Consider the following 56,486-nt stretch of genomic DNA (forward strand, 5'->3'; position numbering starts at 1 on the left):
AGGTGGATCTGACCGGCCACCCCGAACTGCTGCAACCGCTGCTGGATCGCGGACTGCCGAAGGAAGCCGCCAAGCCGCGCCAGATCGAATTCTCGCGCCTCAACATCAACTACACGGTAATGAGCAAGCGCAAGCTGACCACGCTGGTGGGCGATAAGCTCGTCGACGGCTGGGACGATCCGCGCATGCCGACCTTGCAGGGCTTGCGCCGCCGCGGCTACACGCCGGCCGCGCTGCGCCTGCTGATCGACCGCGTCGGCATCAGCAAGCAGAATTCGCTGCTGGATTTCAGCGTGCTCGAAGGCTGCCTGCGCGACGACTTGGACGCTGCCGCGCCGCGCCGCATGGCGGTGGTGGAGCCGGTCAAGCTGGTATTGGCGAATCTGCCGAAAGACCACGACGAGACGCTGACGTTTTCCAACCATCCGAAAGACGAATCCTTCGGCAAGCGCCAGATTCCGTTCTCCCGCGAATTGTGGATCGAACGCGAGGATTTCGCCGAAGTCCCGCCCAAGGGCTTCAAGCGCTTGATCCTCGGCGGCGAAGTGCGCCTGCGCGGCGCCGGTATCGTGCGTTGCGATGAAGTGGTCAAGAACGAGACCGGCGAGATCGTCGAACTGCGCGGCTGGCTGGATCCGGAATCGCGCCCCGGCATGCAAGGCGCCGAACGCAAGATCAAGGGAACCATCCACTGGGTCAGCGCCAAGCACGCCGTGCCGACCGAGTTCCGCCTGTACGACCGTCTGTTCACGGTGCCCGATCCGGACGACGAGTCGGAAGGCAAGACCTACCAGGACTACCTGAATCCGGAATCGCGCAAGTCGGTGCGGGGCTATGTGGAGCCCGCGGCCGCCGACGCTGCGCCGGAGCAGTCGTTCCAGTTCGAACGCATCGGTTATTTCGTCGCCGACCGCCGAGACCACCGTAGCGATGCACCGGTGTTCAACCGCAGCGTGACGCTGCGCGATACCTGGGCGGCGAAAAGCTGATGTTGTCAGTCGCTCGCTGCGTAACAAGGGCAGCTAGCGCAGGTAATGCGAGTGGTTGCAGTAACAATTCGACCGTCATGACCAGCCATTCGGCTGTTGAGAGCCCCGCGAAGGCGGGAACCCAGTGACTTTACCTTTCAGAATTCAAGTCGCTGGATCCCCGCCTTCGCGGGGACGACGACTGAATTTATCTGATTACAGGAGATACGCCATGCGCCTCATCGCCTCAATACTGGTCCCGCTAGTCATCGCGCTTTCGCTGACTTCCTGCGCAGCGCCCAACACCACCGAACCGGCTACTGGCAACCTGGCCGGGAGCACACCTCCGCCACCACCCGCACCACCGGCGGCGCCTCCGCCGCGTGCGGCTCCGCCGATGTCCTCGCCCACGCCGCCACGCAAGGTCAAACCGGAGGTCGCCGTCGTCACCAGTTGCAAGACCAACGCCGATTGCGCGGTGAAGAACGTCGGCAACTGCTGCGGCGCGATGCCGGCCTGCGTCAACAAGGACAGCCCGACCGATCCTGCCGCCGTGCAGGCGCAGTGCGCGGCGAAGGGAATGATGAGCGTCTGCGGCTTCCAAGAGATCAGCGCCTGCCAGTGCGACGACGGTCAATGCGCGCCTGCTGGTGGCGCGACGCCGCAGGTCCAATGATGCTCTACGCGCAAGTCCATCTCACTCTGCCGGCCTGGGTGCATGAAACCGTCGATGCCTCGGCGTTGTACGCCAGCGATGCCGACAAGGTGGCGCTGGCTATCGAACTTTCGCGCGTCAATATCGATGCGAACACCGGCGGGCCCTTCGGCGCCGTGGTCTTCGGGCCGGACGACCGCATCATCTCGGTCGGCGTCAATCGCGTTCTCCCGCAGAACACCTCGCTCGCCCATGCCGAGAACATGGCCTACATGCTGGCCCAGCAACGCCTGCAAACCGCGCGCCTGAACGAGCGCGTGGGCGGCGCGGTGACCCTGGCCACTTCCTCGCAACCGTGCTGCCAGTGCTACGGCGCCACCGTGTGGGCCGGCATCGACCGCCTGCTGATCGGCGCGCGCGCCGAAGACGTGATGGAGCTGACCGAGTTCGACGAAGGCCCGCTTCCCGCCGACTGGATCGGCGAACTGAACAAGCGCGGCATCGAAGTGGTCCGCGACCTCAATCGCGATGCCGCACGCGAGGTGCTGCGTACGTACGGCGAACGCGGCGGCGACCGTTATTGACGCACCACGCTTCCGTAGGAGCGACGTGAGTCGCGACTATCGCGCCGTGTGCTCTTTCGATGACGGCGTCGAGCCCGGAAGGCATTCCTTCGCGACTCACGTCGCTCCTACGGGGCATGACGCATGACCGGTCTGGTCTGCTACTGCCGGCAGGGGTTTGAACCGGAACTGGCCGCCGAACTGAGCGAGCGAGCGGCATTGGCCGGCCATCCCGGTTACGCGCGTACCGAACGCAATAGCGCCCACGTGGTTTTCATTTGCGACGATGGCGGGGCGCTTTCGAAAGCGTTGCCCTGGCGCGAACTGATTTATGCGCGACAGAAACTCCGATTGATCGCCGAACTTCGCGGACTCGATCCGAAAGACCGCATCACGCCCATGCTCGTGGCGCTCGCGGGGCAATCGCGTTTCGGCGACCTGTGGGTCGAGCATCCCGATTCGGATACCTCCAAGCCGCTGGCCGGCCTGGCCCGCAGCTTCGGCAATGCCTTGCGTCCCGCGCTGCGCAAGGCGGGCTTGATGACGGACAAGGAAAATCCGAGGTTTCCGCGACTGCACGTGGTTTTCGTGGACGGCGACCATGCATTCCTGGCGGTTGCCGATCCGTTGGACAGCTCCCCGTGGCCGCTCGGCATTCCGCGCCTGAAGCTGCTGTCGGACGCGCCCTCGCGTTCGGCGCTGAAACTGGAAGAAGCCCTGCTGACCCTGCTCGATGCGGGCGAACGCGAAGCACTGTTGAAGCCCGGCATGAGCGCCGCCGATCTGGGCGCCGCGCCGGGCGGTTGGACCTGGATCCTCACCCGTCATCACCTTCGCGTGATCAGCGTGGACAACGGACCACTGCGCCAGAACGTGATGGACAGCGGACTGGTGGAGCACCTGCGTGCGGACGGCTTTCAATGGAAGCCCTCGCAAGCGCTGGACTGGATGGTCTGCGACATGGTGGAGCAACCGCGGCGCGTGGCCGAGCGCATGGCCACCTGGTTCCGCGAAGGCTGGTGCAGGCATGCGGTCTTCAACTTGAAACTGCCGATGAAGAAACGCTGGGACGAGACGCAGCTGTGTCTGGATCTTTTCGTCGAACAATCGGAGAAACCGGTCATGGTGCGCGCCAAGCAGCTGTATCACGACCGCGAAGAAATCACAGTGTTCGCCACCAGCCAGCGATAATTCGAACTTCGTAGAAGAACATCCCAGGAACACGCCATGAACGTAAGAGACAGCAACGGCACCCCGCTCAGCGAGGGCGATTCGGTCACCGTCATCAAGGATCTCAAGGTCAAGGGCACTTCGCTGACGATCAAACGCGGCACCCTGATCAAGGGCATCCACCTGACCGACGACGAGGAAGAGATCGAATGCAAGGTCGAGAAGATCAAGGACCTGGTGCTGAAGACCTGCTTCCTGAAAAAGGCCTGAGCCATGGCCGCCACCTGGATCACCATCGCCGCTTCCTCGCTGCCTGAAATCATCCGCATGGCGCGCCCGCTGTTCACCCGCACGCCGCAGGTGGACAATAGCCATCAGACGCGAATGGATTTGCTCGACGAGCAGATCGCCCAGTTGCAGGATGCGGCCACGCAGAACGCAGACTCGATCAAGAAGCTGGCCACCGACATGCAGAAGACCATCGAGGTTCTGCAGGTAGGCGCGGACCAGGCCGAGCGTCGATTGCGCCGCGCCAGCCAGCTGACCTTGATCGCGACCACCGTCGCAATTCTTGCTTTTGCCTTGGCCGCGTACGCCCTGACGCGCTGAACCCGCCCTTCGGCAAGGGTGCGGTCTCATCCCCTGCAATCCCGGCGTGGCAAGCTACTCCCCTGACGAGGAAAGCCAGCATGCAACCCATAGAACTCAAGGACCCCGCCGGGTTCGCCAACGAATTCCTGCGACTGACCCTGCTGCAGGGTTTCCAGTCGCTGACCAAACGCGATCTGGAACTGCTGATCTTCGTGCTGCTGGAACGCGACGGCGCCATCCAGCGCAGCGATTCCAATGCGGCCGCCGCATTGCGCTTGCGGGTGACCCCAGCCAAGGTCAAGGCCTTGCGTCGTGATGGTTACGCCCGTTGGCGGGCGCTGGTGCCCGAGGAAAGCGACGCGGCCCTGCAACGGATCGTGGCCAGCGTGCTGACCGAAGACAACCTGCGCTCGGGCGCCAAGCACGTCAGCGAACGCAGCAAGAAGGAAGGCTTCCTGGCGATCCGCGTGGAGCATCCCGACGACCAGCAGCAATTCGAGCAGGCGATCCTGGATGTGGGTGCATTGCCGGTATACGAACGCAACCGCGACGTGATGGCGGTGCGTTTCGACACCCTGCTAAAAATCGCCGAGAAGTGGGGCTACCTGCAGCCCGATCCCAAGGCGATCACCGACGAGTTGAACAAGCTGGCGCCCGCCGCGGAAGAAGTCGCCGACCTGCTGAAGAAAGACGTGACCAAGTTGCGCTGGCAGGAAGTGCGCAACGCGCTCAACAGCCTGGGTGCGAAGGCGATCGTGAGTACCGCTGAAGGCGGCCTCAAGGGGCTGTTGAAGATCGTGTTTCCCTTCATTCCCGGATGAAAATTTAGATCGTCATGACCAGCCATTCGGCTGTTGAGAGCCCCGCGAAGGCGGGAACCCAGCGCCTTTGCTCTTCACAGCCTCAAGTCGCTGGATCCCCGCCTTCGCGGGGATGACGACTGAAGGTTTATCGCGAAAAGCACTCTTCCCTGTCTTCCCTCCCTGCGCCCTGTAGGACTCCTCCTTGAGGACGCGCAGGGTAAGGAGCGCTACAAGCCCGAGGCCTTGCGCCAGAACAGATTCGCCAGCGGCGGCAGTTTCCCGGCGAGCCCCAGCGCGAATCCACGCAACAGCGTGGCGTGCATCTCGTCGTTCGAGAACACGCGGTTGATGCCGTCGAACGCATAAGCCGCGGCGGCATTCTCGCTGCGGCATTCGCGCGACCAGCGCGCCAGGCGATGCGCCGAGGACCAATCCACGCGCCGCGACTGCGCGTCGGCGATGGCGTCCCGCAACCTGGCGACGTCGCGCAACCCCAGGTTGACGCCCTGCCCGGCTAGCGGATGCACCACGTGCGCCGCATCGCCCACCAGCAGCACCTTGCCGGAGACGTAAGCGTCGGCCAGCTGACGGCGCAGAGGGAAGGCCGCACGAGCGGAGACCACGCGCGCTTGGCCTAGCCGCGCTTCGAAAGCGCCGGTCAGTTCGCGATCGAAAGCCTCGTCCTTCAGCGCCAGCACCCGATCCGCCTCCTCGTTCGGCAAGGTCCAGACGATGGAACTGCGGCCGTCCACGAACGGCAGGAAGGCGAGCGGGCCGGCCGGCAAGAACCGCTGCCATGCGGTCAACTCGTGAGACTTTTCGGTTTCGACGAATGCCACCACGCCACGCTGCTGATAGTCGTGCGAAGACACCTGCAGGCCCGCCAGCCGACGCAGCGTGGAATCGGCGCCGTCGGCGGCGATGGCGAGCCGCGCCTCCACACGCGTGCCGTCGTCCAACCGCAGACGCACGCCGCCAGCCTGCCCTGAGCTTGTCGAAGGAGCCTGCCCTGAGCTTGTCGAAGGAGCCTGCCCTGAGCTTGTCGAAGGGTCCTGTTCCATCGATTCGACCCGCGCCGGACAATGCAGCCGCACACCCGCTGCCGGCAGCGCTGCCCACAGACGCTCGGCCAGCAGGTTGTTCTCGACGATCCAGCCCAACTGGTCGCGCCCCAGCATGTCGGCATCGAACGACAGCTCGCCGCCGCCCGACGCGTCCCATACGCGCATGCGCCGGTAGGCCTGGGCGCGAGCGCTGCGAACGGAATCCCAAACGCCCAAACCGTCGAGCAGCGCCGCATTATCCGGCGCGAAGGCGTAGACCCGCAGGTCCGGAGTGCCGGCGGACCAGTGCGCAGGTTCGCGCCCTTCGATCAGCGCGACCTCCAGGCCGAGTTTGGCCAACGACAGCGCACAAGCCGCTCCCACCACGCCACCACCGACTATCGCGATATCGAGGCGAGCGCGTCGATTCATCGCACTGCCTCGCGGCATAACGCCGGGACGTTGCCGCGAAACCCCATCGCGCCGCCCACCAACATCGACTGCAGTGCCGTCGAATTGTCGGCCGCCAGCAAACCGAGACTGCGCAACGGACGCGCCAATGGCGATGCATTGCCGGTAATGCGCGCCAGTCCATCGGAGAATTCCAGCGTGCGCCGCCGGTCCTCGCGACGCCGTTCTGCGTAGCTGTCCAGCAACGCCGAAGCGCCGGGGTCCTGCGCCTGCTCGATCAACTCGGCAAGCGTCAGCGCATCGCGCAAGCCCAGATTGAAGCCCTGCGCGCCGATGGGATGGATGGTCTGCGCGGCGTTCCCGAGCAACACCGCGCGCGCGGCGATCGTGCGTTCGGCCACCACCTGGATGATCGGATAGACGCTGCGCTCGCCGGTGGAAAGGAAGCGACCCACGCGCCAGCCGAAGACGTTCTGGATGCGGTCGATCCACGCCGCAGCGTCGAGCGAAGCAACTTCCTCCGCACGCTCGCTCGCCACCCCATGGACCACGCCGAAATGACGGTCGCCACGCGGTAGCAGCGCGGTCGGGCCGTGTTCGCCGAAACGCTCGTAGGCGGTGCCGTCCGGGGCCTGCTCCGCGCGCATGCGGGCGACGAACAGGGTCTGCCGGTAGTCGTGCTCGCTGGCGCCGATCCCCAGTGCCTCGCGCAGGCCGCTGCGGGTGCCATCGGCAGCGACCAGCAGGCGTGCGGAGAGTTCGCGTTCGCCCTGGTCGTCGGAGATGCGCAGACTGCGCGATCCTTCCCGCAATTCGCCCAACCCGATGAAGCGCGCCGGACGATATCGGGTGAGCCGCTGCAGTTCCGATAATCGCGCTTCCAGCGCCTCGCCGAAATCGCGTGCGATCACAACCTGCCCGAAAGTCTCGCGCCCGTAGTCGGCGGCCTCTAGCCTGGTCCTGCCGAAGTCGCCCTGTCGGCTGACATGGATGCGTCGAATCTGGCCGGTGGGCGCGCGCAGCTTCGCCATCACTCCCAGCGCGGTCAGCGCGTTGACGGTGGCGCCGGCGAAGCTGAGGTTGCGCTGGTCGAAGACCGCGGGCATGACGCCGGCGGGCGTGGCTTCCACCAAGCCGATGTCCAGCCCCAGGCGATCGAGCGCGATGGCCAGGCTGGCGCCGACCAGGCCGCCGCCGACGATGAGTACATCGTGTGTGGATACATCGTGTGTTTCGGTCATGCGCCTATGATAAGCCCGCTGCGTCGGGCTCTCCGTTAGAATGGGCGCCTGAGCTTCCCGGAAGGCCTTCCATGAACAGCAAACTCCAGCGCGCCGTCGTCTTCACCCTGATCCTCTCGCTGATGGTCGCGACACGGCTGAACCTGCCGACGTCCCTGACCCATTTCGGGCCGGTGCCGGATGCGTCGTGGGCCGCGTTCTTCCTGGGCGGCTTCTATCTGCGCACGTGGACACGCTGGGCGTTCCCGGTGTTCATGGCGCTGGCGGTCCTGGTGGACTATGTGGTGATCAGCGGGCAGGGCATGGATTTCTTCGCCCATTACTGCATGTCGGCCGCCTACTGGTTCCTGGTGCCGGCCTACTTCGCGCTCTGGTTCGGCGGAATGCTGACCCGCCGCTTCTACAAAGAGGCCAATGGCAAGGCGCTGGCCGTACTGGCCGCAAGCCTGTTCGGTTCGGTGGTGCTTTGCCACCTGCTGAGCCAAGGCAGCTTCTACTGGATCAGCGACAGCGTCGCCAATCCGACCTTTGCCGGCTGGTGGAAGAACTACAGCGACTGGTTCGTCCCCTATCTGCGCACCGCCGCGATCTATGTCGGCCTGGCGGTTATCGCCCACGTTGGCGTGACTCAGGCGGCGCGCTTGCAGGCGCAGGCCAAAGCGCCGCGCTGAGCCGCGGATGAGGCCCTGCCATGGGTAACCGCCTCTCCAAGATCTACACGCGCACCGGCGACGACGGCAGCACCGGATTGGGAGACGGCACCCGCGTCGGCAAGGACTCGGCGCGGGTCAACGCTTACGGCACGGTGGACGAAGCCAATTCCAGCATCGGCGTGGTGCTGGCGGCGCAGGTGCCGGACGACATCCGCAAACTTTTGACCACGGTGCAGCACCAGCTGTTCGACCTTGGCGGCGAGCTCTGCATTCCCGGGCATGCGGCCATCAATGCCGAAGATGTGGACGCGCTGGAACGCCAACTGGACCAGTACAACGAAGCCTTGCCCCCGCTCAAGGATTTCATCCTGCCCGCCGGCGGCGAAGCCGCTGCGCGCTGTCACCTTGCGCGCACCATCGTCCGCCGCGCCGAACGCGAGACCGTGACTCTGGCACGGCACGACGCCGTACGGCCGGAAGCCATCCGCTACCTCAACCGGCTCTCGGACCTGTTGTTCGTCCTGGCGCGAGTGCTGGCCCGCGCAGATGGCCAGGGGGAAGTGTTGTGGAACCACGAACGCCGCCACTCCTGAGTCGCGGCTCTTAACCGGCACTCCACCTAGCGACTTCGCCCAGCGCCATGATCATCTACACCCACCCCGCCTGCCTGGCGCACGACCCGGGCCCGGAACACCCGGAGCGACCGGCGCGGCTGGAAGCGGTGCTGGCCGGACTGCGTGCCGAACACGGCGACCTGGACTGGCGCGAAGCCCCACCAGCCAAGCTCGGCGACCTGCGGCGCGTGCATACCGAGGCATTGCTGCGGGAGGTGTTGGACAGCGATTTCGACGGTTACCGCATGTTGGATCCGGATACGGTGACCTGCCCGCATTCGCGCGCCGCCGCGCTACGCGCCGCCGGAGCCGCGGTGGCGGCGGTGGACGCGGTCATGCTTGGCGACAGCCGAACCGCGTTCTGCGCGGTCCGCCCGCCCGGCCACCATGCCACCGGCAACACCGCCATGGGTTTCTGCCTGCTCAACAATGTGGCGGTAGCCGCGGCCCATGCCTGCGACCGACACGGGCTCGAGCGGGTCGCCATCGTCGATTTCGATGTGCACCACGGCAACGGCACGCAGGACATCTTCTATGAAGAGCCGCGGGTGGACTATTTCAGCACCCACGAGTCGGGGATTTATCCGAATAGCGGCACGCCGCGCGAGCGTGGCGTCGGCAACGTCTTCAACGCCTTGCTGCCGCCGGGCACGGGCGGCTTCCGCTTCCGCAACGTATGGGCGGACACCCTGCTGCCGGTTCTGGACGATTTCCGCCCGCAGCTGCTGCTCATCTCGGCCGGGTTCGACGCGCACATGCGCGATCCGCTGGCTGATCTGATGCTGGAAACCGAAGATTTCGCCTGGCTGACCCGCGAATTGCGGGCCATCGCCGATCGCCACGCTTCGGGACGGATCGTGTCCCTGCTGGAGGGCGGATACGACCTGCAAGCGCTGCGCGAGTGCAGCGTTGCCCATGTCAATGAGCTGCGCTGACGCCGGCTTGGCGGCCAGATACCCGGAGCGCATGATGAACCTCGCCCGAAACCTTCCGCGGGCTTTCATTGCCCGTATGCTGGGGATACGGCAAGCTAGCGGCCGCTTTTGACCTCCTTCCGACGAGCCTTACACCGCGTGCGCCCAGTCCTTCGCCTGCTACCGCTGCCGTTCAGTATCGCTTTGTGCCTGCCGGCGCTGGCCGAGGACAAACCCGACAACTGGGACTTGTGCCCGATCACCGACGCCATACCGGCATTCGATCAGGCCGAGCCGCCCAAACCCGGGGTCAGCCCAGCCCAAGCGCGCCAGCAGCGGGCGGAGCAGCCGACGGCGATCGAGGGCAACAAGCTAGGCGGCACCGAGCAGAAGCTGGAATACGAAGGCAACGTCGTGTTGCGCCGTGGCGATCAGTTCCTCAATGCCGATAACCTGAAGTACGACCAGGAAACCGACACCTATGTGGCCGACGGCAACGTGCGCTACCAGGACGGCACCATGCGCGTCATCGCCGCGCGTGCGCGCGGCGACCAGAACACCGACACCCACAAGATCGAAGACGTGCAGTACCAACTGGTCTCGCGGCGCGGCAACGGTGGCGCCGAAAGCATCGACCTCACCGGCGCCAAGGGCCGCCTGAACGGTTCCACCTACTCCACTTGCGATCCACAGCAGCGCGTGTGGGAGCTTCGCTCCAACCGCATCGACGTGGACACCGACGAAGGTTGGGGCGTGGCCCGTGGCGCCACTATCCGCATCGGCAAGGTGCCGGTGCTGTATGTCCCGTGGATCAAATTTCCGATCGACGACCGCCGCCATACCGGCCTGTTGTATCCGGCCATCAGCATGTCCGGACGCAACGGCTTCGATTACCGACAGCCGATCTACCTGAATCTTGCGCCGAATTACGACGCCACCATCACCCCCCGCTACATGAGCGACCGCGGTTTGTCGCTAGGCGGGCAGTTCCGCTACCTCTACGAAGACGGGCGCGGCACGTTCGACCTCAACTGGATGCCCAACGACGATTTGGTCGAAGAGCGCGAGCGCGATTACGCCAACGGCGAACCCGATCCCTATGGCGATCCGCTGCGCAAAGACAACCGCGGCATGTTCCGCTACAGCGGTTTCCATAACCTCAACAGCGAATGGCAGGCGCGTGCAAACCTGGCCTGGGTCAGCGATTCGCGCTACGTCGAAGATTTCAGCAATTCGCTCTACGGGCTGTCGGCCACTTCGCTGGTCAGCACGCTCGGACTCTACGGCCGCGGCCGTTATTGGACGGCCGGCGCCATGGCCGATGTCTGGCAACTGTCGGACTACACACTGACTGAAGGCTCGTTGCCCTATAACCGCTTGCCGCGCGTCTACTTCAATTGGGAACAGCCGTTCGGGCGCTGGTTTACTGCGGGCGTCGATGCGGAGGCCGTCCGCTTCCAGCACAACCAGGTGCTCAATGCCAATGGCCTGAACACCAGGCCGGGCGGTAGCCGCCTGGACCTTAAACCTTTCGTGTCGATGCCTCTGCAAGGCGCCTCCTGGTACATCACGCCCACGCTCGCCTGGCGCTACACCAGCTATAAGCTCGACGAGGAATTCGCCTCTAATCCAGCGTTCACGGACACCAGCCCCTCGCGCAGCCTACCGATCGCCTCGCTCGATGCCGGCCTGTTTTTCGATCGCGATACCGAGATCAAGGGCGAGCGCTACCTGCATACGTTGGAACCACGGCTTTTCTATCTGAATGCCCCTTATCGCGACCAAAGCGGCCTGCCAATCTTCGATACCCGTCCGCTCACCTTCAGCTGGGGCCAGCTGTTTCGGGACAACCGGTACTCGGGTCCCGATCGCCAGGTCGATGCCAACCAGCTGACGCTGGCCTTGACCAGCCGTTTGCTCCGTCAAGCCGATGGTCACGAAAAACTGGCCGCAAGCCTCGGGCAGATTTTCTATTTCGACGAATCTCGCGTCACCGCGCCCGGCGAAGTGCCGGTGGAAAGCGGCAAGTCGGCCTGGGTCGCGGACGTCAACTACGCGCCCACCGACCGCTGGACCATCGGCGCCTCCTACCAATGGAATCCCAAGTTCCGGCGCGAGGATCTGGCCAGCTTGCGTGCGCGCTATCTACTTCCCGATGACGGCGTGATCAACCTCGGCTACCGCTATCGCCGCAACGTCTCCAACGGCGCCGATCTGCTGGAGCAGGCCGATTTCTCGTTCCTGTACCCCATCACGCCCACCTGGAGCGTAGTCGGCCGCTACTACTATTCGATCCTGGACAAGAAGCCGCTGGAAGCCCTTGCCGGCGTGCAATGGGACAGTTGCTGTCTGGCCGTACGCGCTGTCGTGCGCCGCTACGTGCGCAATCGCGAAGGCGACCTCAACAATGCGTTCCAGGTCGAATTCGTACTCAAGGGTCTCGGCTCGGCTGGCCAGAACACGGAGCGCACCTTGCGCCGTGCTATTCTCGGCTACTACCGCGACGACCTCTATCTCGTCCCGCCAAGCAACACTACGCCGGACCCCGACGACAACGATTCCGGACCGGAATGAACTCCATGAAGACTATGACTATCCGACTGCTCCTCGCCGGCGTGCTTGCCGCGCTGACGGCATCCACTCCCGTGGCCGCCCAGAACCTGCAACCGCTGGACCGCATTGCCGCCGTGGTCAATGAAGACGTGATCCTGCAGAGCGAACTCGACCGTGCCGTGAAGAACGTCACCGCGCAGTACGCCAGCCAGCCCGGACAGCTGCCCCCGCGCGAGGTATTGGAGCGCCAAGTGCTCGAACGCCTGGTGCTGGTGAAGCTGCAGGTCGCACGCGCCGCTGAAACCGGTATCCGGGTCAGCGACGACGAGCTGAATAATGCCGTCGCCGCCGTCGCCCAGCAGAACGGCGTTTCGGTCGACGCATTGCGCCAACGCCTGGCGGGAGAAGGGGTTTCCTTCACCGATTTCCGCAGCTCGATCCGCGACGAGATCACCGTGCAGCGCCTGCGCCAGAGCTTCGCGCAGAGCCGCATCCAGGTGAGCGAGGCCGAGGTCGATGCAGCGATCGCTGCGCAGGCCAACAGCAGCCAATACCACTTGGCCCATATCCTGGTCGGCCTGCCCGAAGGCGCTACCGCCGAGCAGATCGCCACCGGGCAGAAGAAGATCGAAGGCGTCAAAGGCCTGGTTGACAGGAACGAACTCGATTTCCCCGCCGCCGCCGTGCGTTATTCGGACAGCCCCAACGCCCTGGAAGGCGGCGACCTGGGTTGGCGTAGCCTGGATGAGATTCCGGCCGCCTTCGCCGAGATGCTCAAGACCATGACTCCGGGTCAGGTAGTCGGCCCGATCCGCGGTCCCAGCGGCTTCCAGCTGTTGAAGCTGGTGGAAGTTCGTGATGGCAGCCAGGCGGCAGCCAAGACCGTCACCGAATACCATGCGCGCCATATCCTGGTCCGCGTCACTCCGGTGCAGGATGCCGCGGCCGCCAAGGCCAAGATCGACACCCTGCGCGCGCGCATCGCCGGCGGCGCCGATTTCGTCGAAGTCGCCAAGGAATCCTCCGAAGACGCCAACAGCAAGAGCGAGGGCGGAGACCTGGGCTGGTTCGAGGCCAACGCATTCGGCCCGGCCTTCGGCAAGGAAATCACCGGCACCGCCGATGGCGGAATTTCGGCGCCGTTCCGCACCGAGGCGGGCTGGCATATCGTGCAGCGCATCGGCGAGCGCCAGACCGACGTCACCAGCACCACCCAGCGCGCGCAGGTGCGCGAGACCATCGGCCGCCGCAAGCTGGAAGACGAGTACAACCGCTACCTGCAGGAACTGCGTGGCGAAGCCTACGTCAACGTCCGCAACGGCGACGGCGACAAAGCGGCCGCCACCGACGGCGGCTGAGTGAAACCCGCGCTCGCGCTGGTTCCAGGCGAGCCGGCCGGCATAGGTCCGGAATTGTGCGTGCGCCTGGCGCAGCAGCCGCGGTCGGATTGCGAGCTGCTGGCCTTTGGCGACGCCGACACCCTGCAAGCCGCCGCGCGCGCCCTGGATTTGCCGCTACGCCTGCTGGAAGCGAGCGATACCGCAAACCTTCCCGGCGATCTGCGCCTGCGGCCGGTTCCCAACGCGGTCTCCAATCTTTTCGGCAGCACCAATCCGGGCAATGCCCGTGCGGTCATCGATGCGCTGAACGCCGCATCCGATGCCTGTCTGCGCGGCGAACTGGATGGTCTGGTCACCGGCCCGGTGCACAAGGCCGCGATCAACGCCGGCGGTATCGCCTACACCGGCACCACCGAGCTATTGGCCGAACGCGCCGGTTGCGACGTAGTAATGATGCTGGCCAACGACGTCGTGCGCGTGGCGCTGGCCACCACCCATCTTCCGCTGCGGGCCGTAGCCGACGCGATCGACAGGAACACCTTGCTTCGCGTGCTGCGCATCACCGAACAGGCGCTGCGCAACGATTTCGGAATCGCCAGGCCGGTCATCGCCGTGCTGGGGCTGAATCCGCATGCCGGCGAGTCAGGACACCTGGGGCGCGAGGAGATCGAGGTGATCGAGCCCGTGCTGGAAACGTTGCGCGAAGAAGGTCTCCGGCTCGTGGGCCCGCTGCCTGCAGACACCGCCTTCCTCCCGCAGAAGCTGACCGGCTTCGATGCCGTGCTGGCGATGTACCACGATCAGGGTCTGCCGGTGCTCAAGTACAGCGGTTTCGAGCGCGCGGTGAACCTGACCCTGGGCTTGCCCTATCCGCGCGTCGCAGTGGACCACGGCACCGCGCTGGACCTGGCCGGCAAAGGCGTCGCCGATCCTTCCAGCTTGTTCGCCGCGGTGGAAACCTGCGCACGCATCGCGGCGCAACGTAAACTCGCCGGATGAATTTCAAAGCTCCGCCCAAGAAATCCCTGGGCCAACACTTCCTGACCGACCGCGGCATGATCGAGATGATCGTGTTGGCGGTGAATCCGCAGCCCGGCGATCTGCTGGTGGAAATAGGCCCCGGTCAGGGTGCGATCACCCTGCCCCTGTTGCGCAAGCATGGCCAACTGACCGCCATCGAGTTCGACCGCGATCTGGTGGTTCCGCTGTCGCAGGCCGCGCATGGCGTAGGCCAGCTGACGGTGATCCACAAGGACGTGCTGGAAGTGGACTTCACCCGTATGGCCGGCGAGGAAAAACTGCGCCTGGTCGGCAACCTGCCCTATAACCTGTCCTCGCCGATCCTGTTCCATGCGCTGGACCACGCCGCGGCGGTGCGGGACATGCACTTCATGTTGCAGAAAGAGGTCGTGGACCGCATGGCAGCCGGCCCCGGCAGCAAGGTCTATGGACGCCTGAGCGTCATGCTGCAGGCTTATTGCTCGGTCACGCCTTTGTTCGATGTTCCGCCAGCCGCATTCCGGCCGCCGCCAAAAGTGGATTCGGCGGTCGTGCGGCTAGTGCCACGCACGCCGGAAACCATCGGCGTGGATGACCCGAAGCGGTTCGCCGACGTCGTCCGCGCCGCCTTCGGCCAACGCCGCAAGACCCTGCGCAACGCGCTCATGGGCGTGGCCACTAGCGAACAGATCGAAGCCGCCGGGCTACGCCCCGATGCGCGCGCCGAACAGGTGGAAGTCGCGGGTTTCGTGCGCCTGGCCAACCTGCCCTCTGCCGAACGGGTCGAACCTTAAGCCGGCTTTGCATACACTGTGGGCATGAGCCCTTCCGACTACGCCATCGCCATCGACGTAGCCACCCGCTTCCTCGACGACCAATCCGTACCCGAGGACGGGCGCTTCGTTTTCTCCTACACCATCCATATCCGCAACCACGGCAAGGTGCCGGCGCGGCTGCTGGGGCGCCATTGGATCATCACCGACGCGAACGGGAAGATCCAGGAAGTGCGCGGCGAAGGCGTGGTCGGCGAGCAGCCCTGGCTGCGTCCCGGCGACGACTTCGAATACACCTCGGGCGCGGTGCTGGAAACCGCATTGGGCACCATGCAAGGCAGTTACGACATGCTGGCCGACGACGGTACCCGCTTCGACGCGCCCATCGCGGCCTTCACCCTGTCCGTTCCGCGCACGGTGCACTGAGGAACCGCCGCGTGAGCGTCTGGGCCATCGGCGACCTGCAAGGATGCTACGACGCCACTCAGCGCCTGCTGGAGCGTCTGCGCTTCGATCCGGCCGTCGACAAGCTGTGGTTCTGCGGCGATCTGGTCAACCGCGGCGGCCAGTCGCTGGAAACCCTGCGGCTGGTGCATTCGCTGCGCGCCAACAGCGTGGCGGTGCTGGGCAACCACGACCTTTCGCTGCTGGCCATCGGCGAACGCACGCCTGACGAACAGCGCAAGGTCAACCTGGACCTGCAGCGCATCGTGCTGGCCGATGATCGCGACCAACTGCTCACGTGGCTGCGCACGCAGGAGCTTGCCCATGTGGATCGCGAGCTGGGCTGGATGATGGTCCATGCCGGCCTGGCGCCGAAGTGGACCACGACCCTGGCCGAGAAGCACGCGCGGGAAGTCGAGAAGCAGCTGCACGGCGACGGTTACCGCAAGCTGTTTCGCAACATGTACGGCGACAAGCCCAACTGGTCGCCGCAGTTGGGCGGCTACGACCGCTCACGCGCGATCATCAATGTGCTCACCCGCATGCGCTATTGCACGCCGCGCGGGCGTATGGCGATCGAGGAGAAAGGCGGTCCGGGGACACAGGCCCAAGGCCTCTATCCCTGGTACGAAGTGCCGGGACGGGCCGAACGCGACTTGAAGATCGTATGCGGACACTGGTCAACGCTGGGCCTGATGATCGGCCATGGCGTCCACGCCATCGATACCGGCGCGGTGTGGGGCGGAAAACTGACTGCACTGCAGTTGGACACGGACGAATTGCGCATCGTGCAGGTGGCCGGGCGCGATGTGACGCCGCCCGGGTGAAGCCGATCCACGCCAGCGGAGTGCTGTTGTTAGCACTGCTTGCTGCCTGCGACTCTTCAACCTCGACAAGACCGCCCGCGGCGCGCGAGTCCGCAACGCGCGTTGCCGCACCCGCGCCGCCATCCCCGCCTTTGGTAGCTGCCGCGCGCCAGCAGATCGGCGTCACGCGTCTATACGATTCGGCCTACGTCGAAATGCCCTATCCCGGTGGCGACGTGCCCGCCGAGCGCGGCGTGTGCACCGACGTGACCGTGCGCGCGCTGCGCACCCAGGGCCTGGACCTGCAACGCGCGATCCACGAGGACATGCGCACGCACTTCGCCGCGTATCCGCGGAAGTGGGGCCTGAAGGCGCCGAACCCCCATATCGACCATCGCCGCGTACCCAACCAGATGCGCTGGTTCGAACGCAAAGGCTGGTCGCAGCCGATCACTACGAACGCGGACGACTACGTTGGCGGCGACATCGCCGCTTGGAAGCTCACTGGTAGTGGTCTGCTGCATATCGGCATCGTGTCCGACCGCAAGACACGCACTGGTACGCCATTGATCGTGCACAACATCGGCAGTGGCGTGGTGGAAGACGATATTTTGTTCGCGCATACGATCATTGGACATTATCGTCCAACGCTATAACGATGAACCCTTACGCCCGGTCGTAGTCCACGAACTCGAGTCCGAATGCGTGCCGCGCGTCGGCGGGGTGCGACTGGCGCGATACGATTTTCCAGTGATGGCGATCGAACTGCGGAAAGAACGCATCAGCGTCTTCTACTTTCGTATCCACGTGCGTCAGGTACAGCCTGTCCGCCAAAGGCAGCGTCAATGCATAGATTTCCGCGCCGCCGATCACGCAGAGCTCTTCAGCGCCCTGCGCGCGCGCAACGGCCAGCGCTTCGTCGACCGAGGCCACCGCCTGCATGCCCTCGAACGGCACACGATCGGAGCGCGTCAGCACCAGGTTCGAGCGGTCTGGAAGCGCACGACCCAATGATTCTGCGGTCTTGCGGCCCATCAGAATCGGCTTACCCAGCGTCAGCGACTTGAAGCGCTTCAGGTCGTCCGGCAGACGCCAGGGAAGGTCGTTGTCCTTTCCGATAGCACCATTGACATCCATCGCGGCTATCAAAGACATGATCATCGGACCGTCTCCGCGGCGGCAAACCGGGAATTCTGCAACGCCCGAAGGAATGACTCCAGTTCTGCGTACTCTGACGATCCGGGCGCGAATGATGCCTTTGCCACGTAAAGATACTGAATCGCGCCTTCCGCATCGCTACTCAGACACCGGATGCCGATACCCTTATCTCCAAACACAACTTCTTTCAAATTATTCCAGCGAAAATTCCATGTTATGGAATCTTCGATTCGCATCGAACAACCATAGTCGTGAAACGAAATTACCTGATCCATTGGCTTGCGTAGATAAGGCCAGGCAAGTTGCACAATCCGAATTATGCTCATGGCGGGATAGCGGGCTATCAGCAAAAGACTCCAACCGAAAACAAACACGACAAAGAAAATGCTTATGCCCTCTGGATCCTTCTTTGTCATCCATATGACTGTGCCGGCCAACAGAAGGATGCCCAACACTGGCTGGGCGCGCTCCGCCGGATGATATTCGCGCCTGCTCCACAAGGCGTCCTCATCCAAGGCAATGCCGAACCCCTTTCGTTGCCTAACTGTTATATCCAATCAGACCGCCACCGGCGCCTTGATCGCCGGCGCCGCGTCGTAGCCGTGGATCTCGATGTCGTCGTAGGTGAAGGCGAACAGGTCGGTTACCTCAGGATTCAACCGCAATTCCGGCAACGCACGCGGTTCGCGCGACAGCTGTTCGCGCGCCTGCTCGTAATGGTTCGAATACAGGTGCGCGTCGCCCAGCGTGTGCACGAAGTCGCCCACACCCAGGCCGCAGGCCTGCGCCACCATGTGCGTGAGCAAGGCGTAGCTGGCGATATTGAACGGCACGCCCAGGAAGATGTCGCCGCTGCGCTGGTACAACTGGCAGCTGAGCTTGCCTTCGACCACATAGAACTGGAACAGCGTGTGGCAGGGCATCAACGCCATCTTCGGAAGGTCGGCCACATTCCAGGCCGAGACGATCAAACGGCGCGAATCGGGATTGCGTTTGATCTCGTCGACGACCCACTTGATCTGGTCGATCTCGCCGCCATTGGCGGTGGCCCAGCGTCGCCACTGTTTGCCGTAGACCGGGCCGAGCTCGCCGTTCGCATCGGCCCACTCGTCCCAGATGCCGACCTTGTTGTCCTTCAGATAGGCGATATTGGTTTCGCCTTTCAGGAACCACAGCAGCTCGTGCACGATGGAGCGCAAGTGCAGCTTCTTGGTGGTGACCAGCGGAAAGCCCTGGTTGAGGTCGAAGCGCATCTGCCAACCGAAAACGCTGCGCGTGCCGGTGCCGGTGCGGTCCGATTTTTCCGTGCCGTGGTCGAGCACATGGCGCAGCAAATCGAGGTATTGCTTCATGCGGTCTCCTCAACAGCAACGACCGGCTGTAGTGTCGGCGAACGACGCGATAGCCAGAACAGGAAAAGGCCCAGCGCGATCAGCGGCAGGCTCAGCAGCTGGCCCATGGTCAGCCAGCCGAAGGCAAGATAACCGATGCCTTCGTCGGGCACGCGCACGAATTCCACCAGGAAACGGAACACACCGTAGAGCAGCGCGAACATTCCCGATACCGCATAGCGCGGACGCGGCTTGCGCGAGAACCACCACAACACGCAGAACATCACCAGGCCTTCCAGGAACGCCTGATAGAGCTGCGACGGATGCCGCGCGAATTTATCCAGCGCACCGGCCGCGTACTGGGCCTGCAGCTGAGCGGCGTCCAAGCGCAGCTTGAGTACGTTGGGATCGGTGCTGGGAAAAATGACGCCCCAGCCCGCCTGTGTGTACTTGCCCCACAGCTCGGCGCCGATGAAATTGCCGATGCGCCCGAAACCCAGCCCCGCCGGTACCAGCGGCGCCACGAAATCCATGGTGTCGAAGAAATGGATCTTCTGTTTGCGCGTCCACCACAACGCCGCCGCCATCACGCCCAACAGGCCGCCGTGGAAACTCATGCCGCCTTCCCACACCTTGAAGATCATCAAGGGGTTGTCGAGGAACGCACCAAACGAATAGAACAGGATGTAGCCGATGCGGCCGCCCAGCACCACTCCCAGCATGCCGTAGAACGCCAGATCCGACAGCCCGTTCATGTCCACGCCCGGCAAGCGGCCGGCGCGGATGCGTTGGCGCCCCAGCCACCATGCGCTGGCGAAGGCCAGCAGATACATCAGGCCGTACCAGTGGATCTTGAGCGGGCCGAGGGAAAGCGCGATCGGGTCGATCTGGTGGAGGTAAGTCATGCGGCCTGCGATGGATTGGGCAAGACTCTATTTTGCCCGACTACGGCCGCTTTAGCCCTCCCCTTCAAGGGGAAGGAGAAAATCAATCCAGGATCAGCGGCAGGTTCGGCAGTTCGTCGCGGTCCGGGGTGCCGTCGATCTGGGGGAAATGCTGGGCAAGCAGGTCCGAAACCGCCTGGATACCGCGCACAACCGCCTGTTCCGGCTCGCCCGCCTGCATGCGTTCCTCCATCAACTGGCAGACGCCGCGCCATTGCTCCGCGCTGACCAGGCCGTTCAGGCCGCGGTCGGCCACGATCTCGATGCGGTGATCGGCCAGCAACAGATAGATCAACACGCCGTTGTTGACTTCGGTATCCCAGGCGCGAAGGCGTGCAAAGGCAGCTTCGGCGCGCGCACGCGCCTGCACTCCGCGCAGCACCATGCCGGGAGAAAGCTCCGATTCCACCGCGAACAGGATTTCGCCGCGGTGCCGCAGTTCGCCTGCGGCGATGGCATCGGCGATCCGGTGCAGGCTGTCCTCGGGAAACAGATGTCGGGCCGAACGCGCAAAGAGATGGCGGAGAAGTCGCATCACCAGCTCCCCGAGGCACCGCCGCCGCCGGACATGCCGCCACCGCCGGACCAGCCACCGCCACCGCCGCTGCCCCAACCGCCTCCACCACCGCCGCCCCAGCCGCCTCCACCGAATCCGCCCCAACCGCCCTGGCTGGCATAGCGGCCGGCCGAAACCGACATCAGCCCGTAAATCAACCCGAACACCCCGGCAACGCCCGCCAGCGGAATGATCGAAGACAACAACCAGGCGACTCCGCCGGCCGCACCGCCGGTGAACAGGCTGCGCAAGCCCTTGGGTGCCTTGCCGAATACGCCGCGCACCAGGGTGGCCGCGATGAAGGCGGCGAACAGGGCGAACAGCCAGTCCCCGCCTCCGCGTCGACCATCAGCGCTGCGGTGGTCGCTCACCGGCGCGGGCAGCTGCTCGCCCTCGATCAGCCGGCCAAGCTGCGCGGTCGCCTCCAGAATCCCGCCACCGAAATCACCCGCGCGGAATTTGGGCACCAGGTACTCCTGGATGATGCGATTGGCGATGGCGTCGGGAATGGCTCCCTCCAACCCGTAACCGGGCTGGATGCGCACGCGGCGGTCGTCCTTGGCCACGACCAGGATCACCGCATCGTCCACGCCTTCGCGGCCCAGCTTCCATTGGTCGAACGCGCGCTGCGTGTATTGCTCGATGGTTTCCGGTTGCGTGCTGGAAATCATCAGCACCTGCAGTTGGCTGCCCTTGCGTTGCTGCAGGGCCAACGCTTGTTGTTCCAGCTGCTGTTTCTGTTCCGCACTGAGCGTACCGGTGGTATCCACCACCGGCGAGGTCAGCGCCGGGATTGCCCCCGCCCCCGCCGCCACCTGCTGCGCCCACACGGGCAGGCAGGCGAACAGCAGGAAGGCGAGCGCCAGCGCGCGTCGCAGCATGTCGATCAGCTATCCGCCACCGATCAGTTGCCGGGCGCGGGCGGCGGTGGCGGTGCGGGTGGAGCCGGCGGCGGCGTGTTGCCGAAATCCACCGCGGGCGCTTCGGAGATTTGCGCCTCGTTCTCCACGGTGAAGTTGGGCTTTTCCTTGTAGCCGAACAGCTTGGCGGTGAGGTTCTGCGGGAACGAACGCACGTAGGTGTTGTAACCCTGCACGGTTTCGATATACCGGCCGCGCGCGACGGTGATGCGGTTCTCGGTGCCTTCCAACTGCGCCTGCAAATCGCGGAACGACTGGTCGGATTTCAGGTTCGGATAGTTCTCGGTGACCACCAGCAGGCGCGACAGCGCGCTGGACAGTTCGCCCTGCGCGGCCTGGAATTGCTGTAGCGAAGCGGCGTCGTCGGCGTTGACCTGGATCTGGCCGACCTTCGCGCGCGCATTGGTCACGTCGGTCAGCACCTTGGCTTCGTGCTGCGCGTAGCCCTGCACGGTCTTGACCAGATTGGGAATCAGGTCGGCGCGGCGCTTGTACTGGTTCAGCACTTCCGACCAGCCGGCTTTGACCGCTTCGTCCTTCTGCTGGATGGTGTTATAGCCGCAGCCAGCAAGCAGCGCGACCAGGCCGAAAATCAGGAGCGAACGCGAAAGCAGGCGCATGGCGGAAGTCCTTCCGATTGGATTGCGGGCATTGCAGCACCGCGCCGACTCCAGCGCAACTGCCGGGGCTGCGCCCCGTCGAGCCGGGCGAACCCGGCCCATGAGAAGCCCGTAAGAAACCCGTTACGGCACGATCGGATGCTGGTGCTGCGCGCCGCGGCGGCGCATCAGCAGGTTCAGCCATTCCACCATCACCGAGAAACCCATGGCGAAGTAGATGTACGGCTTGGGCACGTGCACCTCGAGGCCGTCGAGGATCAGGACCACGCCGATCAGCACGATGAACGCCAACGCCAGCATCTTGATGGTGGGATTGGCATCGATGAAGCGGCCCAGCGGATTGGCGGCCAGCAGCATCACCGCCACCGCCAGCAGGATCGCAGCCACCATCACCGGAATGTGCTGCGCCATGCCCACCGCGGTGATCACCGAATCCAGCGAGAACACGATGTCGATGACGGCGATCTGCAGGATCACCATCGCGAACACGCCCGAGGCTCTGGTGGTGTTGGGATCTTCGTCGTGGCCGCCGGTGATCAGCTCGCGGATTTCCATGCTGCCCTTCACCAGCAGGAAGATGCCGCCCAGGATCAACACCAGGTCGCGCACCGAAATGCCCATGCCGAATACGCTGAACAGGTCGTGCTGCATGCGCGCCAGGAACGCCAGCGATATCAGCAACGCGATGCGGGTGATGCAGGCCACGGCGATACCGAACTTGCGGGCCACGTCGCGTTGATGTTCCGGCAATTTGCCGACGGCGATGGAAATGAACACCAGGTTGTCGATACCCAGCACGATTTCCAGCGCACTCAGGGTGACCAGAGTAAGCCAGACATTGGGGTCGGCGAGAAATTCGAAACTCATCGTCAATCAATCCTTCAAAGCGAAAAAAGTCGTGGGCCCAGGATCAGGCCCCAGCACAGCAATACGTTCATCATCAGCACGAACACGGCGGCCGAGCCCATGTCCTTGGCGCGCCCGGCCAGCTCGTGGAACTCGGGGCCGTAGCGCTCGATCACCGCTTCCACCGCCGAATTGAGCAGCTCGGCCGACAGCACCAGCAGGCAGCTGCCGATCAGCAGCGCGCGCTCGATGCCGCTTTGGCCCAACCAGATCGCCAGCGGCCCCAACACCACCAGCAGGTAGCATTCCAGGCGAAACGAGGATTCGTGCAGCCAGGCCGCCCGCAGGCCCTGGAACGACCAGACCGTCGCCTTCAGTATCCTGCCCGGCCCGCGCGGCAGATGCCCTTTTTCATCGGCCATGTTGAAAAAGCTCAGCGGAAATGGGCATGGGCTGGGAGGAATTCGCGGGTGAGGCGTCGATTTTGCCACAAGGCGGCTGCCGCCACCCGATTTGCGCCGCTCGGCGCGGGCTGTTTCACTAGCGAAAACCATAGGGTCCACCTCTGATGCTGCTACTGCGCCATCTTGTTCTCGCCAGCCTGCTGACCCTGTTGACCGCCTGTGCCAGCGCTCCGCCCGCGCAGCAAGGGCCACCGCGCATTCCCGAACAGGTCTCTCGCGCAGACTGGGAACAGGACATGCAGCGTTTCGCGGCCCTGGATGCCGCATCCCCGCCGCCGCGGCATGGCGTGCTTTTCGTCGGCAGTTCGTCGATCCGGCTGTGGGAGACGCTGGCGGAGGATTTCCCCGGCGTACCGGTGATCAACCGCGGTTTCGGCGGATCGGAACTCCGCGACAGCACTTTCTATGCCGACCGCATCGTGATTCCGTATGCGCCCAGGCAGATCGTGCTCTACGCGGGCGAGAACGATCTTCAGATGGGCCGCACGCCGCAGCAGGTGGTGGCCGATTTCCGCACTTTCGTCGAGCGCGTGCGCCGCGATCTGCCCAGGGTGCGCATCGCCTACATCTCCAACAAACCCAGCCCCTTGCGCGCAGGGTTGCTGGAGGCGCAACGGCGGGCCAACGCTCTCATTAAGACCGAAGCGGGACGATTGCACGTCGATTACATCGACGTTTTCACGCCCATGCTCGATGCGAACGGCCAGCCGCGCGGAGAACTCTTCGTCGAAGACCGTCTTCATATGAATCGTGCCGGGTACGCACTGTGGCGGCAAAAGGTCGCGCCCTATCTAGTCCGCCATTGAAAGGGTTCGCCGATAACGTAGCCGTAACCCTGCTCGGGATAGATTTCGCGGCAACTGTCCAGCGGAACCCTGCCCATGGCCGTTAACTACATTCCCGATGGCTACCACACCGTCACCGCCTATCTGATGGTGGACGATGCCGCCAAGGCGCTCGACTTCTACCGCCAAGCCTTCGGCGCCGAAGAACTGTACCGCCTGCCGATGGGCGACAAGATCGGACACGCCGAGATCATGATCGGCGACACCCACCTGATGCTGGCCGATGAGTTTCCCGACATGGACGCGTTGGGACCGAACAAACGCGGCGGCGCGACCGCCAGCTTCGTGATCTACGTACCCGACGCGGATACGGCCTACGACAGAGCCGTCAAGGCGGGCGCCAAGGCGGATCGGCCATTGAAGAACGAATTCTGGGGCGACCGCATCGGCACCGTGATCGATCCGTTCGGCCACAAGTGGTCGCTGACCACTCATCTGGAAGAAGTGAGCCCCGAGGAAATGCAGAAACGCATGGCCGAATGGAGCAAGACTCAAGCGGGTGGCTAGCGTTCTCTTTTCCCCTCTCCCCTTGTGGGAGAGGGTGGCCGAAGGCCGGGAGAGGGGTGGGCCGGAGCCGATTGCAATGAATCGCTAGTCTTGCATCAGGTGAAGCAGAGCAAAAAAGCACGCATCGCTACGCTCGCGACCCCTCTCCTGCCCTCCAGGCATCCTCTCCCACAAGGGGAGAGGAGAAAATCAAAAATACCTTTCCCCCTTTTGACGCCGCACGGTCAATCGCGAAAAATTGCAATGCCGCGTGAGCCGTCCATCGCGATCCACCCGCGATACATGCCCGCCGTACTGAACGGCATGGCGATGTTGCCGTCGAGATCCACCGCGATGGCGCCGCCGTCGCCGCCGAACTCCGGCACGCGCTGCAGGATCACTGATTCGGCCGCCACCACCAGAGTGTTGCCGCCGTACGCCATACGCGCGGCGATGTCGTGCGCGACCGCATTACGGATGAAGAATTCTCCCCAGCCTGTACCCGATACCGCACAGCGTTCGTCGGCCCAGGTGCCGGACCCGATCAGCGGCGAATCGCCGACGCGTCCGTAGCGTTTGTTGGTCATGCCGCCGGTAGAGGTAGCGGCGGCAAGATTGCCTTGCGAATCCAGCGCGACAGCGCCGACGGTGCCGAAGTACTTTCCGCGCAGGCTTTCGTCGCCGGGCTCGCTGCGTTCTCGCGCCTGTTCCTGGTCGAGCTGCGCGCGGCGAGCATCCGTATCGAACCAGCCGTTGCTAACGCGTTCGATTTGCGGCTGGGTGTCGGCGAACCGTTCCGCGCCCGCGCTGATCATCATCACATGCGGCGACCGCTCCATCACCGCGCGTGCGAGCCGCACCGGATTGCGGATGGTTTCCACGCCTGCTACCGCACCCGCACGACGGGTCTTCCCTTCCATGATGGAAGCGTCCAGTTCGTGCCTGCCCTCGGCGTTGTAGACCGAACCTTTGCCGGCGTTGAAACGCGGGGATTCCTCCAGGGCAACGACCGCCGCTTCGACCGCATCGAGCGCGCTGCCGCCACTGGCGAGAATGCGGCGCCCGGCTTCGAGCGCGGCGTCCAGATCGACGCGGATCGATCGTTCCTCGTCCGCGGACAGCTGGTCTCGCTCGATTACGCCGGCGCCGCCGTGGATGACGAGGGCGAAGGGTTGGCTGCTGGGCTTCATGTGAATGCGAGGTAGGAAAGTGCGCAGGATACCTGCTTCCCTTCTCCCTCTGGGAGAAGGAAAAAGGCATTACTGCTGTCGCAGCGCCTCGATCGGATCCAGCTGCGAGGCTTTTCTTGCCGGGTAATAGCCGAAGAACAGGCCCGTGGCGATGGAGAACGCCGCCGCCAGCGCCACCACCTGTCCGTTGAGCACGATGGGCAGTTCGCTGAACTTCCCCACCAGCAACGCGCCCACCACGCCGATGACGATGCCGATCACCCCGCCGATCAGCGAGATCAGCATGGCCTCGGCCAGGAACTGCCTGCGCACGTCGGAAGGCCCTGCGCCCACCGCCATGCGCAGGCCGATCTCGCGGATACGCTCGGTCACCGACACCAGCATGATGTTCATGATGCCTATGCCGCCGATGATCAGGCAGATAGTGGCGACCGCGCCCAGCAATTTCGACATCAGGTTGGTGGTGGCGGTGCGCGTAGCGACGATCTCGGAAATGTTGCGCACGTTGAAATCGTCGTCCTCGCCGGGCGCGATCTTGTGGCGCTGGCGCAGCAGCGCTTCCACTTCGCCCTGCGCGTAGGTCAGGTCCTTGGCGCTGGTCACGGTCAATGCGATCTGCATCACCGCGCCCGACGGCAGGCCCATGGCGCCCATCAGGCGGCGACGCGCGGTTTCCAGCGGAACCATGACCACGTCGTCCTGATCCTGACCGAAGCCGCCTTGTCCTTTCGGCTTGAGCGTGCCGACCACGGTGAACGGCACCCGCCCCAGGCGAATGGTCTGGCCTACGCCCGGATCGTCGCCGAACAGCGTGCGGCGCACGGTTTCGCCCAGGATCACCACTTTGCCGGCGCTGGTGTAGTCCTGCGCATCGAAGCCTTGGCCATTGGCGATGGACCAGCCGTTGATATCGAAGAAGTCGGTCTGCACGCCCTGCCAACTGGTGGAGGCGTTGTTTTCGGCGTACACGACCTGCGTGTTGCCGCGCAGCGCGCCGGCCACGTACTGCACCTCGGGAATCTCGCTACGGATCGCTTCCGCATCGCCTTCATTGAGGGTGAAGAAACTACTGGAGCTCATGCGCGCGCCACCGCCACCACGACCCGCGCCCGGCGAGATATCCAGGCGCTGCGAGCCCAGCCCGGACACCATCTTGTCGATCTCGGCCTGGGTGCCCTGCCCCACCGACACCATCACGATGACCGCCGCGATGCCGATGATCACGCCCAGCGAAGTCAGCGCGCTGCGCATCCAGTTGCCGCGCAACGCATGGATGGCGGTACGTAGGATGTCGGTGAAGTTCATACCGTTCCCTGCCTGTGCTCGCCGTCATGGAAGAGCTCGCCGTCGTGCATCACAAAGATGTGATCGGCGTGCGCCGCTACTTCCGCGTCGTGGGTGATCAGCACCACGGTGTGGTCGTCGTCGCGCAGCTGCTTGAACAGCGCGAGGATTTCCTCGCCGGTCTTGCTGTCCAGCGCGCCGGTGGGTTCGTCGGCCAGCAGGATAGGTGGGCGGTTGATCAATGCGCGGGCGATGGCGACGCGCTGCTGCTGGCCGCCGGACAGCTCGCTGGGCCGATGCGACGAGCGTTCGCCCAGCCCCACCGACGCCAACGCTTCCTGCGCGCGCCTCATGCGTTCGGCCGGCGGCACTTGCGCGTAGCCCAGCGGCATGGCGACGTTTTCCACCGCATTCATCCGCGGCAGCAGGTTGAAGCCCTGGAACACGAAGCCGATCTTGTCGCGGCGCAGCTCCGCTAGCGCTTCGGCATCCAGCGTGGACACGTCCACGCCATCGCATTCGTAGGTGCCGGAAGTAGGCGTGTCCAGGCAGCCGATCAGATTCATCAGGGTGGATTTGCCTGAACCCGACGGACCCATGATGGCCACGAAATCGCCGCGGCCGATGCGCAGATCCACGCCTCGCAGGGCGGCGACCTCGGCTTCGGTGCCGGGCGAATAGATCTTGGAAAGCGCGCGGGTCAGGATGACCGGCGTGTCGGCGGCCTTCACAGAGGATGACGCGCTCATTCCTTGGCGCGCTCGCCGGTGATGATCTCGTCGCCTTCCTTCACGCCGCCGCCAGAGACTTCGGTGGCGGTGCCATCGCTGGCGCCGATGCGCACCATCACCGGTTCGGGCTTGCCATCGACCAATCGGTAGATCGACGCGCGCTTGGCGTTGAGCAACGCGCCCAGCGCGGCATCCCACTTCTGTTTCTGCGCGTCGTCGAGGCCGGCGCGGAACGCCGCGAAATCCTGCTGGAAGCGTTCGGCCATGCGCTGGCGGACCTGGGCCTGCATGTTGCCGGAGCCACTGCCGCCCATCACCACCATGCCCGGCGGCCCGCCGCGGCCGCCACCGAACATGCTGTTGCCACCCTGCACCGCTTGTGCCTGACGTGCGGCCTGGCGTTGGCGGACCGAAGCCACCGCCGCATCGAAGGCCACCTGCTGTTGCGGATTGACCTTGAGATCGGCGACCGTGCGGGCCAGGTCGTCGGTGATGCCGCTGCCGCCGGCGCGTTGCGCGCCCTGCGCAGGCGCCTGGGTCGCGCCGGTACCGTTTGCTGCCGGCTTGTAGCGCAGCGCGGCGTTGGAAACCTTCAGCACCTTGTCGCGCTTGCTGACCTCGATCTCCGCGTTGACGGTCAGACCCGGAAGCAGCGTACCGTCGCTGTTGTCCACGGTGACGACCACCGGATAAGTCACCACATTATTGGTGGTGGTAGCCGCCAGCCGCACCTGCTCCACCGTGCCCTTGAACTGGCGGTCGGCGAACGCATCGGCGGTGAAGGAAACCACTTGCCCCACTTTGACCTGACCGATATCGGATTCGTCCACAGCCAGCTCGATCTTCATCTTGCTCAGATCCTCGGCGATGGTGAACAGCTCCGGAGCGGAGAAATTGGCGGCCACGGTCTGGCCGGGCTCGATCGTGCGGGTCAGCACCACGCCATCCACCGGCGAAGTGATCACCGTCCGCTGCAGGTTGACGCGCGTGGTCTGGGTGGAGGCGGTCTGCTGTCGGATCTGCGCCTGCGAGGAATTGACCTGCGCGCGCGCCTGATCCAGCGCCGAGCGGGCCAGGTCGACGTCGCTCTGGGCGACCAGCTTCTGTGTGCCCAGGTCCGCCTTGCGCTGGTAATCCAATTCTGCGTTGCGAAGCGTCGCCCGTGCCTGCGCCAGGGAGGCGCTGGCGCTGGCGATCTGCGCCGTGCCCTGTTCGATCTGCGCCTCGTACGTGCTGGGGTCGATACGCGCCAGCACGTCGCCTTTTTTTACCTTGCTGTTGAAGTCGACCAGCACGTCGGTGACCTGGCCGGAGATCTGGCTGCCCACGGTGACCGTGGAAATGGCGCTCAGGGTGCCGGTCGCCGAGATCGCCACCCGGATGCCGCCGCGCTCGACCGGCGTGGTCCGGTACGCGCCCTCGGCAGCCTCGCTTTCACGATTGTTCCAGTACCACCCGCCCGCTCCGAGCAGAGCCAGCGCCGCTATGGCAAGCACGATCCGGGAAACCAGCTTTTTGGAGTTGGGAACGCTACGTCGCTGCTGGCTCATGCGGAAGTCGGACCTGGGGAAGTGGGGATTCGGGCAATGAACGCACGGCTGCGGTCATCGTTGACAGCATGAGCAGGCTTGCAGTTCCCGATGCGTGCCGCGTTCACCGCGACTTAAGCGAAGCGGATGGTCGCGGTGGTGCCGGCGCCCATCGTGCTTTCCAGCTCTATCTTCCAGCCGAAGCGATCGCACAGGCGCCGCACGATCGACAGGCCCAGGCCGGTCCCCTGCGGACGCGAGGGATCGGCCCGGTAGAACGGCTCGAAAGCGCGCGCCATCGAATCCCCGCTCATGCCGATGCCGGTATCGCGAACGATGACCCGATCCTGCTCCAGGATCACGTCGATACGCCCCCGGTCGGTATAGCTGCATGCATTGCGCAGCAGGTTGCTGATCACCACCTGCATCACCCGCGGCGGCGCATGCAGACGCGGCTTGGCGTTGCAGGTGACTTCCAGATCCACATGCTTGCCGACCAGCAGCGCACGCGCATTGTCGGCCTCGTCCAGCACGATGTCGGCCAGTTCGAAATCTTCGCTCTGCGGCTCCACCTCGTTCTCGCGGGCCAGGATCAGGAAGGCGTCGATCACCGCCTCCATGTCGCGTCCGGCGCGCTGGATGCGTTGCAGCGAACGCGCCACCCGCGGCGAAGACTCTTCGGCCATGGCCATGTCGCTGGCCACGCGGATCACGGTCAGAGGCGTGCGCAGCTCATGGCTGGCGTCGCGGGTGAAGTCGCGCTCGCGCGCCACGTGCGCCGATACGCGATGGGCAAGGCCGTGCAACGCCGATGCGAGCTGGCGCGCTTCGCCCTGCACATCGGGCGGCAGTCGGTCGGGCGCCAGCATGCTCACGTCCGGGTGGCGCGGGTCCCATTGCGTGACCTGACGGGCCAACCAGGTGACCGGCGAGATCAGGCGTTTGGAGGCGCGGTAGGTCAGCCAGGAAACGAAATAGATGGTGATCAGGGTCAGGATGATGGGCAGCGTGCCGAAATAGAACGCCAGGCGCGCGGCTTGCGAACGCAGGAACACCAAGTACAGACGGCCTGCGGGCTTCTCGTCGACCAGCACCAGCAGGTCGTCGTCTTTCAATTCGTGGAAGCCGGGTTTTAGCGTGCGCAGGTTTTCCGGAAGCAGCAGATTGGAGCGCCCGCGCAGCACCAGGTAACCACGCATGTTGTAGGTATTGGGCGGCGGTTGGGCTTCGGATGCGCCGTACAGATCCCAGTAGTGCGCCGCTTCTTCCTGCAAGGCGGTGTTGATCAGGCTCTGCTTGATCACCACGGAAACCAGGAAAACCCCCAATACGATCGCCAGACTGGCCAGCGCTACCTGCACGATGAAAGCGATCCGAATCTTGCGTGGTAACCCCTGCGGCATTTTCGGTTCCGTTAGTGTGCGGCTGGGCACGCTGTTCTGCGGCTGCGGTCGCGATCAGGCGATATCGGCGATGCGATAGCCTGCGCTCTGCACCGTATGCAGCAGCGGTTTGTCGAAGGGTTTGTCGATCACCTTGCGCAAGTTGTACAGGTGGCTGCGCAAGGTATCCGAATCGGGCAGGCCATTGCCCCATATCTCCCGTTCGATTTCCTGGCGGGTGACGACGCGCGGCGACTCGCGCATCAGGATGGTGAGCAGACGCAGGCCGATCGGCGACAGCATCAGCTCGGAGCCGCCGCGTGTGGCCCGCATGCTCACCGGATCCAGCACCAGATCGGCGACCTTCAGGACCTCGGCGCCCACCTGGCGGCGCTCGCGCCGGATCAGCGCGCGCAGGCGTGCTTCGAGTTCCTGGATGGCGAAAGGCTTGGTCAGGTAGTCGTCCGCACCCGAACCGAGCCCGGTCAGTTTGTCGTCCAAGGTGTCGCGTGCGGTCAGCATCAATACGGGAGTGGATTTCCGGGCCTCGTTGCGCAGCCGGCGGCAGACTTCCATGCCGTCCATGCGCGGCAGCATCAGGTCCAGCACCAGCACGTCGTAGCTGTTCTCGACCGCAAGCCGATAGCCATCCAGGCCGTCGGTGGCGTAATCCACCTCGAATCCGCGACCTTCCAGGTATTCCCCGATCATCTCCGAGATGTTGCGGTTGTCCTCCACCACAAGTACCAGCCCGGCCGTTTCCTGTGTATGACGCATGCCGTCTCCTTATCGCTTCAGGTTTGTGAAGCTAACCGCTTGCAAGTTGACGCCATGTGAAGGCGGCGCCCGGACCGACTCAGACGGTAGGCTAGCCGCCTCCCCTCGCTCGCCAGGCCACCATGACCGCCCGCCTCCTGCCCCTGCTGTTGCTGCTCGGCTCGAATATCTTCATGACCTTCGCCTGGTACGGGCATCTGAAGTACAAGAGCTCGCCCCTGATCGTGGCCATCATGGCTAGCTGGGGCATCGCCTTCTTCGAGTACACCCTGATGGTGCCGGCCAACCGGCTGGGCAGCAGCGTGTACACGGTCGTGCAGCTGAAGACCATCCAGGAAATCCTCACCCTGGTGGTGTTCGCAGGATTCTCGACCTGGTATCTGGGGCAGCCGCTGAAGTGGAACCACTACGCCGCGTTTGCGCTGATCGTGGGCGCGGCCTTCCTGATGTTCTACGAGCCGGGCGCCGCTACAGTTTGAGCTTGCCGGTCAATATGTCCTTGAACATCACCCAGTCGCCGGCGAACGAATAGAACGGATGCTTGAAGGTCGCCGGGCGGTTCTTCTCGAAGAAGAAGTGCCCGACCCACGCGAATCCGTAGCCGCAGAACAACGCACCCAGCGCCCACCATGGGTTGCCGGTGAACAGCGCCGTCGCCAGCAACACCAGCACCCCGCAACTGCCGATGAAATGCAGCCGGCGCGAAATAAGGTTGCGGTGTTCTTCGAGGTAGAACGGGTAGAACTCGCGGAAGCTGGCGAAACGGCTCATGGCTCGCACCGGGGGCGTTGGCATCAGCGGATGATGCGGGTGTCCACCGATGAGTACAACACCTCATCGACGGCTCGGCAATGAACCTCGAAGGCGTAGCCCGACCTATCGAGCCCTCCGCAAGACCGCGGGGTGGCCAGCACCCGGAGAACCGTTCGTGGTGAGCCTGTCGAACCACGCTCTGTGCGGCCTGTTCCAGTGCACGATGACTTGTTTTCCCCTCGAAAGGCGTGGTTCGACAGGCTCACCACGAACGGATTATCCGTTCAGACCTTTTTATGTCATTCCTGCCCGCGCTCCATGCGCTTGGCACGATTCCAGTAGGCCTCCTGCTGATCCAGGGACAACCGGGACAGGTGGACGCTGTCGTCGGCCGCCAGAGACTCCATCGATCGGAAACGCCGCTCGAACTTGAGGTTGGCATGTCGAAGTGCGGCGCCCGCGTCGACCTTGGCGTGCCGCGCGAGATTGGCGCAGACGAACAGCACATCGCCGATCTCGTCCTGAAGGCGTTCGCGGTTGGCCTCCACATCGCCTCGCGCGAACTCCATGCGCACTTCCTCTATTTCCTCGTGCAGTTTGGCGATCACCGGATCCGGGCCGGGCCAGTCGAAGCCCACGCGCGCCGCCCGCGACTGCAGTTTGGCAGCGCGCTGCCATTCCGGCATGCCGCGCGACACTCCGGCGAGCGCGGAAGCATCCGCATCGCCCGCCGCCTCGCGTTCGCGGCGTTTCTGCGCTTCCCATTCGCGGGTCTGCGCTTCCGCGTCCTCGACGCTGGCGTCGGCGAACACGTGCGGATGCCGGCGCGTCATCTTGTCGCAGATCGCCGCCACCACATCGTTGAAATCGAATGCGCCCTGCTCCTGCGCCATCTGCGCGTGGAACACCACCTGCAGCAGCAGATCGCCCAGTTCGTCCTTCAGATCCTCGAGATTGTTGCGGTCGATGGCATCGGCGACCTCGTAGGCTTCCTCGATGGTATAGGGCGCAATGCTGGCGAAATCCTGCTCGATGTCCCAGGGACAGCCGTTCTGCCGGTCGCGCAGGCGGGACATGATGGTGAGGAGGTCATTGATGTCTGGCGCATTCATCGAGGGCAATTGCTCGGATAGTGTCTGGAAGGCTGTTAACGAAGGCAGAAAAGGTCTATCAACAACCCATGATGTCATCCCAGCGAAAGCTGGAAGTGCTCCTCAACAGCCGAATGGCTGGTCATCCATCTTGATCTTGCTTTTGCCTTCTTAAAATCGGAAGCAAAAGCGTTTCGCGCTACGCGCGAGTCACTTTTCTTTGAACGGCAAAGAAAAGTAACCAAAAGAAAGCCGCCCTAGCGTCGCGCCCGGCGATGAAGCCGCCGGGTTCGCAAGCGGGGCAGGAATTTTTGGAAGCAGCATCCTGCTGCTCCAAAAACGGCGCACATCCTTGTGCGCCGCCCCTGCGGGGTTTACCTGCCCCGCTTGCCGCGTCTCACGGGTCTAAACAGAAAAGCAAAAGCCTAGAGCCACGACTTCCACGGCAAACCCGGATCGCCTAGCGCGAGGAAATCGCCATTGAGCAAGGTGGGGCGCTGGTTGTAGCGGAACGACCTGCCGTCCGGCGCGATGACCACGCCGCCCGCGGCCTCGAGCACGCATTGCGCCGCCGCCGTATCCCACTCGGAAGTCGGACCGAAACGCGGATACACATCCAGGCTGCCTTCGGCGATACGGCAGAACTTGAGCGAGGAGCCCAGGCCCAGCGTTTCGGTATCGCCGATACGGGCCAGCAGCGCATCGGTGCGCGCATCGCGATGCGAACGGCTGGCGGCCACCCGCAGCGTTCCGGTTGCAGGCGCGCGCGTGCGCAGCTCCACATCGACTTCGCCGTCGCGCCGGTAGGCCTGCTGGCCTAGCACGCCGTGCCACAGGGCGCCGCCGACGGGGGCCAGGACCACTCCGAACACTGCGACGCCGTGGTCGATCAGCGCGATGTTCACGGTGAATTCTCCGTTGCGCTTGACGAATTCGCGCGTGCCGTCCAACGGATCCACCAGCCAGTAACGCGTCCACTGGCGGCGCGTTTCCCAGGGAATATCCGCGGCTTCTTCGGACAGGATGGGCCAATCGGGAGTCAGCTTTTCCAGGCCGCCGACGATGGCATGGTGCGCGGCCATATCCGCGGCGGTCAGCGGACTAGCATCGGATTTTTGTTCGACCTCGAACGCATGCTCATAGACCTGCAGGATCGCCGCGGCGGCTTCGCGCGCGATGGCGATCACCGCCTCCTGCAGATCGATGGTGACCAAATTCATGTCGGATTCCTCAGCCATTCGCGCGCGATGAACAATGCCGCTAGCGAGCGTCCTTCGGAAAAGTCCTCGCGCAGCATCAGCTGATCCAGTTCGTCCAGCTTCCAGGGCACCACTTCCAGTTCTTCCGGCTCGTCGCCAGGCAGGCGCTCGGGATAGAGATCGCGTGCCAGTACCAGCCACGACTGATGGCTCATATAGGTCGGGGCCAGGCTCATGGCCCGCAGCACGTCGATCCGGCGCGAACCGTAGCCGGCCTCTTCCTTCAACTCGCGATCGGCGGCCTGCGCCGGAGTCTCTCCGGCGTCGATGCGGCCCTTGACCAGTCCCAGCTCGTAGCGATGCACGCCCGCGGCGTATTCGCGCACCAGCAACACGGTTTCGTCGTCCAGCATGGGCACCACCACTACGGCACCGTGGCCATGCGGCTTCTGCCGGTGGAAACGCCGGCGCTCGCCGTTGCTGAATTCCAGGTCCAGCACTTCCACGGTGCGGTCGGAGGGACCTTCGGCGCGCTCGGTGATGGAATGGATGACAGGCAGGCGGCGGCTCATCGGCCAACTCCTGTGCGAGGGTTGGCGGCGGCCGATATGATGTGCGAATGCAGGAAAAAGATCATGAAGACGGAATGCTAACAGAGGCCGGGCTAACGGAGGCCGGCCAATGGCGTTCGCGCGACCTGTCGGTGTTGTGGCATCCGTGTACGCAGATGCGGGAGCACCCGGATACCCTGCCGCTGGTCCCGATCGCATGTGGTGTAGGCGCCTGGCTGGTGGGTTATGACGGGCGCCGATACCTCGATGCGGTGAGCAGCTGGTGGACCAACTTGTTCGGCCATAGCGAGCCGCGCATCGCAGCTGCGATTTCGCGGCAGGCGCAGACGCTGGAACAGGTGATGCTCGCCGGCTTTTCGCATGCGCCGGCCGTGGAGCTGGCCGAACGCTTGTTGAGGCTGGCGCCGCGGCAGGCGGACCGCAAGCCGCTGGCCAAGGTGTTCTACGCCGACAACGGCTCGGCCGGCGTTGAAGTCGCCCTGAAGATGGCGTTCCACTATTTCCACAACCGCGGCGAACACCGGCGGACCAAGTTCATCGCCCTGGAAAACGGCTACCACGGCGAAACCATCGGCGCGCTGGCGGTGGGCGATATTCCGCTGTACCGGCGCGTCTACGCGCCGCTGTTGAGCGAAGCGCTGTTCGCGCCTTCGCCCGACGCCTACCTCGCCGAGCCCGGCGAATCGGCGGCCGCCTGCGCCCGCCGCGCCGCGGACGCGATGGCCGATTTGTTCGATCTGCATCCTGGCGAGATCTGCGCGGTGATCCTGGAGCCGCGTGTGCAGTGCGCGGGCGGCATGCGCATGCACGACCCCTCGTATCTGGCGCGGGTACGCCAGCTGTGCGATGCTCATGGCGTATTCCTGATCGCCGACGAGATCGCGGTCGGATTCGGCCGCACCGGGCCGATGTTCGCCAGCCAGGAAAGCGGCGTGATGCCCGACCTGATGTGCTTGTCGAAAGGCCTGACCGGCGGCTTTCTGCCGCTGGCGGCGGTGCTGGCGACACAGGAAATCTACGACGCCTTCCTGGACGATTCGCGCGAACGCGCGTTCCTGCATTCGCACAGCTACACCGGCAACCCGCTGGCGTGCGCAGCTGCGCTGGCGACCTTGGATATTTTCGAAAGCGACGGCGTGCTCGCTCGCAACCAGGCGACCGCCGCCACGATGAGCGGGCTGGCGGCCGATTTCGCCTCGCATTCGCAGGTCGCAGACGTGCGCCAAGCGGGAATGATCGTGGCCTTCGAACTCACCCGCGACGGCGACAAACGCACCCCTTTCCCTGCGCAGCAGCGGGTCGGATTGAAGGCGTACCGTACCGCGCTGGAGCATGGCGTGGTCCTGCGTCCGCTCGGCGATGTGCTGTATTGGATGCCGCCCTATTGCGTGGATGACGAGCAACTGAGACTGCTGTCCACGGTCACCCGGATCGCCATCGACGAGGCCACCGCATGAGGGTGACCCGCTGCCATGTCGATCTGCCGTTGCCGGTCGGCTCCAGAATCGTGCTGCCCGAATCGGCCGCCGCCCACCTGGTACGCGTCCTGCGCCTGCGCGAGGGCGATGGGTGCGTGCTGTTCAACGGCGACGGCAACGACTGCGCGGCCCGCATCGTGACCGCTGGCAAGCGCGAGGTTATCGTCGAGATCCTTAGCATCGCTCCGGTCGACAACGAATCGCCGTTCCGCATCACGTTGCTGCAAGGCATCGCGCGCGGCGAGAAAATGGACCTGATCCTGCAGAAGGCGACCGAACTCGGTGCGGCCGCCATCGCGCCGGTGCTGGCCGAGCGCACCGAAGTGAAGCTGGATGCCGAACGCACGGAGAAACGCGTGGCGCATTGGCGCAGCGTGATCGTGTCGGCCTGCGAACAAAGCGGCCGCGCGATCATCCCGCGGCTTACGGCACCCGCCGCTTTGGCCGATGCGGCCCGGGCGAGCGCGGATTCACTGAAGCTGACGCTCGATCCGGCCGGCGAACACACGCTCGCATCGCTGCCCGCGTCCGCCTCCTCCGCTACGCTGGCCATCGGCCCCGAGGGCGGCTGGTCGCCGCGCGACCGCGAGACCTTGCGAGCCGCGGGCTACACCGGTTTGCGCTTGGGCCCGCGCGTGTTGCGTACCGAGACTGCAGGCCTCGCCGCCATCGCAGCCTTGCAAGCGCGTTTCGGCGATCTCTAGAGAGATTTTGATTCAGGCCGATACATTCAGGCCGATACAAAATTTGTCATCCCAGCAAAAGCTGGAAGTGCTCCTCAACAGCCGAATGGCTGGTCATCCATCTTGATCTTCGACTTGGTGCATAAAGCAAAAAGCAAAATGGATCCCAGCTTTCGCTGGGATGGCGAAGGCATTTCGTCTCTACTTGAACCGAAACCGCTCTAGGCTTGTCGTAGAGCCGAGTGTTTCAGGCGGCTTGCGCCAGGGCGTTGCCGATCATGACTTCGATGCTTTCCAGGTCGGGCAGCAGGGCCGCCTCATCGCCCAGCAGGACGCGCATCTGCACGCCCGCTGGCAGCTGTTCCTCAGTGGCATCGGCCAGCAGGCCGTCGCGCGGCACGGAAATCAGCCGCGGGAACGATTGCGTCAACAACGCGAAATACGGCATGGCTTCGCCGCCGCTCAGCGATTTGAGCACCACGATCTTGCTGCTGGCCACCACGCTTTCCTGGCCCTGACCGGTCATGCGTGGGAACGAAACCAACGGCACCTGCCAGCCGTGCCAGAGGATCTGACCGGGCAGCCACGCCGGCGCGTCGGCGATGGATTCCACCGGCACCCGGGCCAGCACTTCGGCCACGGTCGCGTTGGGCAACAGCAAGCGCTCTTCGCCTACCTGCACCAATACCCCGCGGATTTCGTCGTTGGAACTAGCCATCTGTGTGTCCTTTAGTCGTTCCGATCATCATTCCGATCATCATTCCGTCACTCGGGCCAATGCGAAGCCAGAAGCGTTGCGAGTTCGCCCGGGGCGGCCACCATTCCTCCGCGTGCCGCCAATGCCTTGGCAGCCGCCGGGTCGTAGCAGCCCTGCGGCGATTGGCCCGCCGCAAAGCCGCCCTGCGCCGCCAACGCCAGCGCTGCCTCCACCTGCGCCGGATCGCTGCCGCTCAACAGCAGCACCGCGCTCTCGGCCGCGGGCAGCGAAGCGATCAACGTATCGGACTGCAGCGCGCCTTCGCCGAAATGGATTACGCCTTCCACCACGTTCACCACCACGTCGTTGGGCAGCACGTAAACATGCGCGCCATGCGCGACCTCGCCAGCCTTGGCCAAGAGAACGGGCAGCGTGGAGACGCGTTCCATCTGCTTGACCAAGTTGTCGTAGCGCCCACCGTCCAGGCGCAGTTGCACCAGTACCGGACGCGACAGGTCCGGGGGCAGATCGGCCAGTACCTTGCGCACCGCATCCGGACCACCGATGCCTGCGAACAGCAGCGCCGCGCCGCGAACTACCGAACCGGTCGAGCCGGTCGAAGCGGCGGTGACGGCATGGATCGATTCCAGCTCCAGCGCGAGTCCGCTGGTTTTGGTCGGCGCCGGCGCCGATGACGGCAGCGGCGGCGGTGAGGAAACAGGCATCGGCTCCGCCGGTGCGGGAGCCGGAACCTGTTCGAAGCCATCCTGCAAAGGCAGATCGTGCGATGGGGCTGCGGTCGGCTTCCAGGTTTCGGGATCGAAGGACTGGCTGGAACCGGACTCTTCGATTTCCACCAGTTCCAGTCCGCCGCGCGGCAACTCGAACGCGACTCCCTGCGCTTCCTGCAGATGCGGTTCGATATCGGCGTGGGCGTGGATCTGCGCCGGCGTGCGCGGCAGGCCCGGTTCGGGATGGGTATCGTCGATTTCGCCGCCGGGCGGCAATACATCCGCATGGCCGTTCAATTTGGCGGCCAGATGCCGCGCCCAGCGTTTGGCTTCCCAGCCTTCGCGACGTGCGGCCAGCTCGGCTTCGTCGAAAATCACCGCCACCGCCGGATCGTGCAGTACCGCATCGAAGCGCGAAAGGCTGTCTTCGATCGCCGCTTCCAGCGCCACCAGCACCACCTGCGGCGAAGCGTCGCCCAGGGTCTGGCCATCGATGGCGTTGGGGTCGTCTTCCAGCACGATTTCTGCGCCCGCCTCATGCAATGCCGCGCGCAATTGCTCGCGCGCGGCGCCGGCACGGGCCAGCAGGGCGACGCGTCTGGTGTTTCCGGTCATCGCGCCACCTTGAAAGGAATCATTCGCGGACACGGGCGATTCCCAGCAGGTCGTAGACGTTGCGCATCAGGTCCAGCTCTTGATAGGGCTTGCCCATGTAGCGCTGCACGCCGATCTCCATGGCGCGCTGGCGATGCTTGTCGCCGGTACGCGAGGTGATCATCACGATGGGCACGTCCTTGAAGCGCGGATCGGCTTTCATCGCCGTCGCCAGTTCGTAGCCGTCCATGCGCGGCATTTCGATATCGAGCAGCATCAGGTCCGGCACGCGTTCTTCCAGGCGCTCCAGCGCTTCGACGCCGTCGCGGGCGACGGCCACTTCGAAGTTGTGGCGCTCCAGCACGCGGCCGGTGACCTTGCGCATGGTCAGCGAATCGTCGACCACCATCACCAGCGGCACGCGGCGCTCTTCCGGCGCTGGCGTATCGCTGACGAACAGGTTCGGCTGCAGGATGTGGCGACGCACCAGCGGGGCCACGTCCAGGATCACCACGATGCGTCCGTCGCCGGTGATGGTGGCGCCGTAGATACCGGGCACCGAGGCGATCTGCGGACCGACCGGCTTGACCACGATTTCGCGGTTGCCCAGCACCTGATCCACCGCCACCGCCGCGCGCAAGTCGCCGGCGCGCACCAGCAGCAACGGCACCTGAGGCTGGCCTTCGGCACGCGCCGGAGGCTGGCCGATCAGCGCGCCGAGATCGTGCAGCACGTATTCCTCGCCACCGTAGACGTAGACCGCACCCGCGGTTTCGAAACGATCGCGCGAGATGCGGCCCACGCCGCCCACGGCCGCGACCGGCACCGCGAACTGGGTTTCGCCGATCTGCACGAACACCGCTTGGGTGACCGCCAGGGTCTGCGGCAGACGCAGGGTGAAGGTGGTGCCCTTGCCTGATTCGGACGCGATTTCCAAGGAGCCGCCAAGCTGGCGGACTTCGCTATAGACCACGTCCATGCCGACGCCGCGGCCAGCGAGCTGGCTGATGCTGTCGGAGGTGCTGAAGCCGGATTCCAGGATCAGGCGCTCGAGGTCGGCGTCGCTCAGATGCACATCGGACTGCACCATGCCGCGTTGTTCGGCACGGCGGCGGATCGCGGCGTGATCGATGCCGGCGCCGTCGTCGGACACCTGGAACACCATTTCCGCGCCTTCGCGACGCAGTGCGATCTGCACCGTGCCTTCCTCGGGCTTGTTCTTCTTGCGGCGTTGTTTGGGCGATTCCAAGCCATGCGCCACGGCATTGCGCAGCAAGTGCTCCAACGGGGCGGTCATGCGCTCCAGCACGTTGCGATCGAGCTCGCCATGGGCGCCATCGAGATGCAACTTGACCTGCTTGCCGGTATCGGTGGCGGCCTGGCGCAGCACGCGGCGCAGACGCGGGACCAGACCGTCGAACGGCACCATGCGCGCGCGCATCAAACCGTCTTGCAGTTCCGAACTCACGCGCGACTGTTGCTGCAGCAAGGTGTCGTACTGGCGGGCCAGATCGTCGAGCACGCCCTGCAGACCGGTGATGTCGGCCGCCGATTCGGCCAGACCGCGGCTGAGCTGCTGCAGCGTGGAGAAACGGTCGAGCTCGAGCGGATCGAAAGTCGGATCGCGCTTGTCCTGCTCGCGCTGGTAGCGCGCGACGATCTGCGCTTCGGTTTCCAGGTCCAGACGCCGCAACTGATCGTGCAGACGGATGTTGGTGCGGTCCAATTCGGACATCGCCCCGCGGAACGCACCCAATTGCTGTTCCAGGCGCGAGCGGTAGATCGCCACTTCGCCGGCGTGGTTGACCAGACGGTCGAGCAGGTCGGCGCGAACGCGTACCTGCTCCTGCGCGGCGTACGGCATCGCCTCGTCGTCGCCGGGGAAGGCGGTGTCGATAGGCGCGGAAAGCGGCGCCAGGGCGACCGTCGGCATCGCAGTCGCGCCTTCGCCCGAGGCGTCGAGGGTAGCGACCTCTTGCGGACGGGCGCGCCGTTCGAACTCGGCGATCAGATCGGTCGGCATCGGCGCCTTGCGATGCGCGCCGACCTTGGTCACCAGGCCATGCAAACCATCGAAACCGCGCTCGAGCAGACGCACGCTGTCGCCGTCCAGGTCCATGCGCTGCGCGGCCACTTGTTCCAGTAGCGATTCGATCGCATGGCCCAGGTCGCCGATGGCGTTGATGCCGGCCATGCGCGCGCCACCCTTGATGGTGTGCAGATCGCGTTGCAGACCGGTCACCAGCGAACGGTCGTCCGGGGTTTCGCGGAGCTTGGCCAGCAAGCCGTCGGAGTGGTCGAGCAGGTCGTTGCCTTCTTCGACGAAAATGTCCACCAGATCCCGGTCCAGCTCGGTGAAGTCCAGCGCGTCGTCGGGCAGCGCGGGCGCAGCCGCATAGGCGGTGGCCGCCGTTTCCGGCTCTTCTCCAGCGTGCTCTTCCGGCGCATCCTCGACTGGCGCATCCTCGACCGGCGACGTATCGCTGGTTTCGACGGGTTCGTCGGATTCTGTCGCCACGGTATCTATCATTTCCTGCACCCCTGCCTCTACTGCCGGCTGTTCCGGCACGACGTCGCTCGGGGGCTCGACGGTATCGATGACTGCTTCCACCACATCCACATCGGATTCGACGGAAACCGCTTCGACCACTTCGGGCTCCACGATTCCGCTCTCGATCTCTTCGATCTCGACCTCTTCGGCCGGTAGCGCCTCGACGGGCGCTTCGAATTCCACTTCGTCGGCTGCGGGCTCCTCAAGGACAACCGCCTCGACCACAACGTCCTCCACCGCGCTGGCTTCCACGTCTTCTTCGGCCGCCACGGGTTCCTCGAACGCGGGCTCTTCTTCCTGCGCGCTCTCGAGAACGACTTCCTCGACTTCGGGCAAGGCCTCTTCGGAGATCGTCGCTTCCGGCACATCCGCTTCGCCGATTGCCATTTCGTCCGCGGCTTCTTCGGGCTGAGTCGCAGTGTCGCCGTCGGCGATTTCGGGCGTGGGCACGAGCGGCTTGGCGACCGGTTCGCGCACGTAGGTCAGTTCCACATCGTAGAACGTGACTGCCGGCTGCTGGGACTTCGGCGCTTCGGTTTCCAGCACGATCGCCTGATCGTCGAACACAATTTCGTCGCTCGGCTCGATGGCGAGTTCGCTGTTTTCCAGTTCCGTGGTTTCAGCGCTGGTTTCGGTTTCGGCGCTAAGGTGAACTTCGTGACCGAAATAGGCGGACAGATCGTGCGCCGAGAGCTCGACGTCGCTGGGCGATACCGGCGGCGCGATGCTGGGCATCGCTTCGGTGTAGGTGCCTTGCGCCGAGTCGTCGACGGTGACCGCGGTCGGCCTGGCTTCCGGCAGGCTGTCGCGCAGGCCGATGAGCTGTGCCGCAAGTGCGGCGAAGACCGGGATGCGCGGCGAAGTCGCCTGCAAGGCGGCGATGCTGCGCCGGATCGCATGGGCGCTGTCGGCCAATGCGGCCACGCCTTCGGTGGATGCGGCTTCCCTGGCGGACGAGAGACGCTTCACGTACTGCTCGGCGGCAGCGGTGACGTCGGTGATCTCCGGCACGTCGGCCATGGCGAACGCGCCGTTCATGGTGTGGAACGCGCGCAACAGCGACTCGTCGGCCTGGGTAGGTGCGGCCTGCGCACGTGCCAGCCATTGGTCGACGGTTTCCAGATGCGCGCCGACTTCCGTTTCCAGGATCTCGCGCAATACCCCGTCCACCGAAGCGGGCGTGCCTTCGGTTTCGGGTTCGAACTGCGCCGGAACTTCGCTTTCGGTTTCCTGATAGGCAGGAGCGGCGTTCGTCTCGGTCGGCGCTTTGTAGAACGCCTCTTCGCCTGCGGCGATGCGGTCGCTGAGTTCCTGCAGACCGATCAGGTCCGCGGTGACGCGGCCCTGCCCGCGCAAAGCGGCGTTGAGCTGCGGCAGCACTTGCGTGGAATGCTCCAGCAACGCGATCACCGCGGCGGAGGGCGGACGCGTGCCTTCCAGCACGCGGTTGAGCATGTTCTCGACTTTCCAGGCGAACTCGCCCAGCAGCTTGGCGCCTACGAGGCGGCCGCTGCCCTTGAGCGTATGGAAAACGCGGCGAATGGAACGCAAACGCTCCATATTGTCGGGAGCGACGCTCCATGCCGGCAGCAGCTGGTTGAGATTGACGATTTCCTCGTCGAACTCTTCCATGAACACTTCGCGGATATCGTCGTCGATGTCGCTGGCGGCGGTTTCGAAACCACCCAGAGCGGGCGTCTGAGGAGCGGATGCAGTGGGTGCCGGCTCGGTGGCGGCGACGGTATCCGTCTGCACGACCGGAGTCGACTCGGTGATGCCGGCATCCCTCTCCAGGATCGCCTCGTCTTCCAGCGCCTCGTCTTGCTCGGCCAAGGAAGCGGCTTCCAGTTCGAGCGCCTGCAGCGCTTCTTCTACCTCAAGCGCTTCTAGCGCTGCAGTATCCAGCGCTACGGTATCCAGCGAAGGAGCCGCAGCGGCCTCCTCGTCCATCGCCACGGCGGCGACCGTCGGCTGATCGAGTTCGATCGCGTCGGCAGCGATTTCCAGCGGCGCGTCGAAAGAGGCGGATTCGGGTTCTTCCAGAGCCGCGACAGGCGGTTCCGGTTCTGCGAACACCACCGGTTCCTGCACAACCGGCTCATCGGCCGGCACCGGCCAATAGCGCAGTTTCTCCAGGCTGCTGCGGGTGATATCCAGGATTTCGTCGCGGTTGGGCCGGCGTTCGCGCAGGGCTTCGAGGTAGTACTCGAGGCTGGCCATGGCGTCGGCGAGCGTGTCCAGCTGCTGGCCGCCGGGCACGCGCCGCTTGCCGATCAGCTCTACCGCGACATATTGCCGCACGCCCAGCAGGTAATCGGCCGGTTCGGGCAGTTCCAGCATGCGCAACGCGCCGGCGACTTCGGACAGCAGGCGCGGCACCTGCGCCAGTTCGGCGTGGTCCCAGTTGGTTTCGATGAAGGCCACGAAGCCTTCGCGCGCGGCGGAGAAGTTGTGCATGGCTTCCTGCGCCAGCACTTCGACCGTGCGCTGCGATTCGGAACTGGCCGAATCGCCCGCTCCGCCTGCCGCTTCGCCGAGACGGGCGACCTGATCGTCCAGCGACGCATCCACGTACAGCAACGCGCCCGCGATATCGAGCAGTGCGCTTTCATCGGCCAGGCGTTCGCCCTGCACTATCTCGCGCAAGACGTCGCGTTGCTGCACGACGACTCCGCGCGCCACGCCCAAGCCCACCATGCCCAGCGTATCGGCGACGTTGCCCAGTTCATTGACCTGGGTCTGCAGCGCGCCTACCTCAGCACCGGTGCGCAGATGCAGGTCGAGCGCATCCTTGATGCGCAGCAATTCTTCTTTGACCGCGCCGCCGACGGTATCCAGCAGCGCGCGGTTGCGTCCGCTGACGCTGCCGCGCGCATGATCGATTTCCGCTTCGCTAGGCGATTCGGCATCCAGGGCGAAGGCTTCGCGCAGCTGATCCAACGCCGCATGTTGCACCGGCGATTGGGACACCAGATAGAGCAACTGGCGGGTCGGCTCCTGGCTGCTGGGCGTGGCCGCGCCTGCGGCGCCTTCCTGTTGCGAGGCGCGCACCGCGCGGCTTACCCCCGCATAGGCCTGGCGTATCGCCGGCGACGACGGCAGTACGCCTTCGCGCAAGGCCTCGGCTACCGAAGAAGCCACCCAAAGCATGCGTCGGGTGGCGATGTGCTCGACGCTTTCCAGCAAGCGGTTGACCGCCCTTGCGAGCGCACCGGCATCGGCTGGCGCGCCCTCTTCCGGCCAAGCCGAAAGCGCTTGGTCCAGTTGTTCCTGCGCCTCGCCGACCCGCGCTTGGCGCGCTTGCCAGGAAAGCACTTCCGGCAATGGTAGCTCCTGCGGCAACGGCTGTTCCAGGTCCGGCGCGAACAGCACGCTTTCGCTCAGGCCCGGCGCGCCGCGCGCCGCGCGGATGTCGTTGAGCAACGGCAGCAGCACGATCGGGATGTCGCGGTGGCCGCCTTGCAGGCGCTCCAGATAATCGGGAAGCAATACGGTGCCGCGCATCAGCGCGCCGCAGGCTTCGTCCTGGTCGACCGTGGTTTTTTCCTGCAGCGCGCGCGCCAGCAGTTCGAGCTCTTCGGCCACCATCGCCGGTGCGTACAGCTCGACCATGCGCAGGGTGCCCTGCACTTGGTGCAGGTAGCCGGCGCAGAAATGCATGCGCGACGTGTCGGCGGGATCTTCCGCGAAGAACTCCACTTCCGACCGCGCCAGGCGCAGGGTTTCGTCCAGCTCGGGTTTCACCCAGCCCAGCACCGCATGGCTCATGGCATCACGCAACGCGCTCATAGTCGCGCCTCCACGACGGCGGCACGCGGGCCGCGCAATGGTGATGCCCCTCGGGAATTCCTGACTTCCATTCGTGTGTTTCCTGCCCTCAACCCGGCAACTTGAAGTCGGCGACCGAGCGGCGCAGTTCGGCCGCCAGTTCGGTCAGATGGCCGATGGATTCGGCGGTCTGCCCGGCGCCCAGCGAGGTCTGCGAGGTGATCTGACGGATCACGCCCATGGTCTGGGTGATGTCGGTCGCGGCGGACGACTGCTTCTGCGCCGCGCCGGAGATGCTCTTGATGAGTTCGTTGAGGTCGCTCGACACGCGCTCGATCTCGCCCAGCGCGGTACCGGCGTCTTCGGCCAGCCTTGCACCGGACACCACTTCGGACGTGGTCTGTTCCATCGAGCTGACCGCCTCGTTGGTATCGGCCTGAATCGTCTGCACCAGCGATTCGATGCGTCGGGTCGCACCGGAAGTGCGTTCGGCGAGACGCTGCACTTCGTCGGCCACCACCGCGAAACCGCGGCCCGCTTCACCGGCCGAGGCCGCCTGCACGGCCGCGTTCAAGGCCAGGATATTGGTCTGTTCGGAAATGTCGTTGATCAGTTCCACCACCGATCCGATTTCCTGCGAGGACTCGCCCAGGCGCTTGATGCGCTTGGAGGTTTCCTGGATCTGGTCGCGGATCTGGTCCATGCCGCGGATGGTTTCGCGGACCACGCCCGCGCCTTCGGTGGCGATCTGCACCGAGCGCTGCGCCACTTCGGCCGACTCGGTCGAGTTGCGCGAGACCTGATCGATGCTGACCGCGATTTCGTTGATGCGCTCGGAAGCGCTGTTGATCTGGTCGGACTGATGCCCGGCCGCTTCCGCCAGCTGTAGCGCGGTGGCCTGGGTTTCCTGGGTGGACGCGGCCACCTGCACGGTGGTGTCGTTGATGGTGGTGACCAGGTGGCGCAGTTCGTCGACGGCGTAGTTGATAGCGTCGGCGATGGCGCCGGTCATGTCCTCGGTCACCGTCGCCTTCACGGTCAGATCGCCTTCACCGAGCGAGCTGATTTCGTCCAGCAGCCGCATGATGGCCTGTTGGTTGCGGCTGTTGTATTCCACCTGCGTCTGGTAACGCATTTCCTGCTCGCGCTGGCGGTTGCGGTACAGCGACCAGAGCAAACCGACGATGGAAACCAGCGCGGCGATACCGGAAATGATGCCGAGCCAGAAGTTCGGGAACAGGCGCGTGTCGCGCGCCGAGCCGAACGAGGAGAAGGCGTCGAACAGCTTCTTGCTGTCCTCGAGCATCTTGCCCGAACCATTGGTGATGGCTGCGGCCGCGGATTGCGCGGCGAACAGGTTCTTGGAGCTGCCGGTGATGGCGTCCAAGTCCTTTTTCATCGTCGTCCACAGCGTCTGCGACTGGGTCAACGCCGACAGCGCGTCGGCGTTGCGCAGCGGCGCGATGCCTAGGTCGGCGTTGCCGTTGCGCAGGCCTTCCAGTACCTGGCCGAAGACCACCGCGTCGCGGACCAGCGCGTCGCCGGCCATCGCCGCACCGCTGCCGCCGGCACGCATTTCAGTCACGCGGCGGGCCATGGTGCCCGCGACCACGACCTGCTGCAGGGCGTTGTAGATCTGCGAGGACTGCGCGCCGCCCGCTGACATCGCGCGAACCACTTCGTTCAATTGAGCCTGCAGCTGCGGCACCTGGGAGGTGAAGCGGTCGGCGTTGCCGGCCAATGCCAGCACTGCGGGCTCGCTGTTGATCAACTGGTCGGCACTTTTGTCCAGCGGCGCCCAGGTGGTGGTCAGCTGGCTCAGCGGACCCGACACGGTGGTCTCGGAGCCGTAACGGCTATTGGTAGTGGCAACGGTCGATTCGATCTGCGCCTTGGTGGCCTTGAACGACTTGAACGCTTCCGCGTCGCCTTCCACCGCTTCACGGCCCTGGTTGGCCAGCTGCTGCGAAAGCACCTGCAAGTCCGCCGCGCCGGTGGAGGCGCCGGACAGACGACTGCCGGTGTAAGTGGCCACGCCGGTGTTGGCGCCGAACAGGATCACCGACAGTGCCAGCAGGACCAGCCAGAAGCTGCTTCCCAGGCTGCCGAGTTTGCTGGCTTTGGGAGAATCCGGTGCAGTGCTCATCTTTCAAACCCCTGGAAATTGGACAAAGTGCAGCAATGGTTCATTTCTATCCGGTTACGCACTCCCCGTGCGTTGTCGGATACGCGATCCGTCGGTTCCGGACCTTTTCTCACGAACCCCGCATCTATGCGCCGGATCCCTGTCGCCGCCCTCCTGGCGGCCTGTAATGGGCTTTTTCCAACAGCCCTTGTACCCACTTCCGCCGACACCTTCGCGTTATAGCGCGGCCTGGCGGAATTCCGGTGTACGCGCCAATAGCGACAACGCAAAGACTCCCCAGTCATGCTCGTCGCCATGGAACGCACGCTCCACGAAATGGCCGTAACGCCCTTCCGCCAGCGCGCCAGGGTCCACACCCTGGTCTTCGGTGAAACTACGCTGGCCATACAGCTCGTCGATGGTCAGGGCGACGTCGCCGCCGGCCTGGCGCACGACCAGCACGCGCTGGCCCTCGTGCAATACGGTGCGCTCGCCTTCGAGGAAATGCTTGAGGTCGATCACCGGAAACAGGTTGCCGCGCAGGTTGCCGATGCCTAGCAGCCACGGCTGCGCGCCCGGCACCGGCGTGGTCGGAGGCAACGGCACGATTTCGACCACGTCCTCGAAGCCCGAGACCAGACGGCGCTGGCCGACCCGGTAACCGACGCCGCGCCATTGCTCGGCGACCGCTTCGCGCGCAGGCAGGGCCACGGCGTGGGCCAGGCTGCGGCGCTCGTACTCGGCCAGGATGTCGAAGGGAGTGCGGCTCATGGCGTCATTCCTTCCCGTTAGCCGACATGGGTGCGGATCGCGTCGAGCAGCTCTTCGCGGGTGAAGGGTTTGGTCAGGTATTGCTCGGAGCCGACGATGCGGCCGCGCGCCTTGTCGAACAGGCCGTCCTTGGAGGACAGCATGATCACCGGCGTGCTCTTGAAGACTTGGTTGTTCTTGATCAGCGCGCAGGTCTGATAGCCATCCAGACGCGGCATCATGATGTCCACGAAGATGATCTGCGGCTGCTGGTCGGCGATCTTGGCGAGCGCTTCAAAGCCGTCCGTTGCCGTGACCACTTCACAGCCTTCCCGCTTAAGCAGGGTTTCAGCAGTGCGACGAATAGTTTTGGAGTCGTCAATCACCATCACCCGGAGGCCGCTGAACCCCCCGGCCGGGTTGTCATGCTCTGTCATTACCTTCTTTCCCCAAGCGCGGCGCTTCTAATCGGCACCGCTGCGAAGCATCTTATATCCCAGCACCAGCGCAGACTGTCAAGTTGAGCTTCAAATCGGAGTGAAGCTGAACGCCGCGATGCGAACTCCGTCTCATTTTGCGCCTGCTAACATCTTACCGACGAAATACCCCCCGGATTGCCTTCTATGCCCCTCGATGTCGTCGTGGTGATGGACCCCATCGGGTCCATCAAGATCGCCAAAGACACCACTTTCGCCATGTTGCTGGAAGCCCAGCGTCGCGGCCACCGCCTGCACTACGTGCAGCCCGGCGGGCTGTCGTTGCGCGACGGCAAGGCGGTGGCGCAGGCCGCGCCGCTGGCGGTGAAGGACGACAAGGCGGGCTGGTTCACCCTGGGCGAGACGGCGGAACTGGCCTTCGGTCCGGGCCAAGCGGTGCTGATGCGCAAGGACCCGCCGTTCGACGACCAGTTCCTCTACGACACCCATATCCTCAGCATCGCCCAGGCTGCCGGTGCGCTGGTGGTCAACGATCCGCAGGGCCTGCGCGACTTCAACGAGAAGCTGGCAGCTCTACTGTTCCCCCAATGCTGCCCGCCGACCCTGGTCAGCCGCGACCCCGCGGCGCTCAAGGCCTTCGTGGCCGAACATGGCGAGGCCGTGCTCAAGCCCCTCGACGGCATGGGCGGCCGCTCGATCTTCCGCGCCCGCGCCGGCGACTCCAATCTCAACGTGATCCTGGAGACTCTGGTCGGCCGCGGCAACCTGACCCTGGCCCAGCGTTTCATCCCGGGCATCAAGGACGGCGACAAACGCGTGCTGCTGGTCGACGGCGTGCCGGTGGATTACGTGCTGGCGCGGATCCCGCAAGGCGATGAGTTCCGCGGCAATTTGGCCGCCGGCGGTCGTGGCGAAGGCCGCCCGATCTCCGACCGCGACCGCTGGATCGCCGAACAAGTGGCGCCGGAAATGAAGCGCCGCGGCATGCTGTTCGTGGGGCTGGACGTGATCGGCGACTACCTGACCGAAGTCAACGTCACCAGCCCCACCTGCGTGCGCGAACTGGATGCGCAGTTCGGGTTGAATATCGCGGGGATGTTGTTTGATGCGATCGAGAAGCGGGTGCAACTTTGATGCAAGGTTCGGCGCATTTGGTTTTTGATCGTCATTCCCGCGAAGGCGGGAACCCAGCGACTTTGTTTCTATCGGCGATAAGTCACTGGGTCCCCGCCTTCGCGGGGATGACGACGGCATTTTTACGGGGACGGTGATGTCCGCTGTAGTCGCCCCGCCCAAGATAGGTTCCAACGAACGCCTCACCGCCACCCTGGCGCTGTCGTTGGTCGTTCACGGCATGTTGGTGCTAGGCCTGGGTTTCGCCCTGGACGATGCGGCGCCGGTGGTGCCCACGCTGGATGTGATCCTCAGCCAGACTCAGACCCCCCTCACGCCCAAGCAGGCCGACTTCCTGGCCGCGGCCAACCAGCAGGGCGGCGGCGACCACGACAAAGCCCAGCGCCCGCGCGATAGCCAGGCCGGCTGGGTGCCGCAAACGCAGACCGGGGTAGCGCCGCAACCCTTGCGCGCGCAATCGCCCGATGTCGCTCCGCCGCCGGAAACGCGCGTGGTCAGCTCGAGAAACAGCGAAACCACGGTGCCGCCCGCGCAAACCCGGCCCGAACCCGATCGGCCGGAGCTGCCGCGCGGCGATCTGAAGATCGACCGGGACGCGGAGATGGCCCGCCTGGCTGCGGAAATCCACCTGCGCTCCGATCTTTACGCCAAGCGGCCGAAACGCAAATTCGTTTCCGCCAGTACCAAGGAATACGCCTACGCCAACTACCTGCGCGCGTGGGTGGACCGTGCCGAGCGCGTGGGTAATCTTAATTACCCCGACGAGGCGCGACGCAAACGCCTGAAAGGGCAATTGGTGATCAGCGTGGCCGTGCGCCGCGACGGATCGGTAGAGAACACCCGCATCATCCAGTCCAGCGGCATTCCGCTGCTCGATTCCACCGCGCTGCGCATCGTGCAGCTGTCGGTGCCGTTCCCGCCGTTGCCTAAGACCGACGAGAACATCGACATCCTGCACGTCACCCGCACCTGGCAGTTCCTGCCGGGCGGCGAAGTGCGCGACCAATAGCCGGGACGCCCGGGTTTCGGCGGCGGCGTGCAGTCCAACGGCTTGTCGATGGACAGGCTATCTCTCTGCCCAAGCGCTGATGCGGGGCCGGGACCGACGCTGCGGGACCAAAGCTGACGCTGGCGCATCTGGGCGATATCCGCCCACACTGCTGCGACTAGACGGGATACTGCTGGATCTACGCGCTGCATCACGCCACCGCAAGGGCTTGGCATGCAGCATGCATGCGTCAAGGGTCAACTGAGGTCTGACCTGCGGGCACGGATCGTCTCTTATTCATCTTCATCCGGCCAAAGGAGTTCAGGTATCGCAGTGAATGCCGTCTCTCCCTCGCCGCAACCATTGGCCGGCGCCACGCCGGCGGACGACATGCCCCGGCGCCTGGGTCCGCCGCCTGCGGTCTGGGCCTTGGCCGTACTGGTCGCCGGCCTGCTGTTCACGGCCTGGGTGGCGCACCGTGTATGGCTGGACGAGCGCGAACGTACCCAGGCCGCGTACGCTGCGCTGGCCGACGGCAGCGCAGCGCGTCTGCGGGCACCGTTGGAGAAGGCCGCCGCCGTGCTGCGCGCGATGCAGACGGTGTTCCTGTCCAACGACCAGATGGACCAGCGCAAGTTCGAGCAATACACCGAAAACCTGCGCATCTCGGCCAAGCATCCCGGCTACGTCGCCACCGTCTTCGCGCGCCGCCAGTCCGACCCGAACGATCCGCAGCGCGTGGCCTATCCCTACGAACTGGCCGCCCCCTTGCGCGGCAACGAATCGCTGATCGGCTTCGACATCGCCGCGCAGAAACCGAACCTGCTGGCGCTGGAGCGCGCGCGGGATACGGACGCTCCGGTGATTTCCGCACCGTTCGCGCTGCGGCAGTTCGAGCAGTACGCCGGTCCGGCCGCGCTCGGGGTGACGGTGCGCCTGCCCGTGTACTCCCGTGGACGCATTCCGACCGATGTGGCCGAACGGCGCAGCCGGGAAATCGGCGCGCTGGCGATCAGCCTGCGGCTGGAACCGTTGGTGTACGAAGCTCTGGGCAGCTCGGTGCTGGACCGTTTCCAAGTGCGTATCCGCGACCTCGATGCGCCTCAGGCCGAAGACTTTTTCGACTCCGGCACCCCCTTCATTGCGGATGCGGCGGTGCATACGCGGACGCTGGACTTCGGTGGCCGTCATTGGCAAATGCAACTGCGGCCGCGGGTGCACGTGTTGGACGTAACCCGCGTGCGCACCGTCATCGGCGCGGGCGTGACCATCAGCCTGCTGTTGTCGCTGCTGCTCTGGTCGCTGTCCACCACCCGCCGCCGCGCGGTCAAAATGGGCCATCGGATGAGCGAACGCTTCCGCGAGAGCGAAGCCCGCTTCCGCACGCTCAACGAGCTGCTGCCGGCCCTGGTACTGCTGGCCGACGGCAGCGACGGACGAATCGTCTATGCCAATCAGGCCGCGCGCCTGCGCTTGGGCGAAGCCGTGCGGCCGTTGCTGGCTGATCTGTTCGCCGACCCGTTGTTGCGGCGGCGCGCCAGCGATCCGGCGACGTTGGGTGAGGACTGGAGCAGCATGGACGCGGCGCTACTGGGCCATGGCGGCGAACCTTTCTGGGTCAACGCATCGATCGCGCAGGTGGACATGGACGGCGTCCCGCACTTGCTGATGGTGGCGACCGACATTTCCGAACACCGCGAGCTGACCGAGCGTCTGATCTACCAGGCGAGCCACGACGCGCTGACCGAACTATGCAATCGCCGCGAGTTCGAGCAGCAGGTCGAACTGGCGCTGGCCGAACGCAAGCTCCATCCCGACTCCCTGCCTTGCGCGCTGCTGTACATCGACCTGGACCAATTCAAGCTGATCAACGACGTCTCCGGCCACATGGCCGGCGATCAGCTACTGGCGCAACTGGCGTTGGCCATGCGCCAGCAGCAGCGCCTCGGCGACGTGCTGGCACGATTGGGTGGCGACGAATTCGGACTGCTGGCGTTCAATGTGGACGCCGAGGGCGCGCTCGTCCTGGCCGAGCGTCTGCGCGAATGCATCGAAGCGTTGATGTTCACCTGGCAGACGCATACCTACACGATCAGCGCCAGCATCGGCGTGGTGGTGGTGGATCATGGCGAGCCGACACTCAAGGATCTGCTGGCCTGGGCCGACACCGCCTGCTATCTGGCCAAGGAGAACGGCCGCAACCGCGTGCACGTCTATCGTGAGGACGACGAAACCACGCGCCGCCAGAGCGAAATGGAATGGGCCAACCGCGTGCGCTGGGCGGTCGAGCAGGACCGCCTGCTGCTGGACTACCAGGAAATCGTGCCGCTCGGCGGGGTGAAGGCCGATGCGCCCACTATCGAACTGCTGCTGCGGCTGCGCGACGAGGAAGACGGCATCGTGCTGCCCGGTACGTTCCTGCAGGCGGCCGAACGCTACGGATTGATGCCGGCCATCGACCGCTGGGTGATCCGCAATGCGCTGGCGCATTTTTCCGAGCTGCATCCGGCCGGCGCGCGCCTGGGCACGTGCGCCATCAATCTGTCCGGCGCCAGCATCGAGGACGAGGGACTGGCCGACTTCATTCTTGGTCTCATGGCCCAGTACGGAGTGCCGGCGCACAAACTCTGCTTCGAGATCACCGAAACCGTGGCCGTGCGCAACCTGCTCAAGGTGGTGCATATGATCGAACGCCTGCGCCAGGCGGGTTGTCTGATCGCGCTGGACGATTTCGGCGCCGGCATGTCCTCGTTCGGCTACCTGAAGAACCTGCCGGTGGACATGATCAAGATCGACGGCAGCTTCGTCCGCGACCTGGACACCGATCCGATGAGCCGCACCATCATCAGCGCCATCACCCAGATCGGCCACCAGCGCGGATTGAAAGTGGTGGCCGAATGGGTCAGCGCCGGCCACATGTCGAAGGCGCTGAATTCGCTGGGTGTGGACTACGGCCAGGGCTTCGCCCTGCACCGCCCCGAACGCGTTCTGTTCCAGCGCGCGGACTCGCAGTGGCGACGTGCGGTGGGTCATTGAACCTGGCGTGCTTCACGCGTTTCAACGCGGGTGGCTGGCGGAGCGTTTTTGTGGACAGGCTAGGTCAAGTGGTACTAACAGGTCCGCTTGAGGCCGGAACACGAGCAGCGTCATCCGTTGCGCTGCCTCGCACAACAAAGGCAACACGCCGACGCGTGTTTCACTAGCGGGCGCGCCGTGCGCGTCTTCCATCGTTGCGTTGCGTAGTCGCGCGACTTTGCGCGAACTCCGGGAAGATCTCCGCTATCGGCACCGTATCCGGCAAGATGTAGAACACCCCGCCCCGCTCGAACGTCGGACGGATGATCTGCTCGTAAAACTCGGGCGAGACGTTGATGCAGCCATGAGTGATGCGGTTGTCGTCCGGCGAAGGCGAGGCAAGGCGTTCGACGCGTCTCTCGGCCGGGACGCCGGTAGCGGTAGGGTGGATGGAGACCCCAGAATCGTAGTCCACCCACAGCACGCGCCCAGCGTCGATTGACGGACCGAAACCGCCCACAAAGCGACCCGCAGGCGTGGTGCGATCCCGGCCTGGAATCTCGCGAAGCGCGAGACCGGCGACGCCGGGGGCCGTGTGATCGCTGATCGCCGAGCCAAAGAGCCCAGGTGCCGCGCCACGAAGACGGCCGTCGCCGCCGAACACCAAGATCTGTGCGGCGGCCTTGTCGATGACTGCGAACGGATAGCCTTGGCTGTCCTTGGCGGCGACCACCCAGCCCGCGAGCTCAATCACCGTGTCGGACACCTCTTGGCCTGGCGGAAGCTGGTCGACGGCGGCGACCGGTTGCGCGGCGGCATCCTTGGCGCTGGCCACGCCGCTCGCGAACAGCAGCGCCAGCGCCAGCGCACCATAAACGGCCCGGACCGCAGGGAATGTGTACGTACGGATGGGAGGGTTCCTTGGAATGAAGACTGGGGTGTAGATAAAGAGACCGGTGGCCAGCAAAGGCCACCGGATCACGCTTCAGGCCGTTCGTCGCGAATTGAGCGAGAGCGATTAACCGCGCGGCACGCGGCGCGGCGCCGTTTCGAGCTTCTGGACGCGGCTTTCTATTTGATCCAGCCGTTGGTTGGCCTGCTGCGCGGACTGATTGGCGGATTCGGCGCTCTGGGCCGCGCCCTGCACCTTCGTGTCGAGTTGATCGAGGCGTGAATTGATCCCTGCAAACTCGTCTTTATAGGTTGCGCAGGAAGCAAGGCCCACGCTGGCGACGATCGCCACGCCGAGCGTACGCGCCATCACCAAATGTTGCTTGGTCAGAAACATTCCAATCTCTCCTTCGTCTGGGGAGTTGGGAATATAGCGGTCTTTTGGCCGGAGTCATGACCCGCCTTCAGCTGAAATTGGGATACGTAGATGGATTGTGAAGATGTGGCAACCAGTAAGAGCTCCGGCTTTAATCCATCAATCTCCACGAAAACTCGCAGCATTCGATCGACTATCACAACCTTATCCGCAATCACCGATCCCCACCCAAGGCGAACAATAGACCTTAATAGGCGAGCCGTTTTGCACCGACTTATCTTCAGAGACTTCTTCGACTCCTCCCAATTCATCAGCAAGGAAAGCTGTACCGGTCCCTCCAATGCCTCTAGGCGGTCGACATAGCCTCTCCCGGCATCACTACTGCACCGCGCGCAATGTCCGCTTCCGGTCGAAAGCGGTCCCATCCGCCAGGCAGACCGATAATGATGCGCGGCAGTTCACACAAGCCAGATCCGCTTCGCGACTCGGCTTGCCCCAGACCTCAGAACCCTATGTTGGGAGTATCCGTGAAACCTCAAATGATCCTGGTCGCCGGCCCGTACCGTTCCGGCACCAATGACGACCCCGTCCTTATCGCGAAGAACGTGGAGGCGATGACGGAGGCATCGCTTCGCCTGTTTCGCGCCGGGCACCTACCCGTGCTGGGCGAGTGGTATGCCCTGCCGCTGATCGAACACGCCGGTTCCACCGGCGTTGGCGACTCTGTCTTCAACGAGATATTCCACCCCGTCTCGCGCCGCCTGGTCGCCAAGTGCGACGGCTGCCTGCGCATCGGCGGACCATCGGCGGGCGCCGACGAAATGGTCGACCTAGCCCGGCAGAACAGCAAGGCGGTGTACTACTCGCTCGAGGAAATACCTAACGCCGATCCATGAGCGCGATGGGCGTCATGGGCTATTGCCCTCAGCGTATTGCTTAGCCGGCGTTTCTGATCGAACCAACCGGCTTGCGTCCCTGGAAGGCAATTGGCGAATCGCCAATTTTCCGCCGCTGCAGATATCCACATCCCTGTAGATCAACGTCCTGCC

General features: G+C 64.6%; 54 protein-coding genes and 2 pseudogenes (2 of these 56 cut by a window edge). 26 read left to right on the top strand and 30 right to left on the bottom strand.

Annotated elements, in window-relative coordinates; genetic code table 11:
* The 7 genes and pseudogenes from J2W94_RS16390 to J2W94_RS16420 form a co-directional block, all read left to right on the top strand.
* Positions 1-989, top strand: the 3' portion of a protein-coding gene (locus J2W94_RS16390) for a glutamine--tRNA ligase/YqeY domain fusion protein (protein WP_310095741.1). 781 nt of this gene lie to the left of the window's left edge; the window shows 989 of its 1,770 coding nt (coding positions 782-1,770); the start codon falls outside the window, past its left edge; its stop codon occupies positions 987-989.
* A 211-nt stretch (positions 990-1,200) separates the two neighbouring features.
* A complete protein-coding gene (locus tag J2W94_RS16395; protein WP_310095743.1) occupies positions 1,201-1,644 on the top strand; it encodes a hypothetical protein in 444 nt (147 codons plus the stop codon).
* Complete coding sequence (locus J2W94_RS16400) at positions 1,644-2,207, top strand: nucleoside deaminase (protein ID WP_310096148.1); 564 nt, start codon at positions 1,644-1,646, stop codon at positions 2,205-2,207. The genes J2W94_RS16395 and J2W94_RS16400 overlap by 1 nt, the downstream gene beginning before the upstream one ends.
* A 123-nt stretch (positions 2,208-2,330) precedes the next feature.
* Positions 2,331-3,377, top strand: a complete 1,047-nt coding sequence (gene rlmM, locus J2W94_RS16405) for a 23S rRNA (cytidine(2498)-2'-O)-methyltransferase RlmM (protein WP_310095745.1) — start codon at positions 2,331-2,333, stop codon at positions 3,375-3,377.
* A gap of 42 nt (positions 3,378-3,419) precedes the next feature.
* Positions 3,420-3,626: pseudogene (locus J2W94_RS16410) on the top strand (alkylphosphonate utilization protein); the annotation flags it as partial.
* Positions 3,627-3,629: 3 nt separating this feature from the next.
* A complete protein-coding gene (locus J2W94_RS16415) occupies positions 3,630-3,965 on the top strand; it encodes a hypothetical protein (RefSeq protein WP_310095747.1) in 336 nt (111 codons plus the stop codon).
* Positions 3,966-4,045: 80 nt separating this feature from the next.
* Positions 4,046-4,768: a hypothetical protein gene (locus tag J2W94_RS16420; protein ID WP_310095748.1), complete on the top strand. Its 723-nt coding sequence runs from the start codon at positions 4,046-4,048 to the stop codon at positions 4,766-4,768.
* A gap of 209 nt (positions 4,769-4,977) precedes the next feature.
* On the opposite strand, the gene J2W94_RS16425 is transcribed toward J2W94_RS16420, so the two are convergent.
* Positions 4,978-6,225 carry an FAD-dependent oxidoreductase gene (locus J2W94_RS16425; RefSeq protein ID WP_310095750.1) on the bottom strand — a complete coding sequence of 416 codons (1,248 nt, stop codon included), beginning with the start codon at positions 6,223-6,225 and terminating at the stop codon, positions 4,978-4,980.
* Positions 6,222-7,445 carry a 2-octaprenyl-6-methoxyphenyl hydroxylase gene (gene ubiH / locus J2W94_RS16430; protein WP_310095752.1) on the bottom strand — a complete coding sequence of 408 codons (1,224 nt, stop codon included), beginning with the start codon at positions 7,443-7,445 and terminating at the stop codon, positions 6,222-6,224. Before ubiH ends, J2W94_RS16425 begins: the two co-directional genes overlap by 4 nt.
* A 71-nt stretch (positions 7,446-7,516) precedes the next feature.
* On the opposite strand from ubiH, the gene J2W94_RS16435 reads away from it, so the two are divergent.
* From J2W94_RS16435 to J2W94_RS16480, 10 genes are all read left to right on the top strand, one after another.
* On the top strand, positions 7,517-8,116 hold the full coding sequence (locus J2W94_RS16435; RefSeq protein ID WP_310095753.1) for a hypothetical protein: 600 nt from the start codon (positions 7,517-7,519) through the stop codon (positions 8,114-8,116).
* Positions 8,117-8,136: 20 nt separating this feature from the next.
* The gene (locus tag J2W94_RS16440) at positions 8,137-8,691 is read left to right on the top strand and encodes a cob(I)yrinic acid a,c-diamide adenosyltransferase (RefSeq protein ID WP_310095755.1); all 555 of its coding nucleotides are present in this window, start codon (positions 8,137-8,139) and stop codon (positions 8,689-8,691) included.
* Positions 8,692-8,738: 47 nt separating this feature from the next.
* The gene (locus tag J2W94_RS16445) at positions 8,739-9,647 is read left to right on the top strand and encodes a histone deacetylase family protein (protein ID WP_310095757.1); all 909 of its coding nucleotides are present in this window, start codon (positions 8,739-8,741) and stop codon (positions 9,645-9,647) included.
* A gap of 138 nt (positions 9,648-9,785) precedes the next feature.
* The gene (lptD, locus tag J2W94_RS16450; RefSeq protein ID WP_310095759.1) at positions 9,786-12,200 is read left to right on the top strand and encodes an LPS assembly protein LptD; all 2,415 of its coding nucleotides are present in this window, start codon (positions 9,786-9,788) and stop codon (positions 12,198-12,200) included.
* Between the two features lie 5 nt (positions 12,201-12,205).
* Entirely contained in the window at positions 12,206-13,537 is a 1,332-nt protein-coding gene (locus J2W94_RS16455; RefSeq protein ID WP_430540640.1) for a peptidylprolyl isomerase, read from the top strand.
* Complete coding sequence (pdxA, locus tag J2W94_RS16460) at positions 13,538-14,518, top strand: 4-hydroxythreonine-4-phosphate dehydrogenase PdxA (protein ID WP_310095761.1); 981 nt, start codon at positions 13,538-13,540, stop codon at positions 14,516-14,518. It abuts the gene before it with no gap.
* Complete coding sequence (gene rsmA / locus J2W94_RS16465) at positions 14,515-15,312, top strand: 16S rRNA (adenine(1518)-N(6)/adenine(1519)-N(6))-dimethyltransferase RsmA (protein ID WP_310095763.1); 798 nt, start codon at positions 14,515-14,517, stop codon at positions 15,310-15,312. The genes pdxA and rsmA overlap by 4 nt, the downstream gene beginning before the upstream one ends.
* 24 nt (positions 15,313-15,336) lie before the next feature.
* Positions 15,337-15,717: a Co2+/Mg2+ efflux protein ApaG gene (gene apaG, locus J2W94_RS16470; protein ID WP_310095765.1), complete on the top strand. Its 381-nt coding sequence runs from the start codon at positions 15,337-15,339 to the stop codon at positions 15,715-15,717.
* 11 nt (positions 15,718-15,728) lie between these two features.
* Entirely contained in the window at positions 15,729-16,562 is an 834-nt protein-coding gene (locus J2W94_RS16475; protein WP_310095767.1) for a symmetrical bis(5'-nucleosyl)-tetraphosphatase, read from the top strand.
* Positions 16,559-17,197, top strand: a complete 639-nt coding sequence (locus J2W94_RS16480) for a DUF1287 domain-containing protein (RefSeq protein WP_430540641.1) — start codon at positions 16,559-16,561, stop codon at positions 17,195-17,197. Before J2W94_RS16475 ends, J2W94_RS16480 begins: the two co-directional genes overlap by 4 nt.
* Before the next feature lie 10 nt (positions 17,198-17,207).
* Here J2W94_RS16480 and J2W94_RS16485 read toward each other — a convergent pair whose 3' ends face one another.
* The 9 genes from J2W94_RS16485 to J2W94_RS16525 form a co-directional block, all read right to left on the bottom strand.
* A complete protein-coding gene (locus tag J2W94_RS16485; RefSeq protein WP_310095769.1) occupies positions 17,208-17,702 on the bottom strand; it encodes a dihydrofolate reductase in 495 nt (164 codons plus the stop codon).
* Entirely contained in the window at positions 17,699-18,214 is a 516-nt protein-coding gene (locus tag J2W94_RS16490; RefSeq protein ID WP_310095771.1) for a hypothetical protein, read from the bottom strand. The genes J2W94_RS16485 and J2W94_RS16490 overlap by 4 nt, the downstream gene beginning before the upstream one ends.
* A gap of 42 nt (positions 18,215-18,256) precedes the next feature.
* Entirely contained in the window at positions 18,257-19,051 is a 795-nt protein-coding gene (locus J2W94_RS16495; protein WP_310095773.1) for a thymidylate synthase, read from the bottom strand.
* Entirely contained in the window at positions 19,048-19,935 is an 888-nt protein-coding gene (gene lgt, locus J2W94_RS16500; RefSeq protein WP_310095775.1) for a prolipoprotein diacylglyceryl transferase, read from the bottom strand. Before lgt ends, J2W94_RS16495 begins: the two co-directional genes overlap by 4 nt.
* An 82-nt stretch (positions 19,936-20,017) precedes the next feature.
* Positions 20,018-20,509, bottom strand: a complete 492-nt coding sequence (locus J2W94_RS16505) for a TPM domain-containing protein (RefSeq protein ID WP_310095778.1) — start codon at positions 20,507-20,509, stop codon at positions 20,018-20,020.
* Positions 20,509-21,408, bottom strand: coding sequence for a TPM domain-containing protein (locus J2W94_RS16510; protein ID WP_430540650.1), 900 nt, complete (start codon positions 21,406-21,408; stop codon positions 20,509-20,511). Before J2W94_RS16510 ends, J2W94_RS16505 begins: the two co-directional genes overlap by 1 nt.
* Positions 21,409-21,434: 26 nt before the next feature.
* On the bottom strand, positions 21,435-22,070 hold the full coding sequence (locus J2W94_RS16515; RefSeq protein ID WP_310095782.1) for a LemA family protein: 636 nt from the start codon (positions 22,068-22,070) through the stop codon (positions 21,435-21,437).
* Between the two features lie 123 nt (positions 22,071-22,193).
* Entirely contained in the window at positions 22,194-22,937 is a 744-nt protein-coding gene (locus J2W94_RS16520; protein ID WP_310095784.1) for a TerC family protein, read from the bottom strand.
* A gap of 14 nt (positions 22,938-22,951) precedes the next feature.
* Positions 22,952-23,338, bottom strand: coding sequence for a diacylglycerol kinase (locus tag J2W94_RS16525; protein ID WP_310095786.1), 387 nt, complete (start codon positions 23,336-23,338; stop codon positions 22,952-22,954).
* 146 nt (positions 23,339-23,484) lie between these two features.
* Here J2W94_RS16525 and J2W94_RS16530 point away from each other — a divergent pair, with 146 nt between their 5' ends.
* On the top strand, positions 23,485-24,186 hold the full coding sequence (locus J2W94_RS16530; RefSeq protein WP_310095788.1) for an SGNH/GDSL hydrolase family protein: 702 nt from the start codon (positions 23,485-23,487) through the stop codon (positions 24,184-24,186).
* Positions 24,187-24,261: 75 nt separating this feature from the next.
* Positions 24,262-24,732, top strand: coding sequence for a VOC family protein (locus J2W94_RS16535; RefSeq protein WP_310095790.1), 471 nt, complete (start codon positions 24,262-24,264; stop codon positions 24,730-24,732).
* A gap of 224 nt (positions 24,733-24,956) precedes the next feature.
* On the opposite strand, the gene J2W94_RS16540 is transcribed toward J2W94_RS16535, so the two are convergent.
* The 6 genes from J2W94_RS16540 to J2W94_RS16565 form a co-directional block, all read right to left on the bottom strand.
* Positions 24,957-25,901, bottom strand: coding sequence for an isoaspartyl peptidase/L-asparaginase family protein (locus J2W94_RS16540; RefSeq protein WP_310095792.1), 945 nt, complete (start codon positions 25,899-25,901; stop codon positions 24,957-24,959).
* 69 nt (positions 25,902-25,970) lie between these two features.
* Positions 25,971-27,206 carry an ABC transporter permease gene (locus J2W94_RS16545; protein ID WP_310095794.1) on the bottom strand — a complete coding sequence of 412 codons (1,236 nt, stop codon included), beginning with the start codon at positions 27,204-27,206 and terminating at the stop codon, positions 25,971-25,973.
* Positions 27,203-27,934: an ABC transporter ATP-binding protein gene (locus J2W94_RS16550; RefSeq protein ID WP_310095796.1), complete on the bottom strand. Its 732-nt coding sequence runs from the start codon at positions 27,932-27,934 to the stop codon at positions 27,203-27,205. Before J2W94_RS16550 ends, J2W94_RS16545 begins: the two co-directional genes overlap by 4 nt.
* Positions 27,931-29,466, bottom strand: a complete 1,536-nt coding sequence (locus J2W94_RS16555; protein ID WP_310095798.1) for an efflux RND transporter periplasmic adaptor subunit — start codon at positions 29,464-29,466, stop codon at positions 27,931-27,933. Before J2W94_RS16555 ends, J2W94_RS16550 begins: the two co-directional genes overlap by 4 nt.
* 113 nt (positions 29,467-29,579) lie before the next feature.
* Positions 29,580-30,848, bottom strand: coding sequence for a sensor histidine kinase (locus tag J2W94_RS16560; RefSeq protein WP_310095800.1), 1,269 nt, complete (start codon positions 30,846-30,848; stop codon positions 29,580-29,582).
* 54 nt (positions 30,849-30,902) lie between these two features.
* Complete coding sequence (locus J2W94_RS16565; RefSeq protein ID WP_093287368.1) at positions 30,903-31,604, bottom strand: response regulator transcription factor; 702 nt, start codon at positions 31,602-31,604, stop codon at positions 30,903-30,905.
* 122 nt (positions 31,605-31,726) lie between these two features.
* Between J2W94_RS16565 and J2W94_RS16570 the strand changes: the two genes are divergently transcribed.
* Positions 31,727-32,083, top strand: coding sequence for a DMT family protein (locus tag J2W94_RS16570; protein WP_310095804.1), 357 nt, complete (start codon positions 31,727-31,729; stop codon positions 32,081-32,083).
* Here the strand turns inward: J2W94_RS16570 and J2W94_RS16575 are convergent.
* The 4 genes from J2W94_RS16575 to nudE form a co-directional block, all read right to left on the bottom strand.
* Positions 32,073-32,375 carry a DUF962 domain-containing protein gene (locus J2W94_RS16575; RefSeq protein ID WP_310095806.1) on the bottom strand — a complete coding sequence of 101 codons (303 nt, stop codon included), beginning with the start codon at positions 32,373-32,375 and terminating at the stop codon, positions 32,073-32,075. The genes J2W94_RS16570 and J2W94_RS16575 overlap by 11 nt on opposite strands.
* A 281-nt stretch (positions 32,376-32,656) precedes the next feature.
* Entirely contained in the window at positions 32,657-33,469 is an 813-nt protein-coding gene (mazG, locus tag J2W94_RS16580) for a nucleoside triphosphate pyrophosphohydrolase (protein ID WP_310095809.1), read from the bottom strand.
* 404 nt (positions 33,470-33,873) lie between these two features.
* Positions 33,874-34,668, bottom strand: a complete 795-nt coding sequence (cysQ, locus tag J2W94_RS16585; protein ID WP_310095811.1) for a 3'(2'),5'-bisphosphate nucleotidase CysQ — start codon at positions 34,666-34,668, stop codon at positions 33,874-33,876.
* On the bottom strand, positions 34,665-35,219 hold the full coding sequence (nudE, locus tag J2W94_RS16590) for an ADP compounds hydrolase NudE (protein WP_310095813.1): 555 nt from the start codon (positions 35,217-35,219) through the stop codon (positions 34,665-34,667). Before nudE ends, cysQ begins: the two co-directional genes overlap by 4 nt.
* Before the next feature lie 74 nt (positions 35,220-35,293).
* Here nudE and bioA point away from each other — a divergent pair, with 74 nt between their 5' ends.
* Positions 35,294-36,676, top strand: a complete 1,383-nt coding sequence (gene bioA / locus J2W94_RS16595; protein WP_310096154.1) for an adenosylmethionine--8-amino-7-oxononanoate transaminase — start codon at positions 35,294-35,296, stop codon at positions 36,674-36,676.
* Positions 36,673-37,401: a 16S rRNA (uracil(1498)-N(3))-methyltransferase gene (locus J2W94_RS16600; protein WP_310095815.1), complete on the top strand. Its 729-nt coding sequence runs from the start codon at positions 36,673-36,675 to the stop codon at positions 37,399-37,401. The genes bioA and J2W94_RS16600 overlap by 4 nt, the downstream gene beginning before the upstream one ends.
* A gap of 226 nt (positions 37,402-37,627) precedes the next feature.
* Here the strand turns inward: J2W94_RS16600 and J2W94_RS16605 are convergent, their stop codons facing one another.
* The 6 genes and pseudogenes from J2W94_RS16605 to J2W94_RS16630 all read right to left on the bottom strand — a co-directional run bounded on the left by J2W94_RS16605 (position 37,628) and on the right by J2W94_RS16630 (position 49,033).
* Positions 37,628-38,098, bottom strand: coding sequence for a chemotaxis protein CheW (locus J2W94_RS16605; RefSeq protein WP_310095817.1), 471 nt, complete (start codon positions 38,096-38,098; stop codon positions 37,628-37,630).
* A gap of 47 nt (positions 38,099-38,145) precedes the next feature.
* Entirely contained in the window at positions 38,146-39,423 is a 1,278-nt protein-coding gene (locus J2W94_RS16610; protein WP_310095819.1) for a chemotaxis protein CheB, read from the bottom strand.
* 19 nt (positions 39,424-39,442) lie between these two features.
* Positions 39,443-44,167, bottom strand: a pseudogene (locus J2W94_RS16615) (Hpt domain-containing protein); the annotation flags it as partial.
* A 1,663-nt stretch (positions 44,168-45,830) separates the two neighbouring features.
* Entirely contained in the window at positions 45,831-47,867 is a 2,037-nt protein-coding gene (locus J2W94_RS16620; RefSeq protein WP_310095823.1) for a methyl-accepting chemotaxis protein, read from the bottom strand.
* A 216-nt stretch (positions 47,868-48,083) separates the two neighbouring features.
* Positions 48,084-48,617, bottom strand: a complete 534-nt coding sequence (locus tag J2W94_RS16625) for a chemotaxis protein CheW (RefSeq protein WP_310095825.1) — start codon at positions 48,615-48,617, stop codon at positions 48,084-48,086.
* Between the two features lie 17 nt (positions 48,618-48,634).
* Positions 48,635-49,033: a response regulator gene (locus J2W94_RS16630; RefSeq protein ID WP_162315128.1), complete on the bottom strand. Its 399-nt coding sequence runs from the start codon at positions 49,031-49,033 to the stop codon at positions 48,635-48,637.
* A gap of 186 nt (positions 49,034-49,219) precedes the next feature.
* Between J2W94_RS16630 and gshB the strand changes: the two genes are divergently transcribed.
* The 3 genes from gshB to J2W94_RS16645 all read left to right on the top strand — a co-directional run bounded on the left by gshB (position 49,220) and on the right by J2W94_RS16645 (position 54,191).
* A complete protein-coding gene (gene gshB / locus J2W94_RS16635) occupies positions 49,220-50,167 on the top strand; it encodes a glutathione synthase (RefSeq protein WP_310095829.1) in 948 nt (315 codons plus the stop codon).
* Positions 50,168-50,300: 133 nt separating this feature from the next.
* A complete protein-coding gene (locus J2W94_RS16640; protein ID WP_430540642.1) occupies positions 50,301-51,176 on the top strand; it encodes an energy transducer TonB in 876 nt (291 codons plus the stop codon).
* A gap of 312 nt (positions 51,177-51,488) precedes the next feature.
* Positions 51,489-54,191 carry a bifunctional diguanylate cyclase/phosphodiesterase gene (locus tag J2W94_RS16645; protein ID WP_310095833.1) on the top strand — a complete coding sequence of 901 codons (2,703 nt, stop codon included), beginning with the start codon at positions 51,489-51,491 and terminating at the stop codon, positions 54,189-54,191.
* A 163-nt stretch (positions 54,192-54,354) separates the two neighbouring features.
* Here the strand turns inward: J2W94_RS16645 and J2W94_RS16650 are convergent, their stop codons facing one another.
* Both J2W94_RS16650 and J2W94_RS16655 read right to left on the bottom strand, forming a co-directional pair.
* The gene (locus J2W94_RS16650; protein ID WP_310096157.1) at positions 54,355-55,029 is read right to left on the bottom strand and encodes a L,D-transpeptidase; all 675 of its coding nucleotides are present in this window, start codon (positions 55,027-55,029) and stop codon (positions 54,355-54,357) included.
* Positions 55,030-55,188: 159 nt separating this feature from the next.
* Positions 55,189-55,458: a hypothetical protein gene (locus J2W94_RS16655; RefSeq protein WP_310095835.1), complete on the bottom strand. Its 270-nt coding sequence runs from the start codon at positions 55,456-55,458 to the stop codon at positions 55,189-55,191.
* Between the two features lie 506 nt (positions 55,459-55,964).
* Here J2W94_RS16655 and J2W94_RS16660 point away from each other — a divergent pair.
* Positions 55,965-56,333, top strand: coding sequence for a hypothetical protein (locus J2W94_RS16660; protein WP_310095837.1), 369 nt, complete (start codon positions 55,965-55,967; stop codon positions 56,331-56,333).
* 12 nt (positions 56,334-56,345) lie between these two features.
* Here J2W94_RS16660 and J2W94_RS16665 read toward each other — a convergent pair whose 3' ends face one another.
* Positions 56,346-56,486, bottom strand: partial view of a hypothetical protein gene (locus tag J2W94_RS16665; RefSeq protein ID WP_310095839.1) — the end only. Its footprint extends 261 nt past the window's final position; the window shows 141 of its 402 coding nt (coding positions 262-402); the start codon falls outside the window, past its right edge; it ends in the stop codon at positions 56,346-56,348.

It is taken from the genome of Pseudoxanthomonas sacheonensis (assembly GCF_031455975.1).
Lineage (GTDB): Bacteria > Pseudomonadota > Gammaproteobacteria > Xanthomonadales > Xanthomonadaceae > Pseudoxanthomonas_A > Pseudoxanthomonas_A sacheonensis_A.

What these genes read in the sequence shown, in the direction of transcription:
- J2W94_RS16395 (WP_310095743.1), top strand. Translation starts at nt 1,201, where the DNA reads ATGCGCCTCATCGCCTCAATACTGGTCCCGCTAGTCATCGCGCTTTCG.
- J2W94_RS16400 (WP_310096148.1), top strand. Translation starts at nt 1,644, where the DNA reads ATGCTCTACGCGCAAGTCCATCTCACTCTGCCGGCCTGGGTGCATGAA.
- rlmM (WP_310095745.1), top strand. Translation starts at nt 2,331, where the DNA reads ATGACCGGTCTGGTCTGCTACTGCCGGCAGGGGTTTGAACCGGAACTG.
- J2W94_RS16415 (WP_310095747.1), top strand. Translation starts at nt 3,630, where the DNA reads ATGGCCGCCACCTGGATCACCATCGCCGCTTCCTCGCTGCCTGAAATC.
- J2W94_RS16420 (WP_310095748.1), top strand. Translation starts at nt 4,046, where the DNA reads ATGCAACCCATAGAACTCAAGGACCCCGCCGGGTTCGCCAACGAATTC.
- J2W94_RS16425 (WP_310095750.1), bottom strand. Translation starts at nt 6,225, where the DNA reads ATGAATCGACGCGCTCGCCTCGATATCGCGATAGTCGGTGGTGGCGTG.
- ubiH (WP_310095752.1), bottom strand. Translation starts at nt 7,445, where the DNA reads ATGACCGAAACACACGATGTATCCACACACGATGTACTCATCGTCGGC.
- J2W94_RS16435 (WP_310095753.1), top strand. Translation starts at nt 7,517, where the DNA reads ATGAACAGCAAACTCCAGCGCGCCGTCGTCTTCACCCTGATCCTCTCG.
- J2W94_RS16440 (WP_310095755.1), top strand. Translation starts at nt 8,137, where the DNA reads ATGGGTAACCGCCTCTCCAAGATCTACACGCGCACCGGCGACGACGGC.
- J2W94_RS16445 (WP_310095757.1), top strand. Translation starts at nt 8,739, where the DNA reads ATGATCATCTACACCCACCCCGCCTGCCTGGCGCACGACCCGGGCCCG.
- J2W94_RS16455 (WP_430540640.1), top strand. Translation starts at nt 12,206, where the DNA reads ATGAAGACTATGACTATCCGACTGCTCCTCGCCGGCGTGCTTGCCGCG.
- rsmA (WP_310095763.1), top strand. Translation starts at nt 14,515, where the DNA reads ATGAATTTCAAAGCTCCGCCCAAGAAATCCCTGGGCCAACACTTCCTG.
- apaG (WP_310095765.1), top strand. Translation starts at nt 15,337, where the DNA reads ATGAGCCCTTCCGACTACGCCATCGCCATCGACGTAGCCACCCGCTTC.
- J2W94_RS16485 (WP_310095769.1), bottom strand. Translation starts at nt 17,702, where the DNA reads ATGATCATGTCTTTGATAGCCGCGATGGATGTCAATGGTGCTATCGGA.
- J2W94_RS16495 (WP_310095773.1), bottom strand. Translation starts at nt 19,051, where the DNA reads ATGAAGCAATACCTCGATTTGCTGCGCCATGTGCTCGACCACGGCACG.
- lgt (WP_310095775.1), bottom strand. Translation starts at nt 19,935, where the DNA reads ATGACTTACCTCCACCAGATCGACCCGATCGCGCTTTCCCTCGGCCCG.
- J2W94_RS16505 (WP_310095778.1), bottom strand. Translation starts at nt 20,509, where the DNA reads ATGCGACTTCTCCGCCATCTCTTTGCGCGTTCGGCCCGACATCTGTTT.
- J2W94_RS16515 (WP_310095782.1), bottom strand. Translation starts at nt 22,070, where the DNA reads ATGCGCCTGCTTTCGCGTTCGCTCCTGATTTTCGGCCTGGTCGCGCTG.
- J2W94_RS16520 (WP_310095784.1), bottom strand. Translation starts at nt 22,937, where the DNA reads ATGAGTTTCGAATTTCTCGCCGACCCCAATGTCTGGCTTACTCTGGTC.
- J2W94_RS16525 (WP_310095786.1), bottom strand. Translation starts at nt 23,338, where the DNA reads ATGGCCGATGAAAAAGGGCATCTGCCGCGCGGGCCGGGCAGGATACTG.
- J2W94_RS16530 (WP_310095788.1), top strand. Translation starts at nt 23,485, where the DNA reads ATGCTGCTACTGCGCCATCTTGTTCTCGCCAGCCTGCTGACCCTGTTG.
- J2W94_RS16535 (WP_310095790.1), top strand. Translation starts at nt 24,262, where the DNA reads ATGGCCGTTAACTACATTCCCGATGGCTACCACACCGTCACCGCCTAT.
- J2W94_RS16540 (WP_310095792.1), bottom strand. Translation starts at nt 25,901, where the DNA reads ATGAAGCCCAGCAGCCAACCCTTCGCCCTCGTCATCCACGGCGGCGCC.
- J2W94_RS16545 (WP_310095794.1), bottom strand. Translation starts at nt 27,206, where the DNA reads ATGAACTTCACCGACATCCTACGTACCGCCATCCATGCGTTGCGCGGC.
- J2W94_RS16550 (WP_310095796.1), bottom strand. Translation starts at nt 27,934, where the DNA reads ATGAGCGCGTCATCCTCTGTGAAGGCCGCCGACACGCCGGTCATCCTG.
- J2W94_RS16555 (WP_310095798.1), bottom strand. Translation starts at nt 29,466, where the DNA reads ATGAGCCAGCAGCGACGTAGCGTTCCCAACTCCAAAAAGCTGGTTTCC.
- J2W94_RS16560 (WP_310095800.1), bottom strand. Translation starts at nt 30,848, where the DNA reads ATGCCGCAGGGGTTACCACGCAAGATTCGGATCGCTTTCATCGTGCAG.
- J2W94_RS16565 (WP_093287368.1), bottom strand. Translation starts at nt 31,604, where the DNA reads ATGCGTCATACACAGGAAACGGCCGGGCTGGTACTTGTGGTGGAGGAC.
- J2W94_RS16570 (WP_310095804.1), top strand. Translation starts at nt 31,727, where the DNA reads ATGACCGCCCGCCTCCTGCCCCTGCTGTTGCTGCTCGGCTCGAATATC.
- J2W94_RS16575 (WP_310095806.1), bottom strand. Translation starts at nt 32,375, where the DNA reads ATGAGCCGTTTCGCCAGCTTCCGCGAGTTCTACCCGTTCTACCTCGAA.
- mazG (WP_310095809.1), bottom strand. Translation starts at nt 33,469, where the DNA reads ATGAATGCGCCAGACATCAATGACCTCCTCACCATCATGTCCCGCCTG.
- cysQ (WP_310095811.1), bottom strand. Translation starts at nt 34,668, where the DNA reads ATGAATTTGGTCACCATCGATCTGCAGGAGGCGGTGATCGCCATCGCG.
- nudE (WP_310095813.1), bottom strand. Translation starts at nt 35,219, where the DNA reads ATGAGCCGCCGCCTGCCTGTCATCCATTCCATCACCGAGCGCGCCGAA.
- bioA (WP_310096154.1), top strand. Translation starts at nt 35,294, where the DNA reads ATGCTAACAGAGGCCGGGCTAACGGAGGCCGGCCAATGGCGTTCGCGC.
- J2W94_RS16600 (WP_310095815.1), top strand. Translation starts at nt 36,673, where the DNA reads ATGAGGGTGACCCGCTGCCATGTCGATCTGCCGTTGCCGGTCGGCTCC.
- J2W94_RS16605 (WP_310095817.1), bottom strand. Translation starts at nt 38,098, where the DNA reads ATGGCTAGTTCCAACGACGAAATCCGCGGGGTATTGGTGCAGGTAGGC.
- J2W94_RS16610 (WP_310095819.1), bottom strand. Translation starts at nt 39,423, where the DNA reads ATGACCGGAAACACCAGACGCGTCGCCCTGCTGGCCCGTGCCGGCGCC.
- J2W94_RS16620 (WP_310095823.1), bottom strand. Translation starts at nt 47,867, where the DNA reads ATGAGCACTGCACCGGATTCTCCCAAAGCCAGCAAACTCGGCAGCCTG.
- J2W94_RS16625 (WP_310095825.1), bottom strand. Translation starts at nt 48,617, where the DNA reads ATGAGCCGCACTCCCTTCGACATCCTGGCCGAGTACGAGCGCCGCAGC.
- J2W94_RS16630 (WP_162315128.1), bottom strand. Translation starts at nt 49,033, where the DNA reads ATGACAGAGCATGACAACCCGGCCGGGGGGTTCAGCGGCCTCCGGGTG.
- gshB (WP_310095829.1), top strand. Translation starts at nt 49,220, where the DNA reads ATGCCCCTCGATGTCGTCGTGGTGATGGACCCCATCGGGTCCATCAAG.
- J2W94_RS16655 (WP_310095835.1), bottom strand. Translation starts at nt 55,458, where the DNA reads ATGTTTCTGACCAAGCAACATTTGGTGATGGCGCGTACGCTCGGCGTG.